This is a genomic window from Microbulbifer mixtoriginis (SeqCode) (genome assembly GCF_052467235.1).
Genome location: NZ_CP174305.1, coordinates 2970172 through 3027842, shown reverse-complemented (window position 1 = coordinate 3027842; position 57671 = coordinate 2970172). Strand labels below are relative to the sequence as shown.

The 57671-nt window shown below is 49.8% G+C and carries 45 protein-coding genes (2 of these 45 only partly in view); 29 read left to right on the top strand and 16 right to left on the bottom strand.

Going from position 1 to position 57671, the window contains the following annotated elements:
* Both ACJJIO_RS13280 and ACJJIO_RS13275 read right to left on the bottom strand, forming a co-directional pair.
* A protein-coding gene (locus ACJJIO_RS13280) for a toxin TcdB middle/N-terminal domain-containing protein (RefSeq protein ID WP_444908727.1) crosses the window boundary here: on the bottom strand, positions 1–5455 show its 5' portion. The gene continues 503 nt to the left of window position 1, outside the view; the window shows 5455 of its 5958 coding nt (coding positions 1–5455); its start codon is at positions 5453–5455; its stop codon lies beyond the left edge, outside the window.
* 221 nt (positions 5456–5676) lie between these two features.
* The gene (locus tag ACJJIO_RS13275; protein WP_444908726.1) at positions 5677–9561 is read right to left on the bottom strand and encodes a fibronectin type III domain-containing protein; all 3885 of its coding nucleotides are present in this window, start codon (positions 9559–9561) and stop codon (positions 5677–5679) included.
* 687 nt (positions 9562–10248) lie between these two features.
* Between ACJJIO_RS13275 and ACJJIO_RS13270 the strand changes: the two genes are divergently transcribed.
* Positions 10249–11646, top strand: coding sequence for an aminotransferase-like domain-containing protein (locus ACJJIO_RS13270; RefSeq protein WP_444908725.1), 1398 nt, complete (start codon positions 10249–10251; stop codon positions 11644–11646).
* 123 nt (positions 11647–11769) lie between these two features.
* Positions 11770–11967, top strand: coding sequence for a CPXCG motif-containing cysteine-rich protein (locus tag ACJJIO_RS13265; protein WP_444908724.1), 198 nt, complete (start codon positions 11770–11772; stop codon positions 11965–11967).
* A gap of 93 nt (positions 11968–12060) precedes the next feature.
* Here ACJJIO_RS13265 and ACJJIO_RS13260 read toward each other — a convergent pair whose 3' ends face one another.
* Genes ACJJIO_RS13260 through ACJJIO_RS13250 form a run of 3 tightly spaced genes read right to left on the bottom strand, consistent with a single transcriptional unit; the run spans position 12061 to position 15442 of the window.
* Positions 12061–13539: a cryptochrome/photolyase family protein gene (locus ACJJIO_RS13260; RefSeq protein WP_444908723.1), complete on the bottom strand. Its 1479-nt coding sequence runs from the start codon at positions 13537–13539 to the stop codon at positions 12061–12063.
* On the bottom strand, positions 13536–14471 hold the full coding sequence (locus ACJJIO_RS13255; RefSeq protein ID WP_444908722.1) for a MerR family transcriptional regulator: 936 nt from the start codon (positions 14469–14471) through the stop codon (positions 13536–13538). Before ACJJIO_RS13255 ends, ACJJIO_RS13260 begins: the two co-directional genes overlap by 4 nt.
* Before the next feature lie 8 nt (positions 14472–14479).
* Positions 14480–15442 (bottom strand): YbgA family protein, encoded by a 963-nt coding sequence (locus ACJJIO_RS13250; RefSeq protein ID WP_444908721.1) that lies wholly within the window; start codon positions 15440–15442, stop codon positions 14480–14482.
* A gap of 242 nt (positions 15443–15684) precedes the next feature.
* Between ACJJIO_RS13250 and ydiJ the strand changes: the two genes are divergently transcribed.
* The 4 genes from ydiJ (at position 15685) to ACJJIO_RS13230 (ending at position 21714) form a co-directional block, all read left to right on the top strand.
* Positions 15685–18723 (top strand): D-2-hydroxyglutarate dehydrogenase YdiJ, encoded by a 3039-nt coding sequence (gene ydiJ / locus ACJJIO_RS13245; RefSeq protein WP_444908720.1) that lies wholly within the window; start codon positions 15685–15687, stop codon positions 18721–18723.
* Positions 18724–18791: 68 nt separating this feature from the next.
* On the top strand, positions 18792–19544 hold the full coding sequence (locus ACJJIO_RS13240) for a tetratricopeptide repeat protein (RefSeq protein WP_444888038.1): 753 nt from the start codon (positions 18792–18794) through the stop codon (positions 19542–19544).
* Positions 19545–20061: 517 nt separating this feature from the next.
* Positions 20062–20463 (top strand): 3D domain-containing protein, encoded by a 402-nt coding sequence (locus ACJJIO_RS13235; RefSeq protein ID WP_444883789.1) that lies wholly within the window; start codon positions 20062–20064, stop codon positions 20461–20463.
* Positions 20464–21312: 849 nt separating this feature from the next.
* On the top strand, positions 21313–21714 hold the full coding sequence (locus tag ACJJIO_RS13230; protein WP_252084600.1) for a 3D domain-containing protein: 402 nt from the start codon (positions 21313–21315) through the stop codon (positions 21712–21714).
* 238 nt (positions 21715–21952) lie between these two features.
* On the opposite strand, the gene ACJJIO_RS13225 is transcribed toward ACJJIO_RS13230, so the two are convergent.
* Together ACJJIO_RS13225 and ACJJIO_RS13220 are read right to left on the bottom strand one after the other, a co-directional pair.
* Positions 21953–22486 (bottom strand): hypothetical protein, encoded by a 534-nt coding sequence (locus ACJJIO_RS13225; protein ID WP_444908719.1) that lies wholly within the window; start codon positions 22484–22486, stop codon positions 21953–21955.
* 219 nt (positions 22487–22705) lie between these two features.
* The gene (locus ACJJIO_RS13220) at positions 22706–22966 is read right to left on the bottom strand and encodes a hypothetical protein (protein ID WP_252084598.1); all 261 of its coding nucleotides are present in this window, start codon (positions 22964–22966) and stop codon (positions 22706–22708) included.
* A gap of 199 nt (positions 22967–23165) precedes the next feature.
* On the opposite strand from ACJJIO_RS13220, the gene trhO reads away from it, so the two are divergent.
* Positions 23166–24167 (top strand): oxygen-dependent tRNA uridine(34) hydroxylase TrhO, encoded by a 1002-nt coding sequence (trhO, locus tag ACJJIO_RS13215; RefSeq protein WP_444908718.1) that lies wholly within the window; start codon positions 23166–23168, stop codon positions 24165–24167.
* A 3-nt stretch (positions 24168–24170) separates the two neighbouring features.
* On the opposite strand, the gene ACJJIO_RS13210 is transcribed toward trhO, so the two are convergent.
* Positions 24171–24563: a hypothetical protein gene (locus tag ACJJIO_RS13210; RefSeq protein WP_252084596.1), complete on the bottom strand. Its 393-nt coding sequence runs from the start codon at positions 24561–24563 to the stop codon at positions 24171–24173.
* A gap of 736 nt (positions 24564–25299) precedes the next feature.
* Positions 25300–26451 (bottom strand): iron-sulfur cluster carrier protein ApbC, encoded by a 1152-nt coding sequence (apbC, locus tag ACJJIO_RS13205; protein WP_252085959.1) that lies wholly within the window; start codon positions 26449–26451, stop codon positions 25300–25302.
* Between the two features lie 215 nt (positions 26452–26666).
* Between apbC and metG the strand changes: the two genes are divergently transcribed.
* On the top strand, positions 26667–28694 hold the full coding sequence (gene metG / locus ACJJIO_RS13200) for a methionine--tRNA ligase (protein WP_444908717.1): 2028 nt from the start codon (positions 26667–26669) through the stop codon (positions 28692–28694).
* Between the two features lie 28 nt (positions 28695–28722).
* On the opposite strand, the gene ACJJIO_RS13195 is transcribed toward metG, so the two are convergent.
* On the bottom strand, positions 28723–29625 hold the full coding sequence (locus ACJJIO_RS13195; protein ID WP_444908716.1) for an EamA family transporter: 903 nt from the start codon (positions 29623–29625) through the stop codon (positions 28723–28725).
* Between the two features lie 147 nt (positions 29626–29772).
* Between ACJJIO_RS13195 and ACJJIO_RS13190 the strand changes: the two genes are divergently transcribed.
* The 4 genes from ACJJIO_RS13190 to ACJJIO_RS13175 all read left to right on the top strand — a co-directional run bounded on the left by ACJJIO_RS13190 (position 29773) and on the right by ACJJIO_RS13175 (position 31889).
* The gene (locus tag ACJJIO_RS13190; RefSeq protein WP_444908715.1) at positions 29773–30714 is read left to right on the top strand and encodes a D-2-hydroxyacid dehydrogenase; all 942 of its coding nucleotides are present in this window, start codon (positions 29773–29775) and stop codon (positions 30712–30714) included.
* Between the two features lie 170 nt (positions 30715–30884).
* Complete coding sequence (locus tag ACJJIO_RS13185; RefSeq protein WP_252084591.1) at positions 30885–31133, top strand: hypothetical protein; 249 nt, start codon at positions 30885–30887, stop codon at positions 31131–31133.
* 41 nt (positions 31134–31174) lie between these two features.
* Positions 31175–31669, top strand: a complete 495-nt coding sequence (locus ACJJIO_RS13180; protein WP_444908714.1) for a hypothetical protein — start codon at positions 31175–31177, stop codon at positions 31667–31669.
* Positions 31647–31889, top strand: a complete 243-nt coding sequence (locus ACJJIO_RS13175) for a hypothetical protein (RefSeq protein WP_444888031.1) — start codon at positions 31647–31649, stop codon at positions 31887–31889. The genes ACJJIO_RS13180 and ACJJIO_RS13175 overlap by 23 nt, the downstream gene beginning before the upstream one ends.
* 83 nt (positions 31890–31972) lie before the next feature.
* Here ACJJIO_RS13175 and yghU read toward each other — a convergent pair whose 3' ends face one another.
* The gene (gene yghU / locus ACJJIO_RS13170; protein ID WP_444910995.1) at positions 31973–32848 is read right to left on the bottom strand and encodes a glutathione-dependent disulfide-bond oxidoreductase; all 876 of its coding nucleotides are present in this window, start codon (positions 32846–32848) and stop codon (positions 31973–31975) included.
* 354 nt (positions 32849–33202) lie between these two features.
* Between yghU and rsxA the strand changes: the two genes are divergently transcribed.
* From rsxA to ACJJIO_RS13135, 7 genes are all read left to right on the top strand, one after another.
* Positions 33203–33778, top strand: coding sequence for an electron transport complex subunit RsxA (gene rsxA, locus ACJJIO_RS13165; protein WP_444883780.1), 576 nt, complete (start codon positions 33203–33205; stop codon positions 33776–33778).
* Between the two features lie 9 nt (positions 33779–33787).
* Positions 33788–34402 (top strand): electron transport complex subunit RsxB, encoded by a 615-nt coding sequence (rsxB, locus tag ACJJIO_RS13160; RefSeq protein WP_444908713.1) that lies wholly within the window; start codon positions 33788–33790, stop codon positions 34400–34402.
* Positions 34399–36546: an electron transport complex subunit RsxC gene (rsxC, locus tag ACJJIO_RS13155; protein ID WP_444908712.1), complete on the top strand. Its 2148-nt coding sequence runs from the start codon at positions 34399–34401 to the stop codon at positions 36544–36546. The genes rsxB and rsxC overlap by 4 nt, the downstream gene beginning before the upstream one ends.
* The gene (locus ACJJIO_RS13150; RefSeq protein WP_444908711.1) at positions 36546–37598 is read left to right on the top strand and encodes an RnfABCDGE type electron transport complex subunit D; all 1053 of its coding nucleotides are present in this window, start codon (positions 36546–36548) and stop codon (positions 37596–37598) included. The genes rsxC and ACJJIO_RS13150 overlap by 1 nt, the downstream gene beginning before the upstream one ends.
* On the top strand, positions 37598–38302 hold the full coding sequence (rsxG, locus tag ACJJIO_RS13145; protein WP_252084586.1) for an electron transport complex subunit RsxG: 705 nt from the start codon (positions 37598–37600) through the stop codon (positions 38300–38302). The genes ACJJIO_RS13150 and rsxG overlap by 1 nt, the downstream gene beginning before the upstream one ends.
* Entirely contained in the window at positions 38302–39015 is a 714-nt protein-coding gene (locus tag ACJJIO_RS13140) for an electron transport complex subunit E (RefSeq protein WP_444899076.1), read from the top strand. The genes rsxG and ACJJIO_RS13140 overlap by 1 nt, the downstream gene beginning before the upstream one ends.
* Positions 39016–39369: 354 nt before the next feature.
* A complete protein-coding gene (locus ACJJIO_RS13135) occupies positions 39370–40080 on the top strand; it encodes a TetR/AcrR family transcriptional regulator (RefSeq protein WP_252084584.1) in 711 nt (236 codons plus the stop codon).
* A gap of 92 nt (positions 40081–40172) precedes the next feature.
* Here ACJJIO_RS13135 and ACJJIO_RS13130 read toward each other — a convergent pair whose 3' ends face one another.
* Both ACJJIO_RS13130 and ACJJIO_RS13125 read right to left on the bottom strand, forming a co-directional pair.
* The gene (locus ACJJIO_RS13130) at positions 40173–41327 is read right to left on the bottom strand and encodes an SO2930 family diheme c-type cytochrome (RefSeq protein WP_444908710.1); all 1155 of its coding nucleotides are present in this window, start codon (positions 41325–41327) and stop codon (positions 40173–40175) included.
* Positions 41320–42621 carry a parallel beta-helix domain-containing protein gene (locus tag ACJJIO_RS13125; protein ID WP_444908709.1) on the bottom strand — a complete coding sequence of 434 codons (1302 nt, stop codon included), beginning with the start codon at positions 42619–42621 and terminating at the stop codon, positions 41320–41322. The genes ACJJIO_RS13130 and ACJJIO_RS13125 overlap by 8 nt, the downstream gene beginning before the upstream one ends.
* Positions 42622–42877: 256 nt before the next feature.
* Between ACJJIO_RS13125 and ACJJIO_RS13120 the strand changes: the two genes are divergently transcribed.
* The gene (locus ACJJIO_RS13120; RefSeq protein WP_444908708.1) at positions 42878–43363 is read left to right on the top strand and encodes a hypothetical protein; all 486 of its coding nucleotides are present in this window, start codon (positions 42878–42880) and stop codon (positions 43361–43363) included.
* A gap of 15 nt (positions 43364–43378) precedes the next feature.
* On the opposite strand, the gene ACJJIO_RS13115 is transcribed toward ACJJIO_RS13120, so the two are convergent.
* From ACJJIO_RS13115 to ACJJIO_RS13105, 3 genes are all read right to left on the bottom strand, one after another.
* A complete protein-coding gene (locus ACJJIO_RS13115) occupies positions 43379–44314 on the bottom strand; it encodes an alpha/beta hydrolase (protein ID WP_444908707.1) in 936 nt (311 codons plus the stop codon).
* Positions 44315–44498: 184 nt separating this feature from the next.
* Positions 44499–45095 (bottom strand): Yip1 family protein, encoded by a 597-nt coding sequence (locus ACJJIO_RS13110; protein WP_252084579.1) that lies wholly within the window; start codon positions 45093–45095, stop codon positions 44499–44501.
* 372 nt (positions 45096–45467) lie between these two features.
* Positions 45468–46535, bottom strand: a complete 1068-nt coding sequence (locus ACJJIO_RS13105) for a branched-chain amino acid aminotransferase (RefSeq protein WP_444908706.1) — start codon at positions 46533–46535, stop codon at positions 45468–45470.
* 586 nt (positions 46536–47121) lie between these two features.
* Between ACJJIO_RS13105 and ACJJIO_RS13100 the strand changes: the two genes are divergently transcribed.
* The 9 genes from ACJJIO_RS13100 to ACJJIO_RS13060 all read left to right on the top strand — a co-directional run.
* Positions 47122–48417, top strand: a complete 1296-nt coding sequence (locus ACJJIO_RS13100; protein WP_252084577.1) for a tetratricopeptide repeat protein — start codon at positions 47122–47124, stop codon at positions 48415–48417.
* A 166-nt stretch (positions 48418–48583) separates the two neighbouring features.
* Positions 48584–49771, top strand: coding sequence for a hypothetical protein (locus ACJJIO_RS13095; RefSeq protein ID WP_444908705.1), 1188 nt, complete (start codon positions 48584–48586; stop codon positions 49769–49771).
* A 17-nt stretch (positions 49772–49788) separates the two neighbouring features.
* Positions 49789–51012 carry a hypothetical protein gene (locus ACJJIO_RS13090; protein ID WP_444908704.1) on the top strand — a complete coding sequence of 408 codons (1224 nt, stop codon included), beginning with the start codon at positions 49789–49791 and terminating at the stop codon, positions 51010–51012.
* Positions 51013–51107: 95 nt separating this feature from the next.
* Positions 51108–52661 (top strand): tetratricopeptide repeat protein, encoded by a 1554-nt coding sequence (locus tag ACJJIO_RS13085; protein ID WP_444908703.1) that lies wholly within the window; start codon positions 51108–51110, stop codon positions 52659–52661.
* Between the two features lie 275 nt (positions 52662–52936).
* Positions 52937–55027, top strand: coding sequence for a PEGA domain-containing protein (locus tag ACJJIO_RS13080; RefSeq protein ID WP_444908702.1), 2091 nt, complete (start codon positions 52937–52939; stop codon positions 55025–55027).
* A gap of 13 nt (positions 55028–55040) precedes the next feature.
* Positions 55041–55247, top strand: coding sequence for a hypothetical protein (locus tag ACJJIO_RS13075; protein ID WP_444908701.1), 207 nt, complete (start codon positions 55041–55043; stop codon positions 55245–55247).
* 25 nt (positions 55248–55272) lie between these two features.
* Entirely contained in the window at positions 55273–56067 is a 795-nt protein-coding gene (locus ACJJIO_RS13070) for a MotA/TolQ/ExbB proton channel family protein (RefSeq protein ID WP_252084571.1), read from the top strand.
* Between the two features lie 47 nt (positions 56068–56114).
* A complete protein-coding gene (locus ACJJIO_RS13065) occupies positions 56115–57419 on the top strand; it encodes a hypothetical protein (RefSeq protein WP_252084570.1) in 1305 nt (434 codons plus the stop codon).
* A protein-coding gene (locus ACJJIO_RS13060) for a VWA domain-containing protein (protein WP_444908700.1) crosses the window boundary here: on the top strand, positions 57409–57671 show its 5' end (the start). It continues 820 nt past the right edge of the window; 263 of the gene's 1083 nt are visible here — the first part of the coding sequence; it begins with the start codon at positions 57409–57411; its stop codon lies off the right edge, out of view. The genes ACJJIO_RS13065 and ACJJIO_RS13060 overlap by 11 nt, the downstream gene beginning before the upstream one ends.

Sequence of the window (57671 nt, the reverse complement as noted above, 5' to 3'; positions counted from 1 at the left end):
GATCTCCATCCCCAACACCTACAACCCACTCCCCTTTCGGATCAACAAAATTAATCGGGTTATTCCGCGCATAACGATAGGGCGTCCAGCGCTGTGGGTCCTTAAAGCGCGCCTCATGATTCAGCACTGGGTCCGGGCTAATAAAAGTACCTACGGTGGATTGTAAATAACGCCGTTCAAAGTAATTGAGCCCGGTTGACTCATCCCGCTCCTTGCCTGTGTAACCGTAGGGTGCATGAGTGCTATCGCCGAAGCTAGCCTCAACATCACCATAAGATTTATAGCTAAAGGCATTCACAACCCTGCCCGCTTCGTCCAGGGTCATAGAAGTGGAGCCCAGGTGAGTATGCAGGTAGTACTCGCTGGGGGAGAAGAGCTCACCATCTTGATCGCTGCGCGCTATACGGCGCTGGCCCACCTGGATGTACTTAAACAGCTGGCCATCGCGCACCTCACTGTCTTCGTCAATATACAGGGTGACGCTGCGTGCTCTGCCCTCGCGCTCGGTGATCTTGTAGCGGCGCTGATGTTTAAAATCATAACCATATTGATCTGTAACCTGGGTATTTCCGGCATAGATCAGGCGCTGATTGTAGTCCCAGCGGTAAAGCTGATCACCAGCCTGGGTCTGATTGCCATTAGCGTCGTAGCCAATATCCCCCTCTGCCCAGCTCAGTGCTTGAGGGCCGGGCAAATTGCCGCGACCGATACGATTGGAAGCGCCGGTATTGTTGCTGTCACTGCTGCCGCCGTAGCGCAGGTCGGTCACCTCGCTGAGACCGCGAGCGGCTATTTCCGATAGTCCACTACTCTCACGGCTAACTTGCAGTAGGTTGCCAATTTTGTCGTAGCTGTAAAACACCTGCTCGCTGTCATCGGCAACACCCGTGAGGCGATAGGCATCGTCATAGCCGTAGACAACATTCTTGTTCAGCAAGGCAACCTGGGCACTGGTGATCCCCAACTCTGCGGCCACAGCAGCGATGGCATCGGCGGGGCGCTGGTCATCAATGGCACTGACATTAGAGACCGCATCAAACTGATAGCCCCACTGCTGTAGAGTGATTGCATCACCAGTACGCAGAGTACGCAGGCCGGTGAGCCTTTGGCGCTCATCAAAGTCCCAATTTGTCTCAATACCATTGCTCAATGCCTGGTACTGCAAAGCCCCATTGGCACTGTAATCCAGCCGCTCAACAACCCCAGGGATGCGCTCGAGTAAACCACGGGTATTGTATTCAAAGTCTACGCGGGAGTTGTCGGGATAATACCGCTGGGTAATCCGCCCGGCGCTGTCATAGGTAAAACCCGTGGTGTAGAGGGGGCTATCAATTTGTGGGCCGGTAATTTTGCGTTGGCGCTGGGTAACCTGGCCGCGCGCATCGTAACTCCACTGCGTATAGCCAGCTTGGTCAATAACTTTTGCCAAGCGGCCCAGCAATCGAGCACTGCTCTCTTCATCGCGTTGGTCGTACAGGTAACTGACCACAGGATTGGCAGAGTCTAACTCCAAACTGGGTTGCCAATCTGCGCCTTCCGGTGGGTCTCCTTGCGGTGTGCGCTGATATTCTGCAGATAGGCGATTGGCGCCGTCGTAGCGATAGTATCGCTCTTGGCCCAATTCATCGCGAGTGGCTAATTGGTTGCCCGCATCATCAAAATACTGCCAGCGCTGCCCGCGATTGGGATCATTTAAATACAGCAGCCGACCCAGATGGTCATAGTGCATGCTGCGCACATTGTTTTGTGCATCCTGCAGGCGGGTGAAGTTGTTATTAAGGTCATAATCGTAATAGGTCGACCAGGTTGCACCACCGGCACCGCCCTGGGTGCTGGCCCCAACGATTTCATCCAGTTGCCGCAGGCGATATTCACCCTCGCCATTTTGCAGCCCATCAAAAACCAGTTTTTTAGCGGCGCCAGTATGGGCACTGTTTGCTCGGGTCTGCTCTTCATCTTTATGGATCTGCGCCATGGGCAAATAGGTAATACGGCTAAAGACCGTCTCGCCGCTTTGCGCGGAGTAGGGTTGATACACCTCTTGGGGACGCCCCTGGGCATCGTAGAGATATTGGCGGAAGTGCTGGCCTTTATCACTAGCCTGATAGGCAAGGCCTTGGGCAAAATACGGCAAAGCTGTCCGTGTTACCTGGCCCCGAGCATTGAAGCTGCTGTGTTCGCTCACAACAACTTGCCCCGGTTGCTCGGCTTCACTGCGTACCATTAAGGCACGGCCCAGGCCATCGTAAAACTGGCGGCTATCGATCGTGCCTCCAGTGCCACTCTTTTCACGCTGACGTGTTTCCACCCAACTGATATGGTGACCATCCACTATTTTCGCCAGCTGATAATCGTACTCAACTGTGGGGAAGTGCAGGCTATCCCCCGGTTTAGCGATGGCGGTTAGACGCGCGTGGGCATCGTAACGGTACTGGGTGACCTGGCCATTGAAGTCGGTGTAATCCGTCAAGACACCCAGACCTTGATCATAACTGGCCTGAGCGCTGAGCCAGCGGCTGCCGGTATTAACACTGACCTCCGTGGGAAAGGTGTGATACTGCGAGTCGTAAGTAATTTTGGTCTCGTGCCCCGCCGCCTTCCCCCATAGAGGGTCGTAACTCTGGATGCGGTTACCATACTCATCGTAGTGGTGTCGCTCTGCAGCAATATAGGCATCCGCACTACTTGCATCGAGCCAGGCGCGACGCAGGGTCAGGTTGCCCCTGGAGACTTCACCGAGATTGCCACCGGTAAAACTTTCATCGTCGTAGAACCACTGCTCTTTACCGACCAGCTGACCACTGAGGTCGGTAACCCGGCGTTCTATAGGCAGGTTTAGGAACCCGCTTTCCCGTGCCGATGCCGATTCGGCACTGTAACGCCAATGGGTAATGCGTTCATCCTGCCAGTTGCCATCAGTACGCCCTAACTCTTTGATGTAGGTGGTGTTGCCGTAATTGTCGTAGTCGTATTCCCATGACAGGGTTACCGGGGTGCCACTATTTCGCTCCAATAGATGCTGCTGGCGTTCAGTCATGGCCGCAAACGCTACATTGCGACTCTCTCCACCATAACCCGGCAGTAGCTGGCGCAACTCCCACTGTTTTTCCTCTCGCCAGAAAACCCCGCCGAAGGCATCGCGGGCTTCCACTTGTTTCACTTTACCTTGCAGGGCTTCCTGATCGATACCATCGGCAGTTTGCCCCAGGTGATATTCGTAGCGGGTAACCAGTGTCGGGGTACTGGCATCGCCGATACGGCGCTCTTCACTGTGGGCAAAGCCCTGGAACTCTTTATCGGTGGCATCGTAGAAACCATCCCAATAATCCATTTCCGTGGTTTGCGGCTCACCACCCCGGCCATCTTCCACCAGCATGCGCTTTAAGACCTGCATGGCAACCGGTACATTCAGCGACCAGGGGTTACCGGCATCGCGGTCCCTTACCATTTCCTCGACAACGGTGCCGTACTCCAAAGTCGTTACAGCACCCAAGCCATTATCTATGCGTTTTAGTTGGTTCGGTTGTTCGGAGGGAAATAGCTCGGCAAAGTAAAAAGTATTACTGCCCCGACCAGGGCTGTACCAGACAATATCGGTGGAGCCGTTACCATTAATATCCACCAAGCGCACCTCTTCAGCAGAGACATTGCCTTGGGCCTGGATTAATTGTTTTTGGCTAAATTGGGCTTTCTGGTGATCACCGTTTGTTAGGCCCTGGTTCAACCAAATCGATACCTGGATACCATTGAGATACAGCAAATCGCTGCGGCCATCGGCATTGATATCGGTCACCCGCACATTGTTCAGGTTGTACAACGTAGCCGGGGTGTTGGTAAATTCTACTGCGGGGGCAAAACCGTTTAGACCGCGATTGGCAAAGTAAGCGGCATAGCCTTTATTGATCCACACCAGGTCTGCCATACCATCGCCATTCATATCCCGCAGGAATACGTTAGGGTCACCCAGGCGCACCCCCTGGCTGCCCACGGGTATCGGCAATTGAATCGGCTTTGACCAACCACCGGGCAGGTTAAGTTGTACGGTATGCGAAGTCACCATACCGCTGCTGTTAGTGGTGGTTGCCAATACATCGACACGCTTATCATTATTGATATCCAGCATCGCAACGCGGGGGCTATTCAGAGGAACATAGAGCCCGCTAAGAGTGCCGCTGTACTGCCAATTTTGCTCGTCATCAAGATGGAAGTATGCCGTGTTGCCAGAATTGTACTGCAGCATATTGACCCGGCCATCGCCATCGATATCCGCCCAGGTAACGGAATCATTGGAAATACGGCTGGTGGAATAGGTGCTCATCTGCCGATAGCTCTGCCATTGCGGCAGGCCATCCTCACCGGGGCCCAAGTTGATCCAGTAGGCATCCCGATTGGGCCCGGTATTAATCACATCCGGTAGGCCATCGCGGTTCATATCCAGAAAGGCCACATCTGCACTGTTCAATGGTATCTGGCTAGCCGCCGGAATTGACGACAAAAACACTTCACCCTGCTGGTAGTGGGTATAGTCGTAGCGCACTGTAGGTAAGAGGACAATTGAATCCCCTTCGCCGGCACTGGAGTGAATCTCCTGTAATAGGGAAAGACTTTGCCACTCAGTCAAGGGTTCGTAAGCAAATTCATAGCGGCGCAAATGCCGCCCAGCAATTTGCGTTTCAATACGCTGTAGGCGATAAGCAGTTTTAACTTCAAAGCCGGCTTTATAGCTTGTAAGGATATCGGGGCGCTCTCCGTAGTGGAAGTTTACCGCCATATCCCCATTACTATTATATTGAATAGTATCCAGATAAATCTGCTCGCTGTTATCCAGCTTGCGATATTGATATTCAATGCGATTGCCGTGAGCGTCTTCTATCGCCTGTAAATACCAGGCAAATACCGCTTCATCATTAAAGTCACTAATACGGCTAGCAGAATCCTGACCGAGATACCAACGCAACCCATTGGACTGGGTCACCATCCAACCATTGTTTAAACGCTGATAACGAGCATAATCAGTGGCATTTTTAGTACGGTAAACGTCGTTCTCGACAAGAACTAGCTCTTCACCTCGGTGATTGATAAATGTATCAAATTCATCAAACTCATCCGTATCCCCATCCGCATCATTATCTGAACCATCGGTTTGCCCCCACTCAGAATAATTAGGTAAGCCCTGATCGGTCTGCCGCTGGATATAAGGAATCACTAGCTGATGCCCTAACCCCAGCAATCCATTACCAAAACCACTGTTATATTCCAAAGATATTTCTGGAATCAAACCATTACGTCCTGGGGGCACTTCCAGTTTGATTAAACGCGAGCTGGTACCGGTATTTAAATTGGGGGTAAAAGCCTCACCCAGGCCGGAAATAGTACCAGGACCCGTGGGTAAGTTAAGAATTGGAGCTTGTAAAGCGGTGTGTTCGTCTACTGCAAATGATAACGTCGGAAACACAAGCAAACTGCAATAGAGCAATATATTGCGCAACATAAATATTCCCAGTTTTTAGACGGAAATTTAGAATAGAAATTTAAGAAGCAGTCAGATATTTAGTCCGAGCCTAAAAATAGATATGACGAGATAAATTTATTATCTGTGCTTTAAAAAAAGCAATCCAGCAAGCTAGGTTCTACTGGATTGCTAAATACAGATAACCTCTTAAAAATCAAGGCCAACTAGTGGATTCGCATACCTTCAGGTACAATTTTAGGGTTTTTACACTTGCCCTGCGCTAATCTAGAACTTTTGCGGTGATCGATAATTAATTCGATATCATTAATCCACTTAAGGTTCACGAGTGTCTCAACCTTATTGGCCAGTTGTATCGTCAGACGCCAGTCGCTGGCAGCCACACTGCGCTCTTTAAATGCAGTCGTTCTTACACTACTCAATTCAAGCGGAGGTCCATCACCATGGACATCCAAATAAGCAGCCATTTCTACAGTAGCACTACTATAGGGTTCAAATCCTGAAATACCTGAATAACTCCAAAACCGAACACTGCGTGAATTCAATTCATCATTCTGTGTGGGCGATGCGGGTGATTTACTGCGCATATAACTGGTACCGGCATAGGTCAGATAGGCAGGGGTTTCTGATCGGCCACGATCAGTTGACGAGAGTGGGATATTAAGCGTAATTTCTTCAATCTTATCTCCATAGGAACCCGCACTCATCAGGCAAAGCTTAGTATCCTCTTCAGCTTTCCAAGATTTAACCTTCTCTTCACCTATTTCTGGCCCTTTAAAGAAAGTAATACTCCCCACAAGCTCTCTTACTGTATCGAAATTGATACTCACCCAAGTACCATAGCTATCTTCATATGATAATAAATCTAACCTCGCACGAAATGCGGACAAGGCGTCTAGTGGCGGCGCCCCTTCCTTAGTGGGGTCGGGGTGGGGATATGTCTGGATGACATCGTTAACCCTGTCTACGTAACCCCAAATATCTTCCTTCAACGATATAACATCTCTTACCTGATCAACAGAGTCGACGCTAGAGTTCGAATCAAAGCTCTCTAAAGCAGCATTATAAGCCTCTAACTGATCTGGATTACGCAGACTAAAGATAGTATTGATTGTCTCACCATACTCCCCGATAAAGGGAGATTGCCATTTATGCTCCAAAGCCTTGGTTGCATAAAACAGCTTCTCTTGTGCATCTTCAAAATTGCGTTCGGCACGTAACATATCATCTGTTAAACGGATACCGTGAATAGGATCAGCAAAATAGCGCTGCTTTAAAAATTCATTAGTGGCAAACATCTGATTCATGACTTTCACAGCTTCATTCAGCATCGCTTCGAGGCGCTCTGCTTCCTGCTGCACTGCCACTTCAGACTGAGCAATATCCAGCTCGATAACACTAGCCTCCAGCCACATTGTACGTATCCTGGCTTCGCTAGCCACATCTAATAACTGGCTTTCAGAATCGTGTAACGCTGCACGCTCTTCTGCTGCTAAACGCAACCTTTGCTCTTCCAGCCTGCCGATAGTCTCTATACGATCTATTTCACTAAGGTTCTCTGCAACACCTGCTGCGGTAGATGCAACAGCTTCTACAATTTTCAATGTATTATCTGGTTCTATGGACCCTAATATTTTCCCAATACCTGCAATAAATCCTGTAGCTGTCCTAACTTTTGCTGCTCGCTCATTGGCATTCACTATCTGTTGATGTAGCGAAATATCCTGCTCAGCAGTTTTCATCTTAACTTTTAGTATACCATCTTCGATATCCGTTTCATCCTCACGTTTTTGAACTTCAATATCCATTGCTGCATGTAAATTTGTCATGCGCTGGATATTCTTCTCCAATGCTAGACCAGCAAGTTCGATATTTAAGGCCTGAATAGAAACGGCACTATTGGGATAGTTATTTATATTCTCATTAACACACTCCATAGAGTGGCAGGTAGGCCCAAATTCCACACCTAAGAGGGCATGCAATCGATCACTGAGCTGCTTATGTCTATCAGCGTATTCAGTCACAAGGGCACTGGCATTATACCGAAATGCATTATAGCTCTCGACTGCATCGTTAAAGCTATCTATGGCTAAATTAATTGGACTTGTTTGAGGGGCATCTAAATATTCACGCAATACATCATAGGAGTGGAAGTCTGTATTTCCATCAATACCATAACTTTGATACAACAACAAAACATCCTGGGGCAACCCTAAAATATTCGTTTCTCCGGTTATCCAACCCAAGGTATTCTCCAGCCGATTCACTTGGCTCTGCCATTCGTAAACAGCTTCAGCCAAACCAGAGTAATCTCCACCCAGCTGAGTAAAGTCAGCATCATTAAATATTTCTGTCCGCAACTTATCCTCGATTTCAGTCAAAGACTCATATAACTCATGAACTTCGGCAGCGATATCATCGGTTACTCCCCCGGAAACAACTAAAAGACGAACTTGCTTGACTTTCGTCTCAGCCAACTTATTCATCAACTGGTAGAATAGAATTATATCTTTATAACCAGACAGTAAATTATCGGGATTCACATTATCCGGAATAACATCCACTTGCTCTTGGCTATCTAGATCTGTGTAGCGCGGACTCGTTTGACTTCTATATTCACTCCATTTGGGTAATAAACCGCTGAACTCCCCATCCAATAATTTCAAATATTGTTCAAAGCCAGTTTCCAACACATCATAGGCTACATTAACATGAAGAATCTCATCTACTAGAGGTTCCCCACGCAATCGAACAATACGCGCTTCATCCAAGGATTGGTTTGCCAAAATAACTTCTGCCGCCGCTTGATCATAATAATAATCTAACAGTAACAACTCTAATTCTTCATCGATTGACTGCTCATTCTTTAAATAATCTTCTAAGATTTCTCCCGCATTATTCGCCCTAGCGCGTTCTTCAGCACCATATAAATCAGAAAATTTTGGAGCAGATATGCCGTTACTTAAATATTCGCTGACTATGATTTTTTGTTCTGATTCTGCATCCAACTCTAAGCTATACATCAAATCCAAATATCGAAAGGCTGCTGCATATTTAGAGAAAATTCCAATATCAGGAGCATCCTCCGAAAGTGGAACGTCATCAGCGGCGATATAATAAAGCTGCTTTAGAACATGAACAGCTGGATCCATTTCCATAGTAACAATAAGACTGCTACTATAATCGGATTCTCCTGCTAGATTGACTGCCTTTACCTGATATTCATGATCGCCATATATCAATGGAGATTCATGTGTATAAGTGGTTGCCGGCCCCTCATAAACTGTTTGCCAATTTTCACTATTTCCATTTTCAAGACGCAACCGCAGCTGATATTTATCAGCCTTATCAACTAGAGACCAATCGACTGTATAAGCCTGATCAACAGATAAAGGAACAGTGACAAAAGATGGTATAGCAGGGGCAACCAGTTTTGTAGGTCCAGTTTTAAAATCACTGCATTTGTCATATTGACTAAGGCAAGCTTTCACTCGGTACTGATAAATACTACTTGGAATAATATTTTCACTAAAACTAGTTTCTCCGCCACTGTACACTGGGCTCCAACCACTTCCATTTATACTGCGCTCCAGCTTATATTCGTCTGCATCAGAAAAATCTACCCAACTTACTTTAAATACCCCATCAACACTTGAAGTATCATAATTAATCTGAGCGGGGCTAGGTATTTTATCGGGAATCACATACATAAAATGACTCCCCGCAGTATCCTCTTTCATACCCCCAGGACAATATGGTATTAACGTATGAGGCCCATCTCGTTTATCACAATATTTATACTGATAAAAGAATTTATATTTACCTCCACCAGGAAGAAATATAGCTTTTTTATAATAGCTACGAAACCCCCCACTTAAAGGTAGATCTCCAATATGAAGGTCATTCCTATAGATTGCTAAGTATGCCGAGGTTATGGACTTGTTGGAATCATAAGCTATAGGTTTAAATGACAACTCAAAAGAACCATATTCAGCCGTATCCGGCCCATCCAATGAATCAGAATCAGAACGTGCAAAACCAGCCATAAAAACTAACTGAAGTATTAAGAAACCACGAAGTAAACGTAACATTCTACAAACCTTATAATCTTGCTCAAACCAGATAATGTCGAAAACCAGCTTGCAGCGACCAGAAATACACATTTCCTAAAAACCAACACACACAAAAACCTCTTGCTGCCTAAAGCCACAAAACAAAGATTCCACATTAAAAAATGAACACACCATAGCTAAACAATAAGAAAAGCTTAACTTGATGCGATAAACTCATAAAAAATCAATCTAAACGGCACCCCCACATAAAAAGATCGACAAATAATTTTTTAAAAAAATTATCAAACATTACAAAAAAGACTATAGAAACAACTCAAACACATCATCATATTTGCAAACACACTTACACCATCAAAGTAAAACCCTCTTACTAAACCTAGCTTTTACCTCCACACCAATTCGTAGCATATAATCAAACTAGACACTCAACAAAAACTTCACAACCGTACCAGATTTCCAAATCAAAAAATAACACCCGCTAAAGCGCCACCCAACAATAAAAATATAACACCCCACCAACCCTGCCAAATTTGAAATAAATCCAGACAAAATAAATTCACCAAATAAAAAAACACCTAACCTTCACTTATTTCAAGTATGATAAATTTACACAAAAAAAACAGATACAGATCAAAAATATTAAAAGGGTACAACCTAAGATTCAAAGCGGTAGGCTTCCCATGCCTATTCACGGGAGCAAGATGTGTGAGATATAAAATATTAGCCAAACAATTTATCGACGATGTCCAACAAAAACGTGTACAACCAGGGCAACGCTTACCTTCTCTACGCAGCTTTGCTGCACAACAAGAGGTAAGCCTAACTACAGCCGTCAATTGCTATCGTTACTTGGAAGAACTCGGGTGGGTGCGCTCAAGACCTAAGTCTGGTTTTTTTGCCTCAGAGCCGCTTATCTCCTCCACTCGCAATCAATCCGCCATTACAAAATCATCCAATGATTTGACCAAATTTTCCAAACGCCGCCTGTTAACTAATTCAGGGCCTCTTGGTATTTCGCTACCCGCTATAGATCTATTACCCACAGAGGCCCTGCAACGCAGTATGTACAGATCAATTCGAGATCAAGGAAATAAAGTCCATTTTTATCCTGACCCCTTAGGTGAACCCCACCTAAGACAAGCACTTAGCCGACATTTTTCAAACAGCGGCTTTAATTTTAGTGAGCACGAACTCGTTATCTCAAATGGTTGCCTGGATGCAGTACGTATAGCTGTAGAGGTCACTACTAAACCAGGTGATACGGTCGCTGTTTGCTCTCCCTGTTTTACTACATTAATACATCTGCTGGTAAAGCTTCGCCGGAAAGTTCTAGAGATTCCTTTGACTGAGAGTGGAATAGACTTGGAACAACTCGAGCAGCACATGTATATGAGAACTATTAATGCTGGCTTATTTAATTGCAGTAATATAAACCCTACAGGTATTTCCCTAAGTAAGACCCAAAAGCAAAAGCTTGCAAGCCTGGCAACTCAATACCAGATACCTATTATCGAAGATGATATTTATATAGAGCTTAGCCATCAACCTACTCTGCCACTTCCAGCCTACCATTGGGATCAGGAAGGCTATGTGCTCTGGTGCAGTTCCGTTTCAAAGACTTTAATTGCTGGTTATCGAGTAGGTTGGTGCTTACCAGGGCGATATCTAGACCGCTACCAAGATCGGCTCCTTCATGAGAACCTAGGCATCAGCAGCCCAACACAACTCGCTTTAGCTGACTTCATTAGCAGCGGGCAGTATGCCAGACACATAAACAGTCTTCGATCTAACCTGCATCAACAAGTGCAAGAGTACCGCCAGTATCTCATTAAGAATTTACCTAGGAATATACGAGTTAGCTCTCCAGAGGGTGGGTTAGTTTTATGGGTTCAAGTTCCCGGCCTAAATACTGAAGACATGGCCAATAAGCTTTTGGAAATGGGAATAGACTTATACTTTGGAAAGGAGTTCAGCACTAATGATTTATATCACGACTACTTTAGAATTAACTGTGGCTATCCTCTGAGGACTAAAGAGGGGGAAACTACCCTAGCAAAACAACAACTAGATCAAGTAATAATGCTCATCCATGAGACAATTTAATCACCTTACAATTAAATATATAACAATGCCAACTCACGAGTTTAAAGAGCCTCTAAAGCCTGACAAGCAGCTCATAACGGAACAATTTGCACAAAAGTAAATATTGCTTTATTAGAGATTAAAATGAATCCAATCCTAGAAGAAACTATTCAATGTCCTTACTGCGGCGAACACTTTAGTACACTCATTGATACCTCTGTACTTCCGCAAGAATATATAGAAGACTGCCAGGTCTGCTGTAGACCCATAGTTTTTCACGTTACCGCTGACCTAGAGGGCTCTATTTCTATTGATGTATACAGGGAGGATGAGTCGTTTTGAATACTATCAAATAGTCGGCATAGTTATATTCTATTTATCTAGAGTACCTGCTCTACAAAACTTATCTCTCTACCAACTTGGCTTTGGACATGGTTATTTAAGGTTGGCAAATACCTCTATCGCTCGCTTGCGCCCGGCACTCACATCACAAATTACTTGGGGATACCCTGCAATCATTGGGGGCTCATGAATCTCCTTGTTACTTAATGAGGAAATTTCCGGCACATAATGTCGAATAAACTCTCCGTTAGGATCGAACTTCTGCGACTGGCTATAAGGGTTAAATACCCGGAAATAAGGTGCTGCATCCGTACCGGTTGAGGCGGTCCATTGCCAGCCGCCATTGTTTGAGGCAAAGTCACCATCAATCAAGTGCTGCATAAAGTAGCGTTCACCCCAACGCCAGTCGATCAGCATATTTTTACTCAAGAACGAGGCGACAATCATTCGTAAGCGGTTGTGCATCCAGCCGGTTTCATTTAGCTGGCGCATTGCAGCATCGACAATAGGCACTCCGGTTTCGCCACTTGCCCAAAGGGAAAATAATCCTTCATCATAGCGCCAAGGAATTTGTTCTGTTTCCTCTTTAAATGGCCTGCCCATACTCAAGCGGGGAAAGTCAGCCAGTAAATGTGTATAGAATTCCCGCCAGATAAGTTCGCTGATCCAGCAGGCAATCCCTTCATCTCCACCCTGCCAAAGGCCTTTATTCTGGCTGAGGGCCATCTTGACGCACTGGCGAATAGAAATAGCTCCACTATTTAAATAAGGGGAAAGGCGGGAGGTACTATCTTTCGCTGGAAAATCTCGTTCGGCCTGATATTGATCAATAATTTTGGCAAAAACTTTCAAGCACTTTTGCGCAGCTTGCTCACCACTCTCCCAACCTTTAACCCTACCTGATCCATCAATATTGAGCGAGTAGCCCAATAACTGGTTAGGTATTTTCTGCGTTAGTTTTCGATTTCCTTTTACATCCACTGCGAACCACTTCGGCCAATGTTCGCTATTGGCAGAAGGTGGTATTTTCCTGGGCGTGGGCAAGGGCTTAATCTCGCTCCCTGCACATAACTGGATTAGGGCACGCTTGAAAGGGGTAAACACTTTGTAGGGATCACCACTCGCCGTTCTCACTGCTCCTGGCGGTAATAAGGTGCGGTCACTGTAGTATTCAACCGAAACATTGTGTTCCAGCAATTTTTCTCGAACGGCATTGTCTCGACGCAGCTCATTCAGAGGATACTCAGCATTGGCAAACAATGCCTCTACTTTCAGACGCTGAATAATTTGCTGCAGCGCGTCCGGAACCAGAGAAAACTCAGGGACTTCGAGGAAGTACAGGGGAATATTGCAAGTTTGCAACTGCCCTTGGAGTTTCTGCAAGCAGGCCATACGAAAAGAAACAAGTGAATCGCCTTCATCATGGTTTTTCCAGGTTTCTGGACAGGCGATAAAAATTGCGGCCAATTGTTCGCATCGAGTACTGGCATGATACAGCGCCGAATTATCCTGTATACGCAAATCGCTGCGGAACCAGACTAGGCCCCGCTGTATTGATATTTGTCGGCTCATCGCTTCAGCTGCTCCCGCAGTTGCGTTACCACGAAGTCTGTAGTACCTGATAATACTGATATCATCGGTATTTTCTTTAGGTTATCCAAGCTGGCAGACTGTAACTCTACGAAATCCCCCACAAGCCTTAGAGGCTTGCTTAGCTCCTGAAATGAACGTGGTAATTCCTCCTCAAGTAAGGGTTTTGGCTGTGCCCGATGGCTGTACCAGAGCAGCGCATGCACATCCAGCTTTCTCATATTTTCAGTAAGCCCCGGCAGAACGGCCCGATAATCCAAAACCACTACGCCAATACCGGCAGCCAAAAGTGTGGCGCAAAATAATTGCACAAAGGCCCGCTGATCTTCACCGGGGAAATCCAGCAATAGGACTCGACTCTCGCAAGCCAAACGATCTTTATTTAAATTTCTGCGAGCTATGCCGTTGGCCAATAACAACTGTTCATTAACCAGCTGCCAAAAGAAACCTTGCGCGGCTTGCGATCGCCTCAGCCTAGCCAACTCGGTATGCAGCGGCTTGAGCCAATGATCGAGTAACAGTGATGCCGGTAAGGTGGAAATCCAGTGGTCCAGTTGCTGGCGAAGCTTTGGCTCGTCAAATTTTTGTGACAAGTTTAAGGCTTCATTGATCATCTCACGCCAACCACCTGCAGTGTTTGCCTCTCTCTCTTTGGCTGACAAGGAGGCTGGACCACGTGCCAATAATTCCCGCACCTGCCCAATAGCTACACCTCGGGCCAGGCAGGCCAGTACCTCTTCGATACGCCTGACCTCTTCTTCACTATAAAGTCGGTGCCCCTTGCTGGTTCTGGCCGGTGTTAACAGGCCGTAGCGCCGCTCCCAGGCCCGAAGGGTGACAGGGTGCACGCCGGTACGACGCGCTACCTCACGAATTGGTAAGCTGGCTTCAGTAGGGGGGGCAATCTCAACCATCACAATTCTCAGCGAAATTCACACAGACCCAGCTCTGCCGGCTCAGCGGCGAGCAACACCTGGCTGTGGATAAACTGGTGAGGAGTGCGCGGCAAATAATGGCGCAACATCGTTAGCACTGCCGACAAAGGCTTATTACCCTGACGGTATTCGTCAATGAGTAGCGCCAGCTCGGCTCTCTCTTCCTTGCTCAGGTAGCTCTTCAGGTGGCCCTGGCTGTGCATCAAGGCGTTGGTGCGGTCCTTACGGCTGGCCAACTGGCTGAGAATCTCCATTATTTTACCTCTCACCTCATAGGCAAACTCCTCCACCGGCAATGCGCGCGAGTTAGAAACAAACTGACCCAGTGCACGGGTCATTGGCTGACTGTGCGCCAACAGTAGATATTTATAAGCGGTGTAAAATTCAATGACCCTGGCTGGGCGCAGGTCGGTGGCCACATAGCGATGCCAGGCGTCGTAAGCAAAAACACGGGTGAGGAAATTCTCGCGCAAATCGCTGGCATTGAGCCGCCCCACTTCTTCCATCGGCAAATGGGGAAAATGCTGGCGCAGGCGTGCCGCGAATAAGCCGGAGTCGTGCGCCAGTACCCCGGTACCATCTTCTTTATAGTGGGGAGTGGTTCGCACTCCACAGCTGGGAGATTTCTGCATCAGAATAAAACCACGCAGATTCTCCACTTCAGGGACAATCGTATCCGCGTAGCCCTCTAGAGCCTCGGTAACATCTAAGTTGGGGTCTTCCCGACCAACCGCACGCAACCGGTCACTCACAATAAGGTGAATAGGCGGTCTGGGCACGCCCATGCCAATGGCAACCTCCGGGCAGTAAGCCTGCAACTCAAAACAATTGCCCAGCAGTTGGGTGCAGACTTTACTGTGCTTGTGGCTGCCGTTGTAACGCACCGGATCACCCACGGCACAGCGGCTAATGCCCACCGGAATTTTTTGAGACAAGAGCTGTATATGCATAGTTATGCTGCACAGAATCGGTTCACGTTCTTCTTTTATAGACTCTCTCAACTAGTTGTACAAGAGATAGCTTTGTATAACTTTTGGGAAGTAATCAAGTCTCTATGGCCGCTTGCGCCCATACACACCATAGCTACAATGCAGGGCCGCATTTTTACCGAGCGGCAGGGCTGTGATTCTTTATCTCACCAGCTACCCCGGCAATTTGCGGCCTCCTCCTCCCCGAAAGTACGGATTAGCTCATGATTCCAGCATTGCGCGAAGTCGACGAGGTTCAGGCGCTCTATTTGCAGTTTTTGCAGGAGCTTGCAGACGCGGGTTTCCGCGGTGACACCACACCCAGTTACGCCAGCCGCACCGTTTTAGCGACCGATAACTCTATTTACCAGGTTCTACCTCAGGCAGTGGTGTACCCACGCAATCACCGCGACCTGCAACTACTGGCGGAACTGGCCGAACGGGAGGAGTTCCACTCCGTAGTGCTCTCACCCAGAGGCGGTGGCACCGGTACTAACGGCCAATCGCTTACCGATGGGCTGGTGGTGGATATCTCCCGCCATATGAACCAGATCCTTGAGATCAATGTGAAAGAGCGCTGGGTTCGCGTACAGGCTGGCGTGGTCAAAGACCAGTTGAATGCTGCACTTAAACCCCACGGCCTGTTTTTTGCGCCAGAACTTTCTACCAGCAACCGCGCTACCATCGGTGGCATGATCAATACGGATGCCTCAGGCCAGGGATCCTGTGTTTACGGCAAGACCCGCGATCACGTGTTGGAATTACACACAGTGTTAATGGGCGGGGAGCTGTGGCACTCCACTGTTATAGGGGACGTTCAGCTACAAGAAATATGCGCTGAAAATAGCCGCGTCGCAGAGGTGCATAAAACCTGTGACAAGATTGCCAGGGAAAAAGCCGAACTCATCGAGCAGAAATTCCCCAAGCTCAATCGCTGCCTCACCGGCTACGACCTGGCCCATATTCGTGAAGGCAATCGCTTTAATCTCAACAGCGTATTGTGCGGTTCCGAAGGCACCCTCGGGTTTATTGCAGAAGCCAAACTCAATCTGCTGCCCATTCCCAAGAGTGTGGCTCTGGTCAATTTAAAATACGACCACTTCCAGGAAGCGCTGCGCGATGCCAAGGACCTAATGGGCGCAGGCCCCATGTCGATCGAAACAGTGGACAGCAAAGTACTGCAGCTGGCCATGGAAGATATCGTCTGGCACAGCGTCAGTGAATTTTTTCCCGCAGAGGATCGCCCGGTCAAGGGTATCAACCTGGTGGAGTACGCTGCAGATACCGAGGAGGAACTGGAAAAAGCTCTGCAGCAATTTATTGCACATATCGAGGCTGCCATTGGCCAGCCAGGCAAGAGCTTCGGCTATTCTGTCGCCCGCGGCCACGCCGAGGTGAATCGTATCTGGGCCATGCGCAAACGCGCAGTGGGTTTGCTGGGCAACGCCCAGGGGGAAAAGCGCCCGATTCCCTTTGTAGAAGATACTGCCGTACCACCAGAAAACCTGGCCGATTTTATTGCCGAATTCCGCGCAGTGCTGGATGAGGCCGGCCTCGACTACGGTATGTTCGGCCATGTGGATGCCGGCGTATTACATGTACGCCCGGCAATAGATATGAAAGATCCCCAACAGGCCGCACAAATTCGTCCCATCACCGACCGGGTGGTAGCACTGACACAAAAGTATAAAGGGCTGCTGTGGGGAGAACACGGCAAAGGCGTTCGTTCCGAATATGCCCCGGAATTTTTCGGCGAGCTGTATCCCGAGCTGCAGAAAATTAAATCCTCTTTCGATCCACGCAATCAATTAAACCCCGGCAAAATTGCCACACCCAATGACAGCGCCAGCCTGCTGAAAATTGATGTGGTGAGCACCCGCGGTGAACACGATCGACAAATTCCCGCGCAAGTATGGGAGGGATACGACGAGGGTGTGCACTGCAACGGCAACGGTGCCTGTTTTAATTGGAATCCAGACGATGCCATGTGCCCTTCCTACAAGGCCACGCGCAACCGGATCCATTCCCCCAAAGGGCGTGCCTCGCTGATGCGAGAATGGTTGCGTCTATTGAGTAAACACGATGTAGACGCAGTAGCCAGCGCGCGTAAATACCGCGAGCGCTCTTTTTTTGTCGGCCTGCCCAAACGCATCGTAAATACCCTGGCAAAAACCCGCGGCGAGTACGACTTCAACCACGAAGTCAATGAAGCCATGCAGGGCTGCCTAGCCTGTAAATCCTGTGTAGGGCAATGCCCTATTCGCGTGGATGTGCCGGAATTTCGCAGCAAGTTTTTGGAGCTTTATTACAGCCGCTACCTACGCCCGCTAAAGGATTACGCCGTGGGCGGACTGGAATTCCTGATGCCGCATCTAGCCAGACTACCGCAATTGTACAACTGGCCGCTAAAGCTGAAGCCTGTATCTTTTTTGATGGAGCGTGTTTTCGGCATGGTGGACAGCCCACAGCTCTCACAAAAAACCCTGCAAACCAGCATGAGAGAACTGGGAGTACCCACCGCTACAAAAGCCTGCCTGGATACTCTGGGGCCCTCCCAGCGCAGCCGCGCGATTATCATTGTGCAGGATGCCTTCACCAGCTATTTTGATGCCGAAGTGGTAGCGGATATTTTGCGCCTGCTCAAACAATTGGACTTTGTGCCGATTCTCGCTCCCTATCGGGCCAACGGCAAACCCCTCCACGTTCATGGTTTTTTACGCCAGTTTCAACGAATTGCCGAAGGCAATAGTGAGATGCTTAACAACCTGGCGGAGAGCGGTATCCCCCTGGTGGGCATTGATCCCTCCATGACCCTTACCTATCGCTCTGAATACAAGAAACTCCTAGGGGAACGCGCTCCGAAAGTACATTTGTTACAAGAATGGCTGGTTCAACAAGAAGATCACCTGCAGCAACAGCGCGCTCGGGTAAAACCTGGCAGCTTTCAACTACTGCCGCACTGCACCGAGCAAACCAATGCCGCCGCCTCACTCAAGGATTGGCAAACGGTATTCGCCGCCCTGGGCCTGGAGCTGCAGAGTGAAAATCTCGGCTGCTGTGGTATGGCTGGGACCTATGGCCACGAGACCGCGCATAAGGAAACATCGCGGGTGATCTTCCAGCAGTCCTGGGCTCCCAAACTCAATGGTGGGGAGCACAACCAACTCGCCACCGGATACTCCTGCCGCTGCCAAGCCAGCCGCTTTGCAGGTGTTAGTCTGCGCCATCCTCTGCAGGGATTACTGGCACAACTCGATAACTAGGGATTTACTGACGTATGAGGGCCGTAACTATGGCCCCATACGTCATCGGGCCAAGCGCGAAAATCCCTATGCATAAACCACTGCCTCATTTATACATATTTTTTTATGCACTTTTCTGCCTAACCGCACTATTAGCGGCAGTCTCCCTTATTTCGGACGTTCTCCCCAACAATACCCAGACTCACAGCGCTCAATCTCACGGGGGAGAAACCCTAGGGGCGATCCACTGGGTCAACGAAGCGGAGGCACTCGCCCGCGAGGGTAATTTTGGCGATGCCTTGCCACTCTATGAAAAAGCCATTTCCGCTCTCGGCGCCTATCCCTCCCAGCAGCACACCCTGCGCTACCGCTACGGCATAGTACTAAATGCCTTGGGGGCCAAATCGAGGCCAGATCTCTACCCGCTGGCGCGGGCCCAGTTTCAATCAGTTCTGCGCTACCTGGATTCAGGTGCACAACTACCTCACTCCAGCGCAAGAGTGCGCTCTGCCCTGGCACACACTTACCACCGCCAAGCTGCCAGCGAAGAGTTGGCCACGCAGCGTGAACACCTCCTCAGCACTGCTTATCTCCTCTATAAAAGTGCCCTTGAAGGTCTGCTCAATCAGGAGGAATGGCACAACCTTTCTATTACTTATTTCAATCTTGGGCAGGTTTGTGAGTGGCAAGGAAATATTGAAGAGGCCATTCGTTGGCTGGAGAAAGCGGTAGAACTGGATTTACAGCACAAATTACCCGACCTAAAAGAGGATAGTGACTATTTGGCCGCGCTTCGCCAGCAGGTAGAGCCGGTACAGCAGAACCGGGGAACCACCCTTTAGCCCTCACTTTTCCCCAAATTGTTTGCCAGAAAATGAATCGACGAAGCCGTTTTGCTGCGTTAAACCACGTTTTTTCTTCAATTCAGACTAATTTGGTGGGGCAGTCACAAATAGTTTCAGGGAAATTTTTTACTTTTCTCGTACGAATTAGAAAGCCGATCCGGAAAAATAGCTTGTTAACTGTAGGATGACATCGCTGTCACTGTAAATCCCACCTAAAAAATGAAATTTCTTAATCATGAAAAAATAAGAATTATGTAACCATCAATAGCGTATAAGTGCGAACAAAACCCTTAAATATAAAAATAAAAAGGGTTATTGATTTCAAGCACTCAAAATAACCAGCAATTCTTTAAGGCCTTTTGTCGCCAAATAAGAAAAAGTTGCCTCAACCCAAATCCCCAGTAATATAACCAGCGTTGATTAAATATTGATCAACCATTTCCAAAAGCACTTGGAAATTTCGTAAGCACCTTTTGGCTTGCGACCATTTGATTCCTGGAGGTAATGGGACATCATGAAACAGACTCTGCGTAACACTGCTTTTTTCATCGCCGCCCTGCTTGCTATTGGTGTGAGTGTCAATGCATCAGCCGCTCTTAAGAAAACCATGATTGTCGACGCTACCGCGTATAACTCGGTGCCCGGCCAGACAGATAGCGACCCTTGGGTAGCTGCCTGGAACAACCGCCTGCGTCCAGGCGATAAAATCATTGCCGTTTCCCGTGATTTGGAAAAACACGGCCTGACCAACGGCGCTAAAGTACAGATTGAAGGTCTGCCCGGTACTTACACTGTGCGTGACCGCATGAACAAACGCTTCACAAACCGTATTGATGTTTGGATGGAAAAAGATATCCGCAAGGCTCGCGCCTGGGGTAAGAAGAAACTGAAAATTGTTTTTGAACCGGTAAAGTAAAGCAGAACTGATTTCAACGACCCTTTTGGCCCCGCCCTCCAGCGGGGTTTTTTTATTTCTGCCGTTAGGTAAACAATCAATAGAGAGAATTACTGCTCTCTAACTTTATGCCATCGATTATTAGTAATGATTAGTTAAAGGCTTATTCAAACTTATGCGCTTGGAACGTTGAAAGAAGAGATCTTTGCATCCCTGCATCCCTGCATCTCTGCATCTCTGTATCTCTGTATCTCTGTATCTCTGTATCTCTGTATCTCTGCAGCAGAGTCTACTTCCTATAGTCTCACCACAGATAGTCGAGCCTCTACAACAGAGTTGGGTAGCCACCCTTTAGCTCTTATTTACTCCATTTCTTTGCCAAAAAAATCAGTGACGAAGCAGTTTTTCCACCTAAAATCAGGTTTTCCCTTCAAACCAGACAGTTTTGGCGGAATGGTCACAAATAGTTTCAGGGAAATTTTTTACTTTTCTCGTACGAATTAGAAAGCCGATCCAAGAAAATAGTTTGTAAACTGTAGAATGACATCGCTGTCACTGCTAATCCCACCTAAAAAATGAAATTTCTTAATCAGAAAAAAATAGGAATTCTGTAACCATAAGTAGCGTCTAAGCACAAACAAAAATCTTAAACGTAAGACTAAAAAGGGTTATTGGTTTCAACCACTCACAATAACCAGCCATTCTTTAAGGTCTTTTGTCGCCAAATAAGAAAAAGTTGCCTCAACCCAAATCCCCAGTAATATAACCAGCGTTGATTAAATATTGATCAACCATTTCCAAAAGCACTTGGAAATTTCGTAAGCACCTTTTGGCTTGCGACCATTTGATTCCTGGAGGTAATGGGACATCATGAAACAGACTCTGCGTAACACTGCTTTTTTCATCGCCGCCCTGCTTGCTATTGGTGTAAGTGTCAATGCATCAGCCGCTCTTAAGAAAACCATGGTTGTCGACGCTACCGCGTATAACTCGGTGCCCGGCCAGACAGATAGCGACCCTTGGGTAGCTGCCTGGAACAACCGCCTGCGTCCAGGCGATAAAATCATTGCCGTTTCCCGTGACTTGGAAAAGCATGGCCTGACCAACGGCGCTAAAGTACAGATTGAAGGTCTGCCCGGTACTTACACTGTGCGTGACCGCATGAACAAACGCTTCACAAACCGTATTGATGTTTGGATGGAAAAAGATATCCGCAAGGCTCGCGCCTGGGGTAAGAAGAAACTGAAAATTGTTTTTGAACCGGTAAAGTAAAGCAGAACTGATTTCAACGACCCTTTTGGCCCCGCCCTCCAGCGGGGTTTTTTTATTTCTGTCGTTAAGTAGGAATCAGAGTAAAAAGTGGATGACCGCTAATTACATACCGGTCCATTATTAATAAGGACTTGATTAGAGAGCACTATAATTGTTCTCTCGAGGCCCTTATGCAAAGAAGCCCCTGAAACAATGCCGGCTCACTCTCTCCTCAAATGACTGAAAAAGGCCACAATTTCTAGGGCTCCATTTCCATCAAAATCCCCGGTAATTCCTTACAGTTCGCACTCTCCAAATGGAAAACACTCGGCTGATGCCCCTCTACGTAACGGTGCTCCAGATTTTCACCCGTGAGTAAAAGCAGGTATTCAGACTTGATCCAAACATCCCCCGACCGGTACTCGGTCAACCATAACAGTGAAGGCAGCCCCTCATAGCAATAGCCGTAAAACATACGGGTTTTTTCTACCAGCTTTTTCGTCATATAGTCGAGATACCTACCCGGATAGGTATAACGATCACCATCTGACTGGTTATTACCAACTACTTCACCCGGCCTGGCAATACGTCGTATATAAATCGCTAGATTCTCATCGCAATCAATGCAGTGGCGCCCTGCCACTATTGCGTAGCCATGCAGCTTCGCAACTAGGCGAACCTCCTTGAGGTCTGCATAAAGCTGCTGTTGGACAATTGGCACCAAGGGGTCGGCATGGAGGGGAAGGGGCGGGATCTGCAAGCAGACCATGATAAAAATATCGCGCATTATCATGGGGAAGGCAACCGCTGGTTTGGTAGCACCGCCGGAGACAAAAGCTCCACAGTTGCCTCGCGACGGCGCTGTGATTGGGGTGTGCTGTCACACAGTCGCGATTCCCTTCACCATAACCATAGCAGTTATCGGCATATTGGGCGCAAAGAGCCGCCTCCCAGGACTACCGGGAAGACATCCACCAGCAGCAGGTGCACTTTGAGGTCACAGCAAAACTATCTACCAGCCGCCATCCGCTTCTTGAACAGGGCCGACAAAAGTAGAGATGCCCTCTTCCCGCAAAGCGTCCAAGGCTTCCTCAAGGGCATCCTGCTCTGTCTCAAAGGCATCCTCCCACACGGTGGAGTTGTTATTCTCATCGACAATTTCGAGCAGCCAACCGCCCTCACCATCCTCGAATATATCGATTTGCACAGATACCTCGCCCTCGCGGTAGATCTGGCTCAATTCTGACTCTTTCGGTGCAAATTCTTCGCCCATGGGGTTCACCTCGCTATGACCCTGAAAATTCGGCCAGAACTTTGACAAGTTGCGGCTCCCCGGTCAACAAATATTGGTGTGCTGGGACAACAGCTGGAGCGCTTGCTAAATGTACGACAAGCTGTTTTTTTTGCGATAAAATGCGCGGCGATTTTTTCTGCCCCGGATTTACGCTCCGGACTGCATTTAAGGAAGTACCATGAATCAATTCGTTGTCTGTGCACTCTACAAGTTCGTCACTCTGGAGGACTTTGAGTCTCTGCGCACTCCCCTGCTTGACGTTATGCTGGAAAACCAAGTGCGCGGCACCCTACTCTTGGCCCGAGAGGGCATTAACGGCACTGTTGCTGGTTCCCGCGAGGGCATCGACACCATCCTCGCCTACTTGAAGTCAGACGAGCGCCTTGCCGAGCTGGATTACAAGGAGTCCTACACTGGCGAGATGCCGTTTCTGCGCAGCAAGGTCAAATTGAAGAGAGAGATTGTCACTATGGGCGTAGAGGGCATTGACCCCCGCCGAGTGGTTGGCACCTACGTCAAACCAAAAGACTGGAACGCCCTAATCAGCGACCCAGAAGTCGTTGTTGTGGATACCCGCAACGACTATGAATTCCAGGTAGGTACTTTCAAAGATTCTCTCAACCCCAATACCGAAACCTTCCGAGAGTTTCCCCAGTACGTCAAAGAGAACCTGAATCCAGCCAAACACAAAAAAGTCGCCATGTTCTGCACTGGTGGTATCCGCTGTGAAAAGTCCACCGCCTATTTGAAAGAACAGGGCTTTGAAGAGGTTTACCACCTGCACGGTGGCATCCTCAAGTACTTGGAGGAAGTACCCAAAGAGGAATCTCTGTGGGAGGGGGAGTGCTTTGTTTTCGATGAGCGCGTCACCGTCAACCACGATCTGGAGCGAGGCCAGTACGATCAGTGCAATGCCTGCCGTATGCCTATCACCAAGGAGGACCAGCAGTCAGAACAGTTTGAGCAGGGAGTTAGCTGTCCGCATTGCTATGACAAAGTGAGTGACGCCGATCGCCACCGCTTCCGCGAGCGTGAGAAGCAGATTCAACTGGCGAAAAAACGCGGGGAAAAACACATGGGACAAGATGCCCGCGATATGACTACCGCTAAACGCCTGCAGAAAAAAGAAGAGCGGCGCCGCCAGGTGGAAGCTCAGCAGGCCAAAGCCCAGCAGGCGTAGTAATCAGCGAAGTACCGGCCTGGGAGTGCCCTTGATCTGGGTGAGCCAGGCCTCAGCCTCAGCTTCGGCAACGAATTCCCGCGAGCTATGCCGGCACAGGCAGGTGCCGTCGGTCGACAGGGGGGAAGTACAGCGGTTGCGCGGATGTAAAACGGCAATATAAGCGCAGCGCAACACCGGGTGCTCGGCTATAAAGCTGGTGAACTGCCGCTGCTCCTCCAGGGTAACCCTCGTGCGCGCATAGCGCATATCCAGTAATACCCGCAAAGGTACACGGTGGCGGTACTTTTCTACCAATCGGGCAGCCGCCTCCATTTTTTCTGCAAATCCCACGGGCCCATAAAATAAAACCCGCGCTATACCCCCTATCGGTCGATAGCTAATATTAAAATTCATGGATGAAAGCACTCGCGCTTTTGTCTTTGTTATTTTTATCGACTACAGCTACTGCAATGCCTGATGTATGCCCTACCTGAGACCAACAACACGGTGGCCACCACAGGTTTGCACTCCTGATATTATTGCCCTCGGCGCAGTATGTCTGTACCACGCAACCGAGTGTTATCCACGAACCGACTAAACATCTCCCGGTATATTCCGTGGATTATCGCGGCTTTTCTGATTATCCGGGTTGTCCCTCCAATAAAAGTAAAATCACATAAATACCTTGACGATTGCCAAAGGATATTCAGCAGGAATACTTACTCTTTTTACCGCAGAGGCTGAATTCGAGCAGTCATAGGCAAAACTGCCATAAGTATCTACAGAATAAATTGGGTCTGTTAAAAAAATACTAAAACCCTGACGATTAACTCGGCAGCGTACCAATAAAGGCTAACAGGCACGCTAGCGCGAGCGAAGGCGCCGTAAATACAAAATCGCAATAAATAAATTATTTAAAGACCCATTTTTCAATGGCTCAACTGCGAGCCATCAACACAAGCCATTATTACGAATCTTTACAGAGACATGAAAAGCCTGCGTTAAATTCTGGCTTATCAAGATTGAGCGCTCCTGCAAAAACGAAATTTCACAGAGGCGCCCGAAGGAGTTCAATATAGGGAGTTTTGCCCCTTTAAAAAACCACAAAAAATAAAAAGTTAATGCTTTGTGATCAATATCGCGGTTGGGTTCAACTAATTTCGATTTCCGGCAGTTCCTCGTCGCTGCTGGCATTCAACCAAACCTGGGCTGCGGCTTTGCGGGCAATTTCCCGGTAGAAACCGGCAATTTCACCCTCGGGGTCTGCGGTTACACTGGGGCGACCACTGTCGATATCGGCGCGAATTTTCTGTGCCAGAGGCAATTCGCCAAGCAGATGGGTATCGTATTCCTCAGCGATACGCTCACCACCACCTATGCCGAAGATCGGCTCACTATGGCCACACTTGGAACAGGTATGAAGGGCCATATTCTCAACAATGCCAAGCACTGGTACCGACACCTTGCGGAACATCTCCACGCCTTTGATAGCATCCTTCAACGCCAAATCCTGTGGTGTAGTAACAATCACCGCACCAGCTAAAGTGGTTTTTTGCGCCAGAGTCAGCTGGATATCTCCGGTACCCGGGGGCATATCCACAATTAAATAATCCAGCTCTTCTTTGGCATCACACCAAAGTGTTTGTGTGAGAATTTGATTGAGTGCACCACTGGCCATGGGGCCACGCCAAACTGCCGGGGTATCCTCAGTCATCAAGTACCCCAAAGACATTGTCTCGATACCTAATGCATCCACCGGCACGAAGAACTTCTGTTCCTTCACATGCGGGCGGACCCCTTCAGTACCAAGCATGGTGGGCAGGCTGGGACCATAGATATCCGCATCAAGTAACCCGACTCGCGCACCCTCTGCCGCCAGCGCCAAGGCCAGGTTCACGGCTGTGGTGGACTTGCCGACGCCACCCTTACCAGAAGCAACTGCGACAATATTCTTTACGCCACGCAATGGCTCTGGAGCGTTGGCCGATGAGGTGGCAGGGATATCGCTGAATAATTCAAATTGCAAGCCATGGCCGCCTAGGGGACCACTCTTCATCAGGGGCTCACAGGCCTCGGTAACCCGCTTGCGCCAATGTACTTCCTGGCTTGCGCAGGGGTAGCCGAGGGTAATACCGACGTACACGGTATCATCTTCGTAGCCCACCTCAATATCTGCATCCAGTTGATCCAGCGGCAGGCCACTGGCCGGGTCCTGCAACTGACCAAGGCACTCTGCCAGACGCTCCAGTTCGGCCTGCACTTCCTTTGATAACTCTTCATGATCGTGGTGGTGATCGCTCACGGTATCTCCCTCTAGGTGCTTCTTGTCAGAAACCGCATTGTGTCGGATGAAGCGGCCTAGCGCCAGCGACGGGCTCAATCCCGACCGCTTTATACACGAGCATGGCCCACACCTCCCCGGCATAGTACAAATCTGCTATATTTCGCCGTCTTTTGACGATCTCCGGCCACTCCAGCGGAGCCTCCGGCCGCAACCCCACAGCGATGGAAAAACCGATGCCCGATACGCGCAAAATCCTAGTCACCAGCGCACTCCCTTACGCCAACGGCTCCCTGCACCTGGGCCACATACTCGAATATATTCAGACCGATATCTGGGCGCGTTTTCAGCGCTCCCGCGGTAACAACTGCCTGTACATTTGCGCCGATGATGCGCACGGCACCGCAATCATGCTCAAAGCTGAGCAGCTGGGTCTGACACCGGAGCAACATATCGCCAATATGCAGGCGGAGCACGAGCGGGATTTCGCCGACTTCCTAATCGGCGTGGACAACTACCACTCCACCCATTCGGAGGAGAACCGCGAGCTGTCCGCTATGATCTATCGCCGCCTCAGTGAAAATGGCCACATCGCTTCGCGCACCATCACTCAGGCCTTCGATCCGGAGAAACAACTCTTCTTGGCGGATCGCTATATCAAGGGCACCTGCCCCCGTTGTAGCACTCCCGATCAGTACGGTGACAACTGCGAGGCCTGTGGTGCCACTTACAGCCCCACGGAGTTGATTGATCCAGTGTCCGCCATCTCTGGCGCCACGCCGGTGGAAAAAGAGTCAGAACACTTCTTTTTCACTCTCCCCGCCTTTAACGAATTCCTGCGCAACTGGACCCGCTCCGGAACCCTGCAAGATGAAGTGGCCAATAAGCTAGCCGAGTGGCTCGAAGAGGGATTGCAGGAGTGGGACATCTCTCGCGATGCGCCTTACTTCGGTTTTGAAATCCCCGATGCGCCGGGCAAATACTTTTACGTATGGCTGGACGCCCCCATCGGCTATATGGCCAGCCTGAAAAATTACTGTGATAAAAATGGTAGCGACTGGCTCGATTACTGGAAAAAAGACAGCGATGCCGAGGTATATCACTTTATCGGCAAGGATATCGTCAATTTCCACGCCCTGTTCTGGCCTGCCATGCTGGACTCCGCCGATTTCCGCACCCCCAATAAGGTGTGCGTACACGGCTTCCTCACCGTAAACGGCAAGAAAATGTCCAAGTCCCGCGGCACCTTTATTAATGCCCGCAACTACCTGGACCACCTGAGCCCGGAATATTTGCGCTATTACTTCGCCGCCAAACTCACAGCCGGCGTGGATGATCTGGACCTCAACCTCGATGACTTTATCGCCAAGGTAAATTCCGACCTGGTGGGCAAAGTGGTCAATATCGCTTCACGCACCGCCAAGTTTGTCAGTAAGGCCGGTGGCAAGCTCGCCACCGAGCTAGCCGATGAGCAGCTGTGGAATCAATTTGTCGAGGCCGCACCGCGTATTACCGATTACTACGAGCAGCGCGAATACGCACGCGCCATGCGCGACATTATGGCCCTGGCCGATGCTGCCAATGCCTGGATCGCCGACAAAGCGCCCTGGTCCCTTGCCAAACAGGAAGGCACTGAAGCCGAAGTACTGGCGATTTGCTCTCAAGGCGTAAATATGTTCCGCGCCCTGATCACCTGGCTGGCACCGGTACTACCCAATACCGCGCAAAAGGCAGCGGAATTCCTCAACAGTGAACTGGATTGGACCCAGGCCACCACACCGCTAGCGGACCACGAGATCAAAAAGTTCAAACCGCTGCTACAACGGGTGGAAAAAACCCAGGTAGATGCGGTGATGGAAGCCGCGCAGGAATCACTGGCCCAGCTACAGGCTGAAGTCAAAGCGGCCTGTGGCCCGCTGGCAGAAGACCCTATCGCCGAGCAGATCCAGTTCGACGATTTCGCCAAAGTGGACTTACGCATTGCCCTGATCGCCAAGGCGGAACACGTCGAGGGTGCCGGCAAACTGCTGCGTTTGACATTGGACCTGGGCGGAGAGACCCGCCAGGTATTCGCCGGTATCAAGAGTGCCTATGCGCCGGAAGAGCTGGTGGGCAAGCACACCGTTATGGTCGCTAACCTGGCGCCGCGCAAAATGCGTTTTGGCGTGAGTGAAGGCATGGTGCTGGCCGCCGGTCCAGGCGGTAAAGACCTGTGGATTCTCGAACCCCACACAGGCGCCAAGCCCGGTATGCGCGTAATGTAATTTATTTTTGGGGTGGGCACTGTCCACCCTAGCGCAGCGATACCGCAATTAAACCGGCACATACCAGCCCCACGCCTAACAGCTGGGGTCTGTGTGCCGGCTCTCCCAACAGCCAGATAGCAAATCCCACTCCCAATGGAATACTGAGCTGGCGTAAAGCGACCACGTAGCTCACATTTTCCGTCATCGTCATCGCCAGCAGCACCAGTCCATAAGTCGCTCCCATCATCAAGCCGGTCAAGATACCAACCTTCAAATCCCGCAGATTTTCTAATAATTGTCCGCGTCCCACTCGACTCATACAGCCACATAGTAACCAGACTCCACTGACAAAAAACTGCAAGCCCAAGTAGCTATACGCCACCACAGCAGGTGTTACCGCGTCGCCAAGCGCCTCTTCCAAATAAAGCAGTGCGCCCTTATCTGCCAATGAATATCCCACCGTACCCAGTGCCGCTACCAGAGCCCAGGCGCAGTCCGCTCTCCAGTACACGCTCCAGTGCCATTGACGAAAATACACCAGCGGCACCAACAAACAGCCGATCGTCACCAACAACATGCCCAGCCAGGCTTGCCAGGGCAGAACCTGCCCCAACAGCACCGTTGCCAGCGCCACAAGGAGTACCGGCAGAGCCCGTGCGATGGGGTAAACCAGGCTGATATCGGCGCGCTGATAGGCCAATGCCAGCCCCCCCATATAAATCATCTGAAAAAAACCGCTGGCCAGTAACAACAACCAGAAAGCACGCGGCAGTGATTGAGCCTGTAACAGGACCCAGAGGCCAAGGGGGAGAAGTAGTAGACCCACACTGAGGGTGGCGATACAAAAAAAAGCTGGGGAGGGGGTGCGGGATTTTCCCAGTAAATTCCAGCCCGCGTGAAGAAATGCCGAGATTAAAACCAATGATGCTGCAGTTATCGATATTCCCATAAAGGCCCTCTTCATTTGTGACAGAAAGGCCCGTAAACAAACCGTAGCCAACCCTACAAGATCTGCAGCCGTCCTATAAAAGCCATTGCATTCGACCTCTGCTGACGTAGCATGCCGCTATCTCACACAGGAAATTGAGGAGATTCCATGCGCGGAGTATTTCTGGACGCAATGACCATGAAACTTGGGGAGTTGAATATACAGTCCCTAAAAAACAGTCTAGATCATTGGGATTTCTATGAGACCACCTCAGCCAAGCAAACCGCCGAACGTATCGCCGATGCGGACGTAGTTATTACTAATAAAGTGGTTTTGGACCGCACGCTTCTGGAGCAGGCCCGCTCTCTCAAGCTGATCTGTGTGTGCGCTACAGGCACGAATAATATTGACCTGCAAGCCGCACAGGACTTGGGTATTCCTGTGCGCAACGTGCAGGGATACGCCGGCGCTTCGGTACCACAGCACACCCTGGCACTAATTCTCGCCCTCGCTTCCCGCTGGCATCACTACCATCAGGACGTCATAACCGGCCGCTGGAGTCAGTCGGAAATTTTCTGTTTACTCGATCATCCTGTCGTAGAACTCGCCGGTAAAACCCTGGGAATAATCGGTTATGGTGAATTAGGGCAAAGGGTCGCCAAACTGGGGGAAGCCCTGGATATGCAGATTTTGGTGGCGGAATCCTTCAGTGGAGAAAAACGCGCTGACCGGGCACCACTGGCGCAACTTACAAAGGAATCCGATGTAATCAGTCTGCACTGCCCCCTCACGAAGCAGACGGAGAAATTGATCGATCGCGATTTTATCGCCAACATGAAATCCGGCGCACTGTTGATCAATACCGCGCGGGGCGGTTTGGTGGATGAGGAGGCCGTAGCCAACGCACTGCGCAGTGGAAAGCTCGGCGGCGCCGCACTGGATGTTTTGAGTGAAGAGCCCCCACCGGCGAGTCACCCCCTACTGGCCACTGATATTCCCAACCTGATTATCACGCCTCACAACGCTTGGATCAGCCGTGAGAGCCGCCAGCGCTTACTCGATGGTGTGGTAAACAATATTGAGGCCTGGAAACGGACACTCACACCATAAATGCCATCAGCCCCCCTGTAGAGACACCGATCAATAGCGATATAACTAAATTCACCAAAACAATTCGGAGTTATTTTTTAATACCCTAAATAAAGAGCCAATGCGCCTGTGAATTGATTGCTGCGACTATAAAATTCTGCGGCAATCATCCCCTGAAAAGGAGCAACCCGATGGCAACTGCAAGATCTCCACATAACTCCAGCAGGGATAAGCTGCAACAGGCCTATAATCTCGCAGGAGAGGCCGCTTCTGATGCTGCTGAAAACCTGAGACAGAGAGCGAGATCTTCTGTCCAGCAACAGAGGCAACGCGCTTCAGAGGTTATGGAAAAAGCGGAGTCTTCCCTGCGGGAAAGACCGATCCTCGCAGTCGGCTGTGCTTTTGTGGTCGGCTGGGCAATCGCCAAGCTTTTTAAATAAAGCCAAAGCGTTTGCCGTTTTAACCGGTAAGGAAACCGCCGATGGGCAATGGAGAAAAACGCCAGGGAACTGACCAGAATTCCGACCCGACCGCGCAACAGCGCGGGCGGGACGGTTCCGCTGAAGGCAGCGGTAACGGTGATAGTAGCGACACTGGCGGCAGTTTAGAGGAGACTATGGCTCGTGTTGAAGCCACTCTAACTCTTATAACTGCATGGATGGGTAATATTCAGCGCTTATTTCAGCTAGAGCTGGAAAGAACCCTAACAGCCGGGAAAAGGCTGATTTTTCTGCAGTTGATGCTGGTACCCCTGGGAACCGCACTACTCGTCAGCCTTTGCGGTGGCATTGGTTTGATTGCCTACTATTTTAGCCAATCGATCTATATCGGTTTCCTTGTATTTGTACTGATACAAATTGCCCTTTTCCTCGGTGTGTTGCTTTATCAGCAAAAGCTGCGCCCTCTGCTGGGATTTGAAGAAACCAAACGGCAGGTAAAAGAGGCCATACAAGATGTCGCTGAGACAATTAAATAGAGAAATTACACAATGCCGTGTGGACGCTGAAAAACAGCGTCGCAGTGCGTTGCGCTTGTTTGATCAACAGCAAAGGCAAATTAACCAGCAGCTGGGCAAAATTCCTATAGTGGCCATTCTCGGCGTCGCTTTTGCCGCCGGCTTTATTACCGAAAAACTCTGGCAGCTGCCACACACTTCACAAATCATTCAATTCGCACTCTCTATGCGCGCCCTATAAGCTATTTCGCTAAAGCTAAATAAGCAGAGAGACAACCATCCCACCCTGGGGGTGCAATAGACAAAACTGTCATTCAATCCTGCTCAGCTGTCTTTTTGCGCCATTTTGTCCTGGGTTTTTTTATCAAAATCACTGGCGTCATGGCGTTCATGGAGCTGCTTACTGGGATCCCCCCAGGTGCGGTTCACCATACGCCCACGCTGTACCGCCGGTCGCTGTGCAATTTCATCAGACCAGCGCACAAGGTGTTTGTAACTCTCGGTCTGCAGGAATTCACTGGCATCATAGGCCTCATTACGGATCAGGGCTCCGTACCAGGGCCAGATGGCTATATCTGCAATGGTGTATTCACGCCCAGCGATAAACTGGTGCTTAGCCAGTTGCCGGTTCAATACATCCATCTGCCGCTTTACCTCCATGGCAAAACGATTGATGGGGTACTCCAGTTTCTCGGGCGCATAGGCATAAAAATGCCCAAAGCCTCCACCGAGATAGGGCGCCGCCCCCATCTGCCAAAACAGCCAATTGAGAGTCTCGGTACGCTGCTCCGGTGTATGCGGCAGAAAGGCGCCAAATTTCTCTCCCAGATACAGAAGAATTGATCCGCTTTCAAAAACCCGAATTGGTGGTGTCGTACTGTGGTCCACCAGGGCTGGGATCTTTGAATTCGGATTGATATCCACAAAACCACTGCCGAATTGCTCACCCTCAGTGATGCGAATCAAGTGGGCATCGTATTCCGCCCCTTCAACCCCCAGTGCCAGAAGCTCCTCCAGCATAATCGTAGCCTTGGCACCATTGGGGGTTCCCAGGGAGTACAGTTGCATCGGGTGCTTGCCCCGAGGTAATTCTTTATCATGGGTGGCACCCGCTATAGGGCGGTTAATTTTGGCAAACTGCCCACCACTTTCCGCATCCCACTTCCAAACCTTGGGCGGAGTATAGGGTTGATCCGGCATTACAGAGCTCCAACTGGTGTTACGGGTTAATCCAATAGAGATAAGGGCATACTCCCCGAGAGTAAAGGGTCGCGCCAATAAATCCATGGAAACCTTAAATCGCCTCTCGCAAGCATCGCGCACTAGCCCAGAGGTACCCACTATTCTCAAAGCCAGAACCTAGCTTGGCGCCTTGCAGGGGTCCTCTGCTGCCAGAAGATCCCCGACTGAGTTGAAGGCCCCCCGCGACTCACCCATAATACCGGCCCTGCGCGACATTCGACGGAGCCCCAGGCCCTCTGCCTCTCACCGGGGCACCTCGACTCCGCCAAGGCGCTAGCATCATTTTGTTCCTGGGCTTCAACCGGACCTGATATGACCGAATTTGCAGTCATCCTGCTCAGCACCATCCTGGTCAACAACTATGTGTTGGTGCAGTTTCTTGGGCTGTGTCCCTTTATGGGTGTCTCCAACAAACTGGAGACCGCCGTGGGTATGGCTGGCGCCACCACTTTTGTACTCACACTGGCCTCAATCTGCTCTTACCTGGTGAATACCTATTTGCTTGAGCCCTTTGGCATCGAATACCTGCGCACTATTTCCTTTATTCTGGTGATCGCGGTAGTGGTGCAATTCGCCCGTATGTTTATCGAAAAAACCAGCCCACTGATGTACAAGGTTTTGGGCGTTTTTCTGCCGCTAATTACCACGAACTGTGCCGTACTGGGCGTAGCGCTGCAAAACACCATGAAGGCCCACACATTTATACAGTCCACCCTGTATGGCTTTGGCGCCGCGGTAGGTTTCTCCTTGGTATTGATTCTTTTTTCCTCCATGCGCGAGCGATTGTTTGCCGCGGATGTACCGCTGCCATTTCGCGGCGCCGCTATTGGCATGGTCACCGCAGGGCTGATGTCCCTGGCATTTATGGGCTTTAGCGGTCTGGTATAGGGTTACGTGATGCTGGACTGGATTTCTGAAATTTCCTCCCCCCTGCTGGTACTCGGCGGTATGGCTCTGGTGTTTGGCGCCCTGCTGGGATTTGCCTCCATTCGCTTTAAGGTGGAGGGGGACCCTCTGGTAGAACAGGTCGATGCCCTGCTGCCGCAAACTCAGTGCGGGCAGTGTGGCTATCCCGGTTGCCGTCCCTATGCCGAAGCAATTGTGCATGGCGACGCCATCAACAAATGCCCCCCAGGCGGTCAAGCCACCATCAACGAGCTGGCCAACCTGCTGGATATGGAACCCATGCCCCTGGATGCAGAGCACGGGGTCGAAGATGTAAAAAGAGTGGCCTTTATTCGCGAAGCCGAATGTATTGGCTGCACCAAGTGCATTCAGGCCTGCCCGGTGGATGCCATCGCCGGCGCAGCCAAATATATGCACACCGTAATTGCCGACGAATGTACTGGATGCGATCTCTGCGTAGAGCCCTGCCCCGTGGATTGTATTGATATGGTGCCCGTAGATATGCCGCTACAAGATTGGCATCCACAAAAGCCCGAAGACGGTATCCAGCTGATTGCCACCGACCGTCGCCCGCAGCAAACAGATCAACGGGGAGGTGCAGTTTGAACCCCGAAAATGAAAACCGCACAGCGCTACAGGAAAAAAACCAGCGGCGCGAAGCGGTAGAGGAGCGTCGCGCCGCCCGCGAGGCACAACTAATCGCCAGCGAAAAGGCGCGGGAACTGCGCCCCAACGATTTCCACGGCGGCGTACATCCACCGGAAAACAAGCAACAGAGTACCGGCGAACCCATTGGCAGCATTCCCCTGTCCGAGGATTTGATTGTGCCTCTGCTGCAACACAGTGGTGCCACTGCATTGCCCCTGGTCAAACTCGGCGATGATGTACTAAAGGGCCAAAAAATTGCCGAGGCGGATGGCCTGATCAGCAGCCCTGTGCACGCCCCCAGTTCCGGTAAAGTCATGGCCATAGAGCCCTGCGCCGTCCCCCACCCTTCGGGGCTCGCCGAGGACAGTATTGTGATCCGTACCGACGGCGAGGAGCACTGGTGTGAACTGCAACCCTGTGAGGATTACACCCAGCTTTCGCCTGTTGAGCTTCTGGAGAAAATTCGCGACTGCGGCATCGCCGGCATGGGCGGTGCGGGCTTCCCCACCGCGGTAAAGCTCGATCCCCACGGCGGGGCGGAAATCGACACACTGATCATTAACGGGACAGAGTGCGAGCCTTACATTACCGCCGACGATATGCTGATGCGCGAGCGCGCTGAAGAGATTATCGCCGGGATTGGCATCATCTCTTATATCCTTGATGAGCCCGAGCGCGTATTGATCGGGATTGAGGACAATAAGCCGCAGGCCATTGCCGCCATGCGCGAAGCCGCCAGAGATACCCGCTTTGATATCGTGGTGTTCCCCACCAAGTACCCCTCTGGTGGGGAAAAGCAACTTATCCAGATTCTCACCGGCCGCGAAGTACCCAATCAGGGCCTGCCGGCCAATGTCGGCATCGTCTGCCAGAACGTGGGTACCGCCAGGGCCATTTATCGCGCCGTTCGCTATGGTGAACCTCTAATCAGCCGGGTAACCACAGTTGTTGGGCAAGCCCTGGAGCGCCAGCGCAATATCGATGTGCCCATCGGTACTCCCATTCACCATATTCTCAAACACCACGGTATCCACCGCGGCCAGATGCAAAAGGTGATTATCGGTGGTCCCATGATGGGTTACACCATTGACGATGAGCGCGCCCCTGTAGTCAAAACCACCAACTGCCTATTGGTGCCTACCAACCAGGAGTTGCCACCAGCACCGGTAGCCAAGGCTTGTATTCGCTGCGGTTACTGCGCCGAGGCCTGCCCAGCTTCACTGCTGCCACAGCAGCTGTACTGGTATGCACGAGCCGATGAGCGCGAAAAGCTGCAAGCTTATAACCTGTTCGACTGCATCGAATGCGGCGCCTGCTCCTATGTCTGCCCCAGTACGATTCCGCTGGTGCAGTATTACCGCGCTGCCAAAGGGGCAATACGCTTGGCGGAGGAGGAGAAAGAAAAGTCCGACCGCGCCCGCGATCGTTTTGAGTTCCGCAAGCTCCGTCTGGAAAAGGCCGAGAAAGAAAAAGAAGCCAAACGTGAGGCACGCCGCAAGGCAGCCGAACTGGCGCGCCAACAGCGCGAGCAGAGCCCTGAGTCCGAGGAAGCCAAAGAGAGCAAGCAACAAGCAGATATCGTCGCCGCTGCCCTGGCCCGGGTTAAATCCCGCCAGGAAGATCCCCAGCAGCTGCTCGCCCGTGCCCAGCGCACCTTCTCCAGCGCCGAAAGCCGCGTCGAACGCCTGCGCAATAAGGTGGAGGCCGCAGAAGAAGGCCAACGCGACCAGCTGGCAGCCCAACTCAAGGCTGCCGAGTTAAAACTGCAGGAAGCCGAACACAAGCTCACCCTGGCCAGGCGTCGCGCCGATCGCGATCCCGCCAGGGAACCCAGCCAGGAAGAGACCAGTGCCGCCGTGCGCGCTATCACTAAGGCGCGTGCCTCGGCAGAAGCTCGCTCTCAAATGAGCGATGCCGAGCGACTCGCCGCAGATATCGAGGCCCTGCAGAAGCGTCTCGGCAAAGCCGAGGCAAGGTTGCAAAAAGCCAAAAATGAAAATGATGCCAACCTGGCGGCCTTTGAGACTGCCTTGGAAAAGCTGCAGAAAAAGTTGGAAGACAAGATGCAAGAGCAAAAAGCCGCACAGGATGGTCGCCAGTAATGTCCTTGATGCGAGCCACCTCCCCCCACGCCCGCTCCGGCGATAACACGGCCAAAGTGATGTTGCAGGTAGCGGCCGCCACCGCACCAGGTGTTCTGGCCATGGTGATTTATTTCGGCATCGGCGTGTTGATCAATATTGCCTTCTCTGTAATTACCGCTCTGCTGTGCGAAGCCGCAATCATGAAACTGCGGGGCAGACCCGTGGCTTTCTACCTGCGTGACTACAGTGCCATGGTCACGGCACTCTTACTGGGCATTGCTCTGCCTCCATACTGTGCCTGGTGGTTGCCGGTAGTCGGCAGCGCCGTGGCCATCGTATTGGCTAAACAGCTATATGGCGGCATGGGGTACAACCCTTTCAATCCAGCCATGGTGGGTTATGTGGTTTTGCTGATCAGTTTCCCGGTGGATATGACCCGCTGGGTTGGCGCGGCGGATGTGATCGGTGGTGCACCGGATATTGGCGAGGCCATCTCCCTGGTCTTTGGCAGTTACAACGTGGATGGTTTCACCCGTGCCACCCCCCTGGAAATCGTGCGCCTCAACGAGTCAGTGTTGCTGTCACAACTCTACGAGATGGAACCGGTTTTCAGCCAGGGGACTTTTGCCGGGGCCGGCTGGGAAACCATCAGTTTCGGGTTCCTGTTGGGCGGGCTTTTTCTATTGTTTCGCGGCATTATCACTTGGCACGCGCCAGTAGCCATGCTCGCAACCCTGACCCTGATCTCTCTGTTTTTCTACGACAGCGGCAGCTCTCTTTCCGAGGGCTCACCACTGCTGCACCTGTTCTCCGGCGCTACCATGTTCGGGGCCTTTTTCATCATCACAGATCCGGTCAGTGGCTGTACCAGTAATAAGGGGCGCCTGATCTTCGGCGCCGGTGTTGGACTCTTCACTTATATTATCCGCGCCTGGGGCAGCTACCCGGATGCCGTGGCCTTTGCGGTACTGCTGATGAACTTTGCCGCACCCACCATTGATAATTACACCCTGCCACGCACTTATGGCCACAAGCGGGCGCGTCGCGCTACTGACTTGGAGGAGCACTGATGCTCAAGCAGTCTATGGCCACCAATGCCGTTGTGCTGACCCTGTTTGCCCTGGTCACTGCAGGCACTCTGGCAGTGACCCAGATCACCACCCGAGAGCCCATTGAACGGGCGATACGCGCAGCCTCTGCCAAAGCCCTGCTGGAAATTATTCCTCTGGATCGCCACAGCAATGACCTACTTGTGGACACCTATCCAATTCCCAAGACCTACTGGAATCAACTAGGGCTCTCTCAGGGTGGCGATATCAACTTAGCGCGTGGCAAAGACGGTAAGATTTCAGCGGTCATTGTACCGGCGGTGGCACCAGACGGTTACTCAGGCCCGATCAAAATGCTGGTAGGCGTCAACCGCGATGGCACCATAGCTGGTGTACGGGTCACCAGCCACAGTGAAACGCCGGGCCTTGGTGATAAGGTCGAACTTAAAAAAAGTGATTGGATTCTTCAGTTCGATGGCCTCTCACTGAAAAACCCACCCTCTAGTGAGTGGAGAGTTCAAAAAGATGGCGGGGTCTTCGACCAATTTACCGGTGCAACGATCACCCCCCGCGCAGTGGTTGCTGAAGTACATCAGGTGCTGGAGTTTGTCGCCAAAAACCATCAGCAAATATTCAGTGCACCGGTGTCCAAGCGAGCCGTTGAGGTGGAAAATCCTGAAGCGGAAAATACTGATGAGGCTCAGCCCAATACGGAGCAGAATTAATGGCGACCCCCGGTTACGCAGAAATTACCCACAACGGACTCTGGAAAAATAACCCCGCCCTAGTTCAGCTTTTGGGGCTCTGCCCCTTATTGGCAGTTACTGGCTCAGTGGTCAACGCTATTGGTCTGGGGCTCGCCACCACTGGGGTACTCACCTGTTCCAACTTGGCAGTTTCCCTAGTACGGAAACAGATGCCCGACACCGTGCGTTTACCCGCCTCGGTGATGATCATCGCCACCTTCGTCACCTGTGTCGAACTCTTGATGAAGGCTTTCACTTATGAGCTCTACCTGGTGCTGGGAATTTTTATTCCATTGATTGTTACCAACTGCGCCATCCTCGGCCGCGCCGATGCCTTCGCCAGTAAAAATCCAGTGCTGCCGTCACTGGTCGATGGTTTTATGATGGGGGTTGGCTTTACCGCAGTGCTGATTGCTATCGGCGCCGTGCGGGAAATACTCGGCCAGGGCACTTTGTTTTCAGATATGGATTTGCTATTGGGGCCTATGGCCAAAGACTGGAGCCTAAACTTGCTGGGAAGTAATTATCCCGGTGTGCTGGTGGCGGTGTTACCGCCCGGTGCATTTCTGGTAGCCGGTCTACTGATTGCAGCGAAAAATGCTATTGATACAGGTATTGAACGGCGCCGCAGTCAGCAAATCAGAATTGTACCTGGCTCCAAACGGGTGCGCGTTACTGGAAAAATCTCTTAAGATTGCCCCAAACAAGCCCTTATTCCCTACGACAATCGTTTAGTGTAGCGAAAGCTATTCGATTGTCGCTGACCCACTTGCCGAGTAATTGTCATATTCCGGTGAGAAAAAGACCTAGGATTGACGCCTAAATCTTTATTTTCTGATTCAATAAAAGCCCCCTATACAAAAGTGCACCATATTGAGGAGATTCACGTAGAAAAACCACAAGTGAAGCCTCTGACTTGTGCAATCTTCGTGTAATCGAATGTAATAGCTTTATTCTCTCTTTTTGAATTCGTTTGGCTAGAATGGCACGACCGAACAGCTTGCTAGAGCGATCGGAGCCAACACAAAAAGAACAGGGATACTGCTATGACTGTAGACAATGGAAAGTCTGATCTGGTCTATCACGGCCGCCGCGCACAGCGAGCCGACAGCCGCCTGCGCCGCAAGGCCATCCTAGAGGCCACCCTGCGACTAATCGTAAAAGAGGGGATTCGCGGTATCCGCCACCGCGCCGTAGCTCGCGAAGCGAATGTACCACTGGCCGCCACTACCTACTATTTTAAAGACCTCAACGATCTGATCAGTGATTCATTCACTTACTTCGTTGAGCAGGGATTGGAAAGCACACGCCAACTTCAAGAAGAAAGTTTCAATGCGGCTCGCAACCTCTCCTCACAAGAGCGCGCATCGAGTAGTAGTCACAAACTGTTGGTGCAGCAGCTCACCCGCTTCATCCTCACACATGTGCGCAACCAGGCTGAAGATCGTGACCGCCGTTTGGTTGAGTTGGCCTTCCGCAATGAGGCGCTGCGCAACGAGCAACTGACGCGGGCGGTACGCATGTCAAGCCATGCGAGAGAGTCCCTAATTCAGGAATTCTTCCACTTGCTGGGCGTTGTTGATCCAGAAGCCGCTGCGCAAATCGCTCACGGCACTATTCTCAAGTTGGAATATGAAATTTTGAGTGGCTCCATTGCACTGGATTCCCCATTGCTTGAGCGCACAGTCACCATGATGGTTCGCGGCTTAATTCCTGCAACAGCTACCCAAGTTGCCGAGACCGCAGCATACGGCTGAAATATAAAGACTATCTCACAGGTTAGCGGCACGGTGCCCAAACACTGTGCCGCCTTCTTCCTTAAGTGGCCAGCCTGATATCACTCACTGCACTATGAGCAGCTTCCCGACATAGCCGCCACCCACTGGCGTAGTAAGCTCACCCCCTCTTCATGTACCAAACTTCGCCCTAACTCCGGCATCATCGCGCCCGGATCGCTGGACTCTACACGGAAATTCAAAATTGAGTGATCCGGCTCTCCCGGTACTATGGCAAATACCCGTCCTCCACTGCCAGTACCCGCCGCTACTGGTGGTTTACACAGGCCCATCTTGCGCCAGTCTGTTTCACTGTGATGAAGCATCAGCCCCGATGTGTCAGCGGCACCGGCCGGGTTATGACAGTGACCGCAGTTGATATCGAGGTAAGCGCGAGCTCTATCTTCTAGCGATTTTGAAGTATCTGCATAACTAGCCTGGCTTGGTAGTGATATCAGCGCGGGAAGCCCTTTGAGATATCCCACTTTCTGCCAGTGGGATAACTGATTCTCTGTTCCACTAAGATAGGTAAAATCTCGATTTAAGTGTCTTGCTCTCGGGCCGAGTGGAGAAATCTTCTTTCCAGTAAAGTTGTCAGCATGGCAACCGGCGCATTGATTGGCATCGGGCACCACATAAGTAAATTCTGAGACATCCCCAGAGTCGTTCACCAGTTTAAAATGTGTGGTATCACCAGCGATTTCATAAACGGCTTCAGTTTGAGCCGCATTCCAAATATAGGGGATCGCCTGCCAGCCCCTCTGACGTTTTACTAACAGACGGGTCTCAATCAAGCGCACAGCCCGCATATCCAAAGCTTCTCCACTGCGCCCCTCAAGGTAGTCCCGAGTAAAATTATCGGTGCGCAGAACTGTATCACCCTCTCCTCTTGGATAGTAAAAAGTCTTGGTAAGTACCGTGCCCACCGGATACTCAAACTGCTCCTCGCCATACTCTGCCGAGGTGCCGGCGGGCATCCACACGGTTCGCAGTTTATGGGCGTAATCGGTAAAAAGCCCAGTATTTAAATCGTACGGCAGCACACCTGCGTTGGGGATCAAACCGTTATCAATAATATTGACCAGATTCCAGTCACTAAGCCTCTCAGGAATAGCATCTTCAGCGAATAATTGAACTGGGGCTTGGGCTTTCTCGCAGCCACTAAGGGTGACCATTAATGTAGCAATAAGGAGAAGGAAAGAGCCCACCAAACATTTCCACTTATTCATTCCCCCCCTCCAAGACAGCCAAATGATCTCCCGCGTTTTTTTCTTTATCTGGCCGGTCAAATTTCAAAACGACCTCTGGTAGCTTTTTCAGACGGCACTGATGAGCAGAAATATCTGTGGAAATATTCTGATAGTTATTTTGGAAATCAATATTCAATATGCCCACATCCGTGTTGTCAATGCATAGCCGAAGGTGGTCTGGCAGGGCGCCCTCAAACATTTTCTTGCTATCCACAACACCATCCCAAAGTACATCGGGCAAGCTTCCACCCAGTCCAAAACGCGCTAACTTTAGCGCCTTAAGTTCCAAGTGGTCTGGTGATGAACCACCTCCTGCAAAGTGATTGTTATAGATATAAATACCTTCCGGATATGGATCGAAGTCTGCCTGAGTCGACTTATCGCTGTAATAACCCGCAGTAAAGTAGCTACTCACGATAATATTAGCAGTATCATTATCCGCAATCTTGTTATCAAATATCTCAACCTGATCATTGGAATTAATCACGATACCCGATCCTGCAGGAACTGCAGCCACAGGGGTTCCTTCATGCCCAAAGTTTTTTACATTGTTTTTAAATATATCGTTATCATAAATACGCGTACTATGCCCAGGCTGAGGCAAATTTGGCATATTAAAAACCAGAATACCCCCCGTATTATTGGTTGCCACATTACCATACACATCAGCACCGATAGTATTTTCTATTTCGATGCCCGCCACATTAAACTCAGCGCGATTGTTTCGCACAATCACATTGCGAGACTGACCGACATAAATGCCAGCATCTGAGGCGCCAATAGCTACTGAACCTTCCACCAAGGTGTTTCGTGTCTGCACCGGATAAATTCCATAGGCACCATTTTCTGTAGATGGACCATTAGTCCACTCAACACGAATATTACGAATAATAATGTTTTGCCCTTCATTAATTTTTAAGGCATCACCCACCGTATCCTCTATTGCCAAGTTTTCTATCGTGAAATCGTTGGCATTGACCAACAGTCCCTCAGCCCCTTGAATTTGACTTTTAAATGAGAGGATAGATTTATCCATTCCCATACCACGAATAGTGACATCATCAACATTTAGAGAAAGACTACGATCAATCTGAAATTCCCCTTCAGGAACAATAATGACATCACCTGGCTTAGCAGCAATAAGTTGCCTCAACAGTTTTTTCTGAAAATCAACGTCATTAGTTGCAGGATTTGATTGAGGGGCTTTCTTCTCTCCGCAGGCGGAGACTAGTAATAACGTGAGAGCCACCCCGATGTAGGACAAGGTCTTCATGCTTCACCCTTTGTTTGAATTATTGTTTGTAGCTACTACATCTGGCTTTGGTAGGTACGAATGTACCAATTAAGTCGCGCAAAAAAACTTGCTAGGCAAGCTTCTGCATACTATCTGACCCCTAGATACCCTTCAAGACACTATTATTATTTGAAAGACTAGAAAACATATAGGGTACCAGCTTGGCGCTTCATGCAACCAATTATTGAAAGCACGTTTGCCCGTACCCCACATTCCCTAAGGAATCGCAATCAAGATGGAATTTCGTAAGTTGATTTTAATGCCATTTGCCCTTCTAAGTTTTCAGGTGCTTGCTCAACCGACTTTAAAGATTGAGATTACAACCCCAGAGGGATGGCAGTTTCATACTCGACAGATATTGAGTAAATTAACCCTAAGTAAGGAATCTAAGTCTACATCTGCCCAAACAGCGCCCTCGGAGTACCAGGCAATTCGCTGCGATGGCCCCTGGGGGGCTGTAAAATATACTATCCCCCTATTAAAGGGCCCCGGCATTAAAATCTTATATGGGACAGGTAGTCTTTTTCTGCAAGTTATTGAATATTCTGTTGACAGTAAAGAAGGTGCCATTTATTCAATGAGTATTCAATGCATTGATGTCGAGCCCACACAGATAATCAATGCGATCACTGAAATTGAACTCACTATTGGAAAAGAAGCTTCTGAGCAATTGGAGCTCAGCAATGGCTATATTCTTAAGTACCATTACAAGCCTGGCTGAAGAATTTACAATAATTTAGCTGTTCAGAAACCTACCTATTTTTTCATAAGCATCTGCACAAATATCTTTGAGCAAATCTTCAACATTTAAAAATCCATGTATAACACCCTCAAAGTGTATATATTCAGCGTGCACACCAACTGACCTCACCCTCTCAAAGTAAAGTTTACCCTCATCACACAAGGGGCAAAACTCTGCTGTTATCACCAGAGTTTTTGGCAGCCTTTGAGTAAAATCCATATAAAGTGGAGATGCCGACTTTCTACACTGGCCATCCCGGAAATATTTTTCAAAGAACCAGTAACATTTCTCAGCTTCTAGAAAATATCCTTTCCCGTATTTTTGGTAAGATTGACAGCCTGCCGTATAGTCAACACAAGGATAAATGAGAATTTGTTTGTCTATATAAATGCCAGTGTCAAATTGTGCTATATGCGACAAAGTTGCCGATAAAGAACCACCTGCAGAGTCTCCCGCTACTGAGAGTAACTTTTGATAGTCGATCTTGTGTCGGGAAAGGCTCGCCCAAACTCCACGAGCTACAGCGCAAGTATCTTCAATATTGGCTGGATAAGGATTTTCTGGAGCAAGCCGATATTCTGGTGCCACCACAATATGCTGTGTAGCTATCGCCATTTTACGACAAATAGGGTCATAGGCTTTAACACTATCCAGCATATGACCACCCCCGTGCAGATATAAAAGAACCGGTAGTGCCAAGCTCGAATTAGGGTTAAACATCCTCACAGGGACATTGTATCCACTGGTATAGATTTCATCATCTATCACCTGGTCAATGTCCGGGATGTCTGTAACATATTCCTGTATTATCCTTTCCGACCTCTCGCGAGAGTCGATAACACTAAAGGCATGACCTTTGGCTGTACGCTCTGATAACAACTCATTGCATACTCTGAGAAATTCAGAGAGGTTCGGATTTACTTTCCTCAAAAGAGACCTCCAAAGAGTAACAGCACCCATAGTGTTTTGGTGCAAAAAGGAATATTACAATTGAGTTGAGATAAAATAGATTCAAGACAAGCTGATAAATGAAGGGGTAAGCCAGCCGGCTCAAGTAAAACCGACTGGCAGATAAACACAAAAATTCACAGGTAGTGATCTGTGAAAAATAAAATCAGTGGAAAACAGGAGCGGACACATAGCTCCAGAACAATACCGTGCCTACCATAATTATTACAGCGATAACCAGGGAAACAGTAATAATTGCACTGGCAAAAAGAAATCCTCGCTCCTCTGAGACACCCATAACAATAGGAATCCCCAGGTAAAGTAGATACACCGCATAAGCTACCGCCACAGTTGCCAACAAAATATCCAACCACAACACTGGATAGATTCCCGCAATACCTGCCAAAAATATTGGAGTCGCTGTAAACCCTGCCACGACTACACCTTTCATCGGGTGCGTTTCTGCACCATAGGTTCTCGCCATCCAGTGAATTAAGTAACCAATTGAGACAACCGCCAATACCATCGTACAATAGAAAACCGCTACCAATTCCAACGCACTCTGGCCGGTTATTCTTACCGGATTCCCATTGCCGATACTCCAACCCACCTGAGTAGTGCCAAAATACCAGGCGATTGCAGGGAATAGTGCCAAAATAATAACGTAGGAGATTTGTCGGCGAAGTTTTTTCTCGGGGAGGCAGCTAATCAACTCCCACTGCTTGCGAGGTTGGAGCATCAGGCCGAACATATGGGTCAACATTCTGTTTTCCTCAGGTTCTAGGGAACTCTGAGTGCGACCTATCTAGTCAAATTGATCTTGGAACTGCCGGTCAATATGAAGGTACTACCAAAAGGCCACCCCAAAAGCTCCAGTGCGTTTCTTCTTGTATCGAGTTACTTGTAGGAGCAACAGTCGTTCAAGTCAACCGTAGAAAAGAGATTGGCGGGAATGCTTACATGCACGTTTCTCGCGGAAACATTTTTAAAGCGTGAGGTGATACCAAACAACCCCAGACTAAAGGGAAAGAGGCAGAAGTAGAGAAAAATCAAATGCTGCCATGCTAATTTCGCTAATTAAAAAAGTAACCAGCCACCAACCCACAGCCGGTTACTTTTAATTATTTAGATAAGCTCAGAAGCTCGCAGGTTCAACAGTCTGCATCCAGCCAAAGCGGTCCTCTGTCCGCCCCTCTTGAATATCCAGAAGCGCCTGACGTAAAGCTTCGGCCACAGGACCTGGAGCCTGCTGCAGCTCATAGCAATGCTCTGCATCACCAATAACGCTAATAGGGCTGATAATAGCAGCAGTACCGCAGGCAAAAGCCTCTGTGCAGCTGCCAGAAGCTATCTGGCTGAGTAATCGATCAACCGGAATGGACTCCTCTACGACCTGGTAGCCCAGGCTTTCGGCCAGCTCCAATAGTGAATAACGGGTAATACCCTCCAAGATGGAGCCGGTCAGTGCTGGCGTATGCAATGTCCCTTCAATTACCGCAAAGAAGTTCATGCCAGAGAGTTCATCTACGCTGTTTCGGTCAGACGGATTGAGCCATAGAGACTGATCATAACCGCGCTCCTTGAGCCGCCCTACGCTCAATAGAGAGGCCGCGTAGTTACCGCCAACCTTGGCATCCCCTGTGCCACCCACTGCGGCGCGTGCATCTTCCCTCTCCACCCAAAGACGCATGCTACCGGAGTGGTAAGCCTCTGAGGGACTGGCAATCACATAGAACTCATAAGAGCTGCTAGCAGATACGGTAAGGTCCGCCTGGGTGCCAATCAGAAACGGCCGCAAGTAGAGAGACTCGCCGCTATTACCGGGTACCAGGTTGGCACAATAGGAAGCAACAGTACGCACGGCATCGAGAAACAGGGATTCTGGCACCGGGGGCATACACAAGCGTTTGGCAGAATAGGCCATTCGCTCAGCATTTTTCTCGGGACGGAATAGAGCAATACCACCAGCCTGGGTCCGGTAGGCCTTCATTCCTTCAAAACACGATTGAGCGTAGTGCAGCACTTTTGCTGCAGGATCTATCGACAAGGGTGCATAGGGAATCAACTCACCCTGACTCCAACAACCGTCCTGATAAACTGCACGAAACATTATAGGGGCCATTGCCGTCCCGAAGCCCAGCCTCTCGGGTACTTCATATCCACGCAGGCTTGCGGCCACTTCGGGATCGATATTGATGCTCACCGGCACTCTCCTCTCATTCGAATCGGCTGATTATGGCGCCTGCCGGCCAGCAATCCAAATGTAGTGACCACAGACCCCATGGCTTTAGCCGTTTTCACCTAATCAAACCTATTCATATAGGATGAAAATCCAAATACTCCTGTTCTTACCCCTGCAGCGCAGAGCCATCGAGTAGTCACTTAAATTTACTCTAAAAATTTTTGGCACTTACTTGCCGACCTTCGGCACTGCTATTTCTCCCCAGCTGCTAAACCGAAAGAGTGCCCGCAGGCATCCCGGTAACCTATTCACCGGTTGGTTGAAGTCTCCGTCACAATCCCTCTGATGACAGACTGTGCTGGCTATACTGTTTAATACGCAGCCAGGAGCGCAAAAATAAGCCTCCGGATGCGGCTTCTCTGAGCGGCTATGAGTAAAAAAGACGTGCCTTCAGAGTTGTAACAGAACCACATTTCAGGAGAGAGCTTCCACCGTATCTGTCGGTTTTCCGGCGATCGGGCGGAGACGAGATCCACACCCCTGCGTGATGGCTAAGGCCTATTGCACAGCTGTGGGCAAAGTAAACCGGAATGGAAGTGGTTCAATCGTGACACAGATAGATACCTGCAATCGCCTTGCTATCGGCTTGATGTTTACAGCCACAGCACTGCTGTGTAACGGCGCCATTGCCGCAGATGACGCCACTGCGAATCCAGATCCGAAAGGCCCTCCCCAGGCCTTTATTGAAGCCGCTTCCAAACCGCTGAAAAAAAACCGAAGACAGCTGCGCCCCTCAGAGGCTGTCGAATATTACCGTGAACGCATTGAAGATCTTGAAGCTGAGTATGGTGCCTATGGTATCGGTATTGATGAACAGCTGCTGGGCCTGGCCACTGCACTGCAGAAAGCTGGAGCCCATGAGGAAGCCGCCACCGAATTCCGCCGTGCAATGTTAGTTAATAGAGTGAATGAGGGCCTCTATTCCCTCAGTCAGATACCGATGATTGAACGCTTGATAGAAAGCCAGATTGCGTTGAATCAATGGGAAGAAGCCAACGACAACCAACAGTATCTCTACTGGTTGCACGAAAAAAATTACGGTAAAAAAGATCCGCGGATGTTGCCTGTAATCAATAACCTGAGTCGCTGGCACCTACAGTCTTATGTTGAGAAGAAAGGTGAGACTCTGGTCGAGCACCTAATCAACGCCACCAAGCTCTACACCCTCGCGGTCGATATCATCAGCAAAAATTTTGGCTCCAACGATCTGCGTCTAGTGGACGCACTACGCGGGCTGAAAGCAACGAATTACTATCTCGCCAATTACAAAGGAGAGGCCCAGGCGCCGCTCGTCGTCAATACCAGCTTTGGCGGCGGCCCCGATGTAAGTCAGCGCAGTATGGTAGATCACTATCGAATGAAGAGCTTCAATACTGGCAAAAAAGCGATTACCCGAATCGTCGATGTCTACCAGCGCAACCCTCAATCACCCCCGGCCGCATCTGCAAAAGCAAAAGTCGAGTTGGGCGACTGGTATATGATGTTCAATAAATGGCATTCCGCGCGCCGCACTTATGGAGAGGCTTATAAATCTCTGTGGGACAATGGTGCCTCCAGCGATGAAATTGAGGATATTTTTGGTCGCCCGATTGCACTTCCTGCCCTGCCGATTTTGGAATCGGAAAGCAAAGCCCTGGCCAACTCACATATCACTGTTTCTTACGATGTCACTGCCTTTGGCAAAGCACGCAATATTAAAATCCTCAGAGCCTACCCATCCGATAAAGTACAGATTCGCTCCAAAGTCCGAAACATACTTAAACGCGCCAAATTCCGGCCGCGCTTTGAAGATGGTGAAGCGGTAGCAACACGCGGTATTGTTCAGCGCTTTGTTTTCGATTGAGTGATTCACTGAAAAGACACTGAGTGATGTGTTGTGGAGAGCGCGCAAATAATCAAATAACAACTACTTTTAAATTTCCACACCAGCCATTTTCCGGGCAGCTGGGGAGTCGCAGAATTGATCGCGGCCTCCCGGCATAACGCCAAGCCCTTCTAGGAGAAAAGAGATGACAACTCGGAAAGCGGTACGAAAAAGTCACCGCCAGGGCATTAGCTGGCACACTCTGTTCTCTGTCGTTGTACTGACTACAGTGATTACTGGATGTAAAAGCCAGCAAACCCAATCGCAACCACCGGCGATGCCCTCTTCCAGCTCGCAATCTCAGTCTCAGAGCAGCGCCTCATCAAGCAGCAGTTCTAGCAGTAGTTCACAGAGCTCTAGCCAGTCACAGTCCAGTAGCAGTGGTGGGCAACCCAGTAGTCGTTCTTCGAGCCAACCCAGCGCGAATATGCCAACGGCACAGCGAGAGTCCCAACAAAAGTCCGGAACAGCTTCCAGTGAAAATCAACGTTCCTCCCGTGAACCCTCAGCAGGTGATAGCATGCCGGAGGCAGATTCCCGCAATCGCTCTCCATCATCCCCTGTCTACAGTGATTCACAGCAATCTCCGGATGAAAGACGTACGCCTCCAGATCCCTCTTCTAGCCAGGACGGCACCCCACCGGATGAGATCGACTTCTCCGAGGAGGAGCAAACAGCTTCGGCTTCAAGTAGCTCCTCATCAAGTAGTTCTTCCTCGAACAGCTCCTCATCAAGTAGTTCTTCCTCGAACAGCTCCTCGTCGAGTAGTTCGGCCTCAAATAGCAATGCGTCCACCAACGGTCAACCCAGTAATGGCTCTACTCGCGCTGGCAGTGCGCCCAATGAAGTTCCCAGTACAGCCGCGGAGAGAGTCGCAGAGCTTGAGGGCCGCTTCGAATCCACCATGGTGAGCTACGACGGCATGATCCTGCGTGAACGGGACTATGTCCGTAACAGGCCTGGTTCCGCTTCAAAAGAGGGCGAGGAAGAGGCAATGGATGAAGCGCCACCGGGAGAATCACTGGAAGATCTCATTGAATCTGCGGAAGCCGAAATCCCCCCTCCACCCGGAAGCGGAGCACCCAGCGGCGGGGGCCCACAGCAAAACAATTCCAGCGGCCAGGTAACAGGCCCCGGTTTACCCACTAAGGGGCGCCAAGGGGAGTACAACCACAGCGGCTCACAGCCAGTGGTGCCTGCAGATATTCCCAGTGGTACCGATGACGATGTAGTGGCAAGACAAATTCGTGAAGCCGCCACACGGGAGACCGATCCTGAATTACGGGAAAAGCTCTGGGAAGAGTATCGAAAATATAAAAATGCGACGAAGTAGTTACAGAGGACGCATAGATGGCACTTTTAACTCGAAAAAACTATCGCTGTTTATTTACAGCTCGGCTCGCATTGATAACTGCTGGGTTACTGCTAGTACTACTTAGCGGATGTACCACAACCGAAGTACGAACTACTGCATTTACCCCCCTCACCATTGAGGACAAAAATATTGCGGAAGAGCGCCTGCTGGACGTCGGCGTTATCCAGTTCGATCCCGGTATAGACACTGTTGAAGTTGACGAAGACACCCTGGTCTTTCCCGAATTACGCCAGGCTGAGTCCCGCTTTATGGCAGTCACCCTGGCTGACTCATTGCAGTCCAGCCTGGGTTGGGGGGCAGTGAGAGTTATCCCATCTGCCCGCACCAATATTGATGTAACGGTTTCTGGAAAAATAATCCAATCCGATGGTGAAATTCTCACCATGGAAGTGACCGTTACCGATTCCCGTGGTCAACGCTGGTTTACCAAGGAATATTCGGAATACGCTTCTCACTACGCCTATGATCGTAAGCACCCTACTGAAGGAGATGCCTTTCAGGGAATCTATAACCGGGTTTCCAATGACATGTTGAATTATCGACAAGGGCTATCCAATCAACAGATTGCTGAAATCCGCACTATCTCTGAGATGCGCTTCGCCAGGAGCTTTTCCCCCGAAGCCTTTACGCGCTATCTGCAGCAAAGCCAGGAAGGTATTTACTACCTGAGCGCTTTACCTGCAGAAAATGATCCTATGTTGCAGCGAGTACGAAAAATCCGTGAGCGCGATTATCTATTTGTGGACACACTACAGGAATATTACGGCACTTTTGCCAAAACCATGGAAGTACCCTACCAGGAGTGGCGAGCACGGAGTTATGAGGAAGTTCGGCAAATGCGCGAACTCAAGCGTAAAGCCCGCAACCACACCATCATGGGAGCCGCGGCCATTATCGGCGGTATCGCCGCAGCCGGTGCAGGAGGAGGCAGTGCCCAGGCTGCAGGACAGGTAGGTATTGGTGCTGGCGGTTATTTAATTAAGAGCGGCTTTGATCGTCGCGCAGATGCCAAGATGCATCTGGAAGCTCTGCAGGAATTGGGAGACTCGATGGAGGCTGAAGTCGAACCACAAATTGTCGAACTGGAAGATCGCACCGTCACCCTGAGCGGCACAGTAGAGAACCAATATCGTCAGTGGAGGGAAATCTTGAAAGAAATTTATGAAGCCGAAACAGCGTCTTCCGAAACCAGTATATGAAGTGCAGACCTTATCGAGGTAAACCGGTCAGATTTTAACCCTTAGCAAGCACCCAAGATCTTCACTGGGTAACTTAATAAAACGGCGGAATCACTATGCAGCACCGCAATAACACCAAGGAAGATTCAACTCCGATCGAGCCCGCAGAGTTTAGCTTTGGCGGTGAGGAAGCTCGCATCCCCAAGAAAACCAGCCCTAAAACTGACAAGCCGGAAAGGGAAAATTCATACTGGCCTTTTTTGCTGGGGGCAGTAATGCTCAGTGGCTTGGTAGGGGTTTTCTGGGGACTTCCCCAAGTTGTGCAAACTCCAAAATTACAAACCGATAAAATGGCTGTTGCCAAAACAATAAATACACCAGAGGAAGATCCGGCACACGCATCCCCCTACTCCGATGCTGAAATCATGCAGCAACGCAGGGATGTGCAAAAAATTCTGCAAGATATTCTCGCCCTTAAAGAGGAGCTACAAGAACGTCAAGTTGAGTTATGGGCATTCGAAGATTACTACTCCGCTGAAGACCTAGCTCTAAAGGCTGATAGCCTTTATCGAAAAAGACAATTCATGCAAGCCCTGGAAAAGTACTGGGAATCCTTACAAGCACTAGAGACATTGCGTGACAGTATTCCCGAGCGAATTGAGTTACACCTTAGCGAGGGTAAACGTGCTTTGGATATAGGGGATAAGGATTCTGCACTAGATGCATTTAATCTAGTACTTACTATCTCTAAAGATCACCCAAGAGGTCTCAAGGGACTTGAGCGGACCGATAAATTACCCTCTGCCTGGTGGAGATATATTCAGGCAAAAGACGCCTACTCCGATTCCGACCTAGACCAGGCTAAGTCATCTCTTGAGCAATCACTCTCGGTTGACCCTGAGACTGTTGAAGCTCAAGCATTACTGGCAAAGGTTGAAATAGAAATCACTGAGAGAGACTACCAAAAGGCTATGTCTTCTGGCTACGCAGCGATTGCCGATAAAAATTACACATCCGCTAAACAATTCTTCAATCAAGCGCAAGCATTAAAGCCTACTGCTAAAGCACCGACCATCGGCCTACAGCAGGCAAAAAATGGTATGGAGCGGGAGAAAATTAATAAACTACTGAGCTTGGCACGCTCACAGGAAAAAAAAGAAGATTGGCGTGATGCTCTTAAAAGTTATACGGCCTTGCTGAAAAAGGATAGTAGCCTGGTTGCTGCAGTTACGGGGAAGGCACGCTCTTCTGCCAGGGCCAAATTAGATGATCAGTTACAAGAATTACTCAAAGACCCCCTTACCCTTAGTGAAGGTAAGCGCAACCACTTTGCCCGCACTGTCTTAGCCGATGCACGTAAAGTAAACGGTCAAACACCACGCTTAGTTCAGCAAATAGAAGACCTAGAAAATGCGCTTACCCAAGCTCTGATACCTCTACCCGTTCGTTTCAAATCCGATCGTAGTACCAGTGTCACGATTTACCATGTTGGACGTCTGGGTAATTTTGACCAACGAGAAATCGCCTTAAAACCCGGTCGCTACACAGCCATTGGTACCCGCGATGGGTATCGGGATGTACGGCGTGAGTTCATTGTAAAACCCGGAAAACCTGTCACCGAAGTGGTCATTCAGTGCGCAGAGAAAGTAAACGGCGCTAATAATAGCTGAAGACAAGAACCCCTGAGCGAGATGAAAATCCAATAAAGAAGATATTCGCAAGGGGCAAATCCTGAGATGAATCAGAAGATTCATTCACAGGAAAAGAGGTGTTCTGTGACAAACGGCTCGCTGATCGCCAACCCTCCGGTGGCAGCGAGCTAAGCTTTATTTCACACAAAAAAACATCAAACCCAGCCTTGGTATCGGCTGCGCTTTAGCGCGTATTTCATCGGTGCCAGATTATTGCGATAACTCCATAACGACACAGCAATAGGGAAGTGTAAATGGCAGTGAAAGAGGCGGTCTCAGTTCGTGATAATGAGCCTGTAGTCGATGACTCACCTCTCATCGAACCTATAGGTTTCACACCGGTTCAAGTCAGCTCTAACCGTGCTCGCCTGTTCCTGTCCAAGCGTGCACTGGTAGTAGCGGCCTGCCTGTTATTAAGTCTCTTGGCGCTGACCTACTTAGTCATCGCCCGCTCCCTCATATTTGAAACCGTGCCTAACAATGCAAAAGTCAATATTAATGGCTTTGCCCTGCCACTGGGAGATGGACATCTGGTGCTTCCCGGCAACTACAGTTACACCATCAGTGCAGATGGTTATTTATCCAAGAGTGGTGAGGTTGAAGTCGGCAGCGATGGGCACAGCCGCCATGCAGTGACCCTGGATAAGCTGCCAGGCCATCTGCAAGTTGAAACAGACCCCCCGGTTCCAGTCAAAATAATAATCAATGGCGGTGAAGTGCCCAATACAAACGGACTGGTGGAAAATATACGTCCAGGTTCCCTTCGGGTAACAATTCTCTCCGATCGTTATCTCCCCTATACCCAAGTAATCAAAGTCGAGGGACTCGACAACACTCATCGCTTGCAAGCAAAACTTCGTCCAGCCTGGGCCAATATACGTATTAGTAGTAATCCCCCAGGTGCCACTGTCACCTCCAATGGAAAAACTCTTGGCACAACACCTCTCAATACAGAGCTGGTGCAAGGGGATAGGGTTGTCTCCATCTCCCTACCAGAACATAAAACTGTCGATGTCCCAATAGCCGTTACCGCCGGTGTGGACCAAGCCCTTCCCACGGTAAATCTGGGCCCAGCCGATGGACTATTACGAGTTGTTTCAATTCCCGAAGGCGCTAGTGTAACTGTTGATGGGGAGTTCCGCGGACACACTCCTCTTGAACTTGAATTGTCATCAGGAGAAGCTCATCGATTACGCTTTTTTAAAGAAGGTTACGCCTCTGTAGTACACACCATAGACCTTTCCGCCGGAATGGAACGGGATCTCAGCGTTAACTTAAACGCCGTGTACGGTAGGGTATTTGTAACGAGTGTACCCACTGATGCAGAGGTTTATATTGATGGGCAATATGCGGGTAAAAGCGGACAGTCATTCAACCTCCCAACGAAAAGTCACAAAATTGAAGTGAGGAAGAATGGCTACCAAGCATTTGATACCAGAGTAATCCCAAGCGACAAGCTGGAGCAGACGGTACGCGCAGTATTGTTGACCAAAGAGCAGGCTCGCTGGCAGCAGGTTCCGGCATCCTATCAACATGGCGCGAATGGAACCATGAAGTTGATGCGCCCCAATGCTGTATTCACTATGGGATCCTCACGACGTGAACAAGGGCGCCGTGCCAATGAGGTGATGCGCCAAGTCGCTCTAAATCGTCCTTTTTATATCGGAGCCACCGAAGTCACTAATGGAGAATTCAGACGCTTTAAACGTATGCATACCTCAAGGCATGTGAATGGAGTTAGCCTGGATAATGACAACCTGCCTGTCGTCAATGTCAGTTGGGCCGATGCGGCTTTATTTTGCAACTGGCTCAGTGAACGTGAAGGTCTTAACCCTGTATACCTAACCGAGCGCGGCAAAATAGTTGGGTTTGATTCAGCGGCAGATGGCTATCGTCTTCCCACAGAAGCCGAATGGGCCTGGTTGGCACGCTATGATAAGGGCACCATGCGTAAATACCCCTGGGGCAATGAGCTACCTATCGGCGCCAACTCTGGTAACTATGCCGACAGCCACGCTGCCAAGCTGGTCCCGGCAGTATTACGTACCTATAGCGATCGCTATGCAGCCACAGCTCCCGTCGGCAGTTACGGTCCAAATCCTCTTGGTATATACGACTTGGGTGGCAATGTTTCTGAGTGGATTCACGACCTCTATACCATTGGTACCGGACTCTCATCGCGCCTGGAAGAAAATCCGATTGGCCCACAGGATGGCGACTACCATGTAATTCGCGGCTCCAGCTGGCGTCATTCAGGGTTAACCGAACTGCGTTTATCTTACCGTGATTATGGCGAAGCTCCCCGCAATGATATTGGATTTAGGGTCGCGCGCTGGATTAATTAAAGAAGGAGTGAAGATGTTCAGGATCATTTTAATACTCATCATTCTTTTACCCTCTTACTTATTTGCCCAGGAGAAAGAAGATACCAATGAGATGACCGTTGCTCAGGCGAACAAGGAGAAAACAGAAAAAAACAAACGCAGGGGCAATCGTTCAGATGATTACAAGTCTTCAGAAGAAATTTCTGAAGATTTATCTGTTTCCTATCCTGTGGATATTTAAAAGAGAAGCCGCCAAGGGCACCACCATGAAATTCAAATCCTCAGACTTTGTGTTCCAGATATTTGCTCTGCTGGGATCTATTATCCTGGTTCACGCCATTTATGTTGCCATCATTCGCCCTAACGCAGATGCCTTGATAGAAGAACAGCTTGCACGGGAGGCAGCAGGAGAAACCTATGTTCAGCAACGTTCCATTTATATTGTGATGAAAGACTACGAGCAGGAAGCTTGCTTTGTACTGATGCTGTGGGCCATGGCAATCATGGGCCTAAAGGCACACCGCAGCATACGCGAGCGCAAACTGCTCGATAAAGCCCTTCTTAATATCAGCGAAGGCACACCTATCTTACCCGAAGACACCCGCGACCTGTCCCGTCCCATACAAGCACTACCCGAAGAGGAGCGCAGTTATCTCGTGCCAAGAGCACTGCTCACCGCGCTACAAAGATTCGGCTCTACCAAAAATGTGGCTGCAGTTTCCAATTCGGTAAAAGAAGTATGCGAAACAGAGGGCGATCGGCTCGACTCGGAATTAGCAATGGTGCGCTATATCACTTGGGCAATTCCCTCGATCGGGTTTATCGGAACCGTGCGCGGCATCGGCGAGGCACTTTCTCAAGCCCATAAAGCAGTAGAGGGTGATATTGCCGGGGTTACCGTAAGCCTTGGGGTCGCCTTCAACTCAACTTTTATTGCCCTGGTGATCAGCATTGTCATTATGTTTTTTACCCATCAGTTACAGCTTATGCAAGAGAGACTGGTCTTGGATACTCAGAACTATTGCGATAACCGCCTGCTGAGATTTCTCAAAATCAGCTAGCCGAACTCAAAATTATCATCTCGGATATTCGCCGCGAGGAATACTCCATGGGACAAGGTGTCCTTGAAATCAATGACTGTGGTTTAAGAGTTTTTATCGATACCACGGAAGTTCTGGAAAGCCCCGGTATTGCGGTAATTGAACCGGGACGTATTCACATAGGCACCGCAGCGCAAATGCGTGCCCGCAGTCACCCCACCCAAGTCAACAACCAGTTTTGGCGAAGGCTGAGTTTAGAATCTTTAAAATCAACCAACCAGCGCTGCCGCCACCATGCCGATCTTGCCTACTGCCACTTACAAGAAATATCCGAACACTGTGATCTTCCCGAAGAACTGGTGCTAGCAGTACCAGGCAATTTTACTCGCGAGCAATTAGCGCTGTTACTCGGGATTATTAAAGAAAGCAATATGAATGTGGTTGGCCTGGTTGACTCTGCCAGTGCTGCTATTGGTGACTTGGCCCCCGCTGGATTGCAAATGCATGTAGAACTGCAACTACATCAAACTCTCGTTTCCCGTATTTCGGTGGATAACCAAGCCACCGTAAAATCATCGGAGAGTGTTGCAGATGCAGGCCTATGTCATTTTCAAGAGGCCTGGGCAAGAGTTTTCACGGATGCTTTCGTTATGCAGTGCCGTTTTGATCCACTGCACTCTGCAGAATCCGAACAGCAACTCTATGATTTGATGCCCCAGTGGGTCAGCCGCGCAATGAGTCAGGGGGAAGTTCTTGCAGAGTTAGATGATCGTACGGCAAAAATATCTTTGCGCCAACTTCAGGACGCTACAGCTCCTATTCTTTCCCGTGTTCGGGCAATGATTGAAAACCTTGCAGATAGTGGCAGTGTGAGCTTTATATCCCATCGCTGGGCAGAAATTCCCGGTGGTCTGCAGATAGCCCAGCGTATGCACCTTCTATCCAGGGACAGCACTGCCCAATCTATTAAGAATCGCTGGAAAGAGTTGCGCAGTCCTGACTCTGCTTTGCGATTAGTGAGCAGTGTCAGAGCCGCCCCAGAAAGTGAGATCAGCCTGCATTTAGAAGCACCTTCAGAAGCCGTAGCCACACATCTTTTATATGGCCATCGCGCCCTTGCCGCACAACAGCCACTATTTGTTTTCTGGCACGAAGATAAATTTCAGGTTACTCCCACCCCTCCTGAGCACCCAGCAGCGACGGTTACCAACCATGCGGGGCGTCTTGCATTAAGGGTAGATGCGGGAATTCGTCTGATGCTTAACGGTGAGGAAATTGCAGCACCGGTTAACCTAAACGCCGGAGATAAGATCGGAATTGCGGATCGCCATGACGTCATAACTGCAATCAGTGTGGAACGTTATGAGACGTAAACAGCGTCGCTTTTCTACCTTCAGCTTATCTTTTCTAGACATCATGTCCTGTGGATTTGGTGCGGTTGCACTGATTTTTCTAATTATTAAGCATGGCTCCGATCACGAAATCGAAGTAGAAACTGAGGACTTGAGCGCTGAAGTCAACCTGCTACAAGAAGAAGTTGAAATTGGGGAGGAGCACCTTGTATTGGCGCGCAACACCTTGGATATCGTCAGCGATGAACTCGCAGAGGCACAAGGACTTGCACG

Excerpts from the sequence above, each read along its gene's own strand:
- ACJJIO_RS13275 (WP_444908726.1), bottom strand. The coding sequence starts at position 9,561 with ATGTTACGTTTACTTCGTGGTTTCTTAATACTTCAGTTAGTTTTTATG.
- ACJJIO_RS13265 (WP_444908724.1), top strand. The coding sequence starts at position 11,770 with ATGAATCCAATCCTAGAAGAAACTATTCAATGTCCTTACTGCGGCGAA.
- ACJJIO_RS13260 (WP_444908723.1), bottom strand. The coding sequence starts at position 13,539 with ATGAGCCGACAAATATCAATACAGCGGGGCCTAGTCTGGTTCCGCAGC.
- ACJJIO_RS13255 (WP_444908722.1), bottom strand. The coding sequence starts at position 14,471 with ATGGTTGAGATTGCCCCCCCTACTGAAGCCAGCTTACCAATTCGTGAG.
- ACJJIO_RS13250 (WP_444908721.1), bottom strand. The coding sequence starts at position 15,442 with ATGCATATACAGCTCTTGTCTCAAAAAATTCCGGTGGGCATTAGCCGC.
- ydiJ (WP_444908720.1), top strand. The coding sequence starts at position 15,685 with ATGATTCCAGCATTGCGCGAAGTCGACGAGGTTCAGGCGCTCTATTTG.
- ACJJIO_RS13240 (WP_444888038.1), top strand. The coding sequence starts at position 18,792 with ATGCATAAACCACTGCCTCATTTATACATATTTTTTTATGCACTTTTC.
- ACJJIO_RS13235 (WP_444883789.1), top strand. The coding sequence starts at position 20,062 with ATGAAACAGACTCTGCGTAACACTGCTTTTTTCATCGCCGCCCTGCTT.
- ACJJIO_RS13230 (WP_252084600.1), top strand. The coding sequence starts at position 21,313 with ATGAAACAGACTCTGCGTAACACTGCTTTTTTCATCGCCGCCCTGCTT.
- ACJJIO_RS13225 (WP_444908719.1), bottom strand. The coding sequence starts at position 22,486 with ATGATAATGCGCGATATTTTTATCATGGTCTGCTTGCAGATCCCGCCC.
- ACJJIO_RS13220 (WP_252084598.1), bottom strand. The coding sequence starts at position 22,966 with ATGGGCGAAGAATTTGCACCGAAAGAGTCAGAATTGAGCCAGATCTAC.
- trhO (WP_444908718.1), top strand. The coding sequence starts at position 23,166 with ATGAATCAATTCGTTGTCTGTGCACTCTACAAGTTCGTCACTCTGGAG.
- ACJJIO_RS13210 (WP_252084596.1), bottom strand. The coding sequence starts at position 24,563 with ATGAATTTTAATATTAGCTATCGACCGATAGGGGGTATAGCGCGGGTT.
- metG (WP_444908717.1), top strand. The coding sequence starts at position 26,667 with ATGCCCGATACGCGCAAAATCCTAGTCACCAGCGCACTCCCTTACGCC.
- ACJJIO_RS13195 (WP_444908716.1), bottom strand. The coding sequence starts at position 29,625 with ATGGGAATATCGATAACTGCAGCATCATTGGTTTTAATCTCGGCATTT.
- ACJJIO_RS13190 (WP_444908715.1), top strand. The coding sequence starts at position 29,773 with ATGCGCGGAGTATTTCTGGACGCAATGACCATGAAACTTGGGGAGTTG.
- ACJJIO_RS13185 (WP_252084591.1), top strand. The coding sequence starts at position 30,885 with ATGGCAACTGCAAGATCTCCACATAACTCCAGCAGGGATAAGCTGCAA.
- ACJJIO_RS13180 (WP_444908714.1), top strand. The coding sequence starts at position 31,175 with ATGGGCAATGGAGAAAAACGCCAGGGAACTGACCAGAATTCCGACCCG.
- ACJJIO_RS13175 (WP_444888031.1), top strand. The coding sequence starts at position 31,647 with ATGTCGCTGAGACAATTAAATAGAGAAATTACACAATGCCGTGTGGAC.
- yghU (WP_444910995.1), bottom strand. The coding sequence starts at position 32,848 with ATGCCGGATCAACCCTATACTCCGCCCAAGGTTTGGAAGTGGGATGCG.
- rsxA (WP_444883780.1), top strand. The coding sequence starts at position 33,203 with ATGACCGAATTTGCAGTCATCCTGCTCAGCACCATCCTGGTCAACAAC.
- rsxB (WP_444908713.1), top strand. The coding sequence starts at position 33,788 with ATGCTGGACTGGATTTCTGAAATTTCCTCCCCCCTGCTGGTACTCGGC.
- ACJJIO_RS13150 (WP_444908711.1), top strand. The coding sequence starts at position 36,546 with ATGTCCTTGATGCGAGCCACCTCCCCCCACGCCCGCTCCGGCGATAAC.
- rsxG (WP_252084586.1), top strand. The coding sequence starts at position 37,598 with ATGCTCAAGCAGTCTATGGCCACCAATGCCGTTGTGCTGACCCTGTTT.
- ACJJIO_RS13140 (WP_444899076.1), top strand. The coding sequence starts at position 38,302 with ATGGCGACCCCCGGTTACGCAGAAATTACCCACAACGGACTCTGGAAA.
- ACJJIO_RS13135 (WP_252084584.1), top strand. The coding sequence starts at position 39,370 with ATGACTGTAGACAATGGAAAGTCTGATCTGGTCTATCACGGCCGCCGC.
- ACJJIO_RS13130 (WP_444908710.1), bottom strand. The coding sequence starts at position 41,327 with ATGAATAAGTGGAAATGTTTGGTGGGCTCTTTCCTTCTCCTTATTGCT.
- ACJJIO_RS13125 (WP_444908709.1), bottom strand. The coding sequence starts at position 42,621 with ATGAAGACCTTGTCCTACATCGGGGTGGCTCTCACGTTATTACTAGTC.
- ACJJIO_RS13120 (WP_444908708.1), top strand. The coding sequence starts at position 42,878 with ATGGAATTTCGTAAGTTGATTTTAATGCCATTTGCCCTTCTAAGTTTT.
- ACJJIO_RS13110 (WP_252084579.1), bottom strand. The coding sequence starts at position 45,095 with ATGTTGACCCATATGTTCGGCCTGATGCTCCAACCTCGCAAGCAGTGG.
- ACJJIO_RS13095 (WP_444908705.1), top strand. The coding sequence starts at position 48,584 with ATGACAACTCGGAAAGCGGTACGAAAAAGTCACCGCCAGGGCATTAGC.
- ACJJIO_RS13090 (WP_444908704.1), top strand. The coding sequence starts at position 49,789 with ATGGCACTTTTAACTCGAAAAAACTATCGCTGTTTATTTACAGCTCGG.
- ACJJIO_RS13085 (WP_444908703.1), top strand. The coding sequence starts at position 51,108 with ATGCAGCACCGCAATAACACCAAGGAAGATTCAACTCCGATCGAGCCC.
- ACJJIO_RS13080 (WP_444908702.1), top strand. The coding sequence starts at position 52,937 with ATGGCAGTGAAAGAGGCGGTCTCAGTTCGTGATAATGAGCCTGTAGTC.
- ACJJIO_RS13075 (WP_444908701.1), top strand. The coding sequence starts at position 55,041 with ATGTTCAGGATCATTTTAATACTCATCATTCTTTTACCCTCTTACTTA.
- ACJJIO_RS13070 (WP_252084571.1), top strand. The coding sequence starts at position 55,273 with ATGAAATTCAAATCCTCAGACTTTGTGTTCCAGATATTTGCTCTGCTG.
- ACJJIO_RS13065 (WP_252084570.1), top strand. The coding sequence starts at position 56,115 with ATGGGACAAGGTGTCCTTGAAATCAATGACTGTGGTTTAAGAGTTTTT.